General features: G+C 67.8%; 54 protein-coding genes and 1 riboswitch (2 of these 55 only partly in view). Of the genes, 19 read left to right on the plus strand and 35 right to left on the minus strand.

What is annotated here, in order from left to right; all coding sequences use genetic code 11:
* A protein-coding gene (locus A6745_RS06970) for a 5-formyltetrahydrofolate cyclo-ligase (RefSeq protein WP_066125066.1) crosses the window boundary here: on the minus strand, nt 1–23 show its beginning. 649 nt of this gene lie to the left of the window's left edge; the window shows 23 of its 672 coding nt (coding positions 1–23); it begins with the start codon at nt 21–23; its stop codon lies beyond the left edge, outside the window.
* A gap of 67 nt (nt 24–90) precedes the next feature.
* Here A6745_RS06970 and A6745_RS06975 point away from each other — a divergent pair, with 67 nt between their 5' ends.
* Both A6745_RS06975 and A6745_RS06980 read left to right on the plus strand, forming a co-directional pair.
* Nucleotides 91–2265 carry a lytic transglycosylase domain-containing protein gene (locus A6745_RS06975; protein ID WP_082852929.1) on the plus strand — a complete coding sequence of 725 codons (2175 nt, stop codon included), beginning with the start codon at nt 91–93 and terminating at the stop codon, nt 2263–2265.
* A gap of 91 nt (nt 2266–2356) precedes the next feature.
* The gene (locus A6745_RS06980) at nt 2357–3451 is read left to right on the plus strand and encodes a tRNA CCA-pyrophosphorylase (protein ID WP_066125068.1); all 1095 of its coding nucleotides are present in this window, start codon (nt 2357–2359) and stop codon (nt 3449–3451) included.
* Nucleotides 3452–3470: 19 nt separating this feature from the next.
* Here A6745_RS06980 and A6745_RS06985 read toward each other — a convergent pair whose 3' ends face one another.
* Nucleotides 3471–3809, minus strand: a complete 339-nt coding sequence (locus A6745_RS06985) for an ArsR/SmtB family transcription factor (RefSeq protein WP_082852930.1) — start codon at nt 3807–3809, stop codon at nt 3471–3473.
* Nucleotides 3810–3860: 51 nt separating this feature from the next.
* On the opposite strand from A6745_RS06985, the gene A6745_RS06990 reads away from it, so the two are divergent.
* Entirely contained in the window at nt 3861–4679 is an 819-nt protein-coding gene (locus tag A6745_RS06990) for an alpha/beta fold hydrolase (RefSeq protein WP_197488107.1), read from the plus strand.
* A 32-nt stretch (nt 4680–4711) separates the two neighbouring features.
* On the opposite strand, the gene A6745_RS06995 is transcribed toward A6745_RS06990, so the two are convergent.
* Both A6745_RS06995 and A6745_RS07000 read right to left on the minus strand, forming a co-directional pair.
* A complete protein-coding gene (locus A6745_RS06995) occupies nt 4712–5902 on the minus strand; it encodes a class I SAM-dependent methyltransferase (RefSeq protein ID WP_066125073.1) in 1191 nt (396 codons plus the stop codon).
* Between the two features lie 156 nt (nt 5903–6058).
* Nucleotides 6059–7996, minus strand: coding sequence for a DEAD/DEAH box helicase (locus tag A6745_RS07000; protein WP_066125075.1), 1938 nt, complete (start codon nt 7994–7996; stop codon nt 6059–6061).
* A gap of 401 nt (nt 7997–8397) precedes the next feature.
* Here A6745_RS07000 and A6745_RS29525 point away from each other — a divergent pair, with 401 nt between their 5' ends.
* Entirely contained in the window at nt 8398–8520 is a 123-nt protein-coding gene (locus A6745_RS29525) for a hypothetical protein (RefSeq protein ID WP_269148888.1), read from the plus strand.
* 49 nt (nt 8521–8569) lie between these two features.
* Here A6745_RS29525 and A6745_RS07005 read toward each other — a convergent pair whose 3' ends face one another.
* The 18 genes from A6745_RS07005 to A6745_RS07090 form a co-directional block, all read right to left on the minus strand.
* Nucleotides 8570–9322 (minus strand): uracil-DNA glycosylase, encoded by a 753-nt coding sequence (locus A6745_RS07005; protein ID WP_066125077.1) that lies wholly within the window; start codon nt 9320–9322, stop codon nt 8570–8572.
* Nucleotides 9323–9460: 138 nt separating this feature from the next.
* Nucleotides 9461–10177: a 5'-methylthioadenosine/adenosylhomocysteine nucleosidase gene (locus A6745_RS07010; RefSeq protein WP_066125080.1), complete on the minus strand. Its 717-nt coding sequence runs from the start codon at nt 10175–10177 to the stop codon at nt 9461–9463.
* Between the two features lie 49 nt (nt 10178–10226).
* Nucleotides 10227–11006, minus strand: a complete 780-nt coding sequence (locus tag A6745_RS07015; RefSeq protein ID WP_066125082.1) for a 3-oxoacyl-ACP reductase — start codon at nt 11004–11006, stop codon at nt 10227–10229.
* A gap of 1 nt (nt 11007) precedes the next feature.
* Nucleotides 11008–12003, minus strand: a complete 996-nt coding sequence (locus A6745_RS07020) for an ABC transporter substrate-binding protein (protein WP_066125840.1) — start codon at nt 12001–12003, stop codon at nt 11008–11010.
* 17 nt (nt 12004–12020) lie between these two features.
* Complete coding sequence (locus A6745_RS07025) at nt 12021–12788, minus strand: ABC transporter permease (RefSeq protein ID WP_066125084.1); 768 nt, start codon at nt 12786–12788, stop codon at nt 12021–12023.
* A complete protein-coding gene (locus A6745_RS07030) occupies nt 12785–13537 on the minus strand; it encodes an ABC transporter ATP-binding protein (RefSeq protein ID WP_231885925.1) in 753 nt (250 codons plus the stop codon). The genes A6745_RS07025 and A6745_RS07030 overlap by 4 nt, the downstream gene beginning before the upstream one ends.
* A 7-nt stretch (nt 13538–13544) precedes the next feature.
* Nucleotides 13545–14999, minus strand: a complete 1455-nt coding sequence (locus A6745_RS07035) for an acyl-CoA reductase (RefSeq protein WP_066125088.1) — start codon at nt 14997–14999, stop codon at nt 13545–13547.
* Between the two features lie 38 nt (nt 15000–15037).
* On the minus strand, nt 15038–16120 hold the full coding sequence (locus A6745_RS07040) for a LuxE/PaaK family acyltransferase (RefSeq protein ID WP_066125091.1): 1083 nt from the start codon (nt 16118–16120) through the stop codon (nt 15038–15040).
* Between the two features lie 69 nt (nt 16121–16189).
* A riboswitch (TPP riboswitch) is annotated at nt 16190–16281 on the minus strand.
* Between the two features lie 74 nt (nt 16282–16355).
* The gene (locus tag A6745_RS07045) at nt 16356–16814 is read right to left on the minus strand and encodes an HIT family protein (protein ID WP_066125092.1); all 459 of its coding nucleotides are present in this window, start codon (nt 16812–16814) and stop codon (nt 16356–16358) included.
* A gap of 28 nt (nt 16815–16842) precedes the next feature.
* Nucleotides 16843–17292, minus strand: a complete 450-nt coding sequence (locus tag A6745_RS07050; RefSeq protein ID WP_066125094.1) for a GNAT family N-acetyltransferase — start codon at nt 17290–17292, stop codon at nt 16843–16845.
* 15 nt (nt 17293–17307) lie between these two features.
* Nucleotides 17308–18768, minus strand: a complete 1461-nt coding sequence (gene pap, locus A6745_RS07055; RefSeq protein WP_066125095.1) for a polyphosphate:AMP phosphotransferase — start codon at nt 18766–18768, stop codon at nt 17308–17310.
* Nucleotides 18769–18961: 193 nt separating this feature from the next.
* A complete protein-coding gene (locus A6745_RS07060; protein WP_066125098.1) occupies nt 18962–20227 on the minus strand; it encodes a phenylacetate--CoA ligase family protein in 1266 nt (421 codons plus the stop codon).
* 47 nt (nt 20228–20274) lie between these two features.
* The gene (locus A6745_RS07065; protein ID WP_066125842.1) at nt 20275–21126 is read right to left on the minus strand and encodes an ABC transporter ATP-binding protein; all 852 of its coding nucleotides are present in this window, start codon (nt 21124–21126) and stop codon (nt 20275–20277) included.
* Nucleotides 21127–21185: 59 nt separating this feature from the next.
* On the minus strand, nt 21186–22514 hold the full coding sequence (locus A6745_RS07070; RefSeq protein ID WP_066125100.1) for an ABC transporter substrate-binding protein: 1329 nt from the start codon (nt 22512–22514) through the stop codon (nt 21186–21188).
* A gap of 692 nt (nt 22515–23206) precedes the next feature.
* Nucleotides 23207–24271 (minus strand): branched-chain amino acid ABC transporter permease, encoded by a 1065-nt coding sequence (locus tag A6745_RS07075; RefSeq protein ID WP_066125102.1) that lies wholly within the window; start codon nt 24269–24271, stop codon nt 23207–23209.
* 10 nt (nt 24272–24281) lie between these two features.
* Nucleotides 24282–25211 (minus strand): branched-chain amino acid ABC transporter permease, encoded by a 930-nt coding sequence (locus A6745_RS07080; protein ID WP_066125104.1) that lies wholly within the window; start codon nt 25209–25211, stop codon nt 24282–24284.
* A 15-nt stretch (nt 25212–25226) separates the two neighbouring features.
* Nucleotides 25227–26042: an ABC transporter ATP-binding protein gene (locus tag A6745_RS07085; protein WP_066125105.1), complete on the minus strand. Its 816-nt coding sequence runs from the start codon at nt 26040–26042 to the stop codon at nt 25227–25229.
* Nucleotides 26043–26051: 9 nt separating this feature from the next.
* Nucleotides 26052–28028: an AMP-dependent synthetase/ligase gene (locus tag A6745_RS07090; protein ID WP_066125106.1), complete on the minus strand. Its 1977-nt coding sequence runs from the start codon at nt 28026–28028 to the stop codon at nt 26052–26054.
* A 160-nt stretch (nt 28029–28188) separates the two neighbouring features.
* On the opposite strand from A6745_RS07090, the gene A6745_RS07095 reads away from it, so the two are divergent.
* Nucleotides 28189–28890, plus strand: coding sequence for a Crp/Fnr family transcriptional regulator (locus A6745_RS07095; protein WP_066125108.1), 702 nt, complete (start codon nt 28189–28191; stop codon nt 28888–28890).
* A gap of 110 nt (nt 28891–29000) precedes the next feature.
* On the opposite strand, the gene A6745_RS07100 is transcribed toward A6745_RS07095, so the two are convergent.
* On the minus strand, nt 29001–29630 hold the full coding sequence (locus A6745_RS07100) for a LysE/ArgO family amino acid transporter (RefSeq protein ID WP_066125109.1): 630 nt from the start codon (nt 29628–29630) through the stop codon (nt 29001–29003).
* 136 nt (nt 29631–29766) lie between these two features.
* On the opposite strand from A6745_RS07100, the gene A6745_RS07105 reads away from it, so the two are divergent.
* Together A6745_RS07105 and A6745_RS07110 are read left to right on the plus strand one after the other, a co-directional pair.
* A complete protein-coding gene (locus tag A6745_RS07105; protein WP_066125110.1) occupies nt 29767–30663 on the plus strand; it encodes a LysR family transcriptional regulator ArgP in 897 nt (298 codons plus the stop codon).
* A gap of 46 nt (nt 30664–30709) precedes the next feature.
* Entirely contained in the window at nt 30710–31231 is a 522-nt protein-coding gene (locus A6745_RS07110; RefSeq protein ID WP_066125112.1) for a copper chaperone PCu(A)C, read from the plus strand.
* A 123-nt stretch (nt 31232–31354) separates the two neighbouring features.
* On the opposite strand, the gene A6745_RS07115 is transcribed toward A6745_RS07110, so the two are convergent.
* Both A6745_RS07115 and A6745_RS07120 read right to left on the minus strand, forming a co-directional pair.
* A complete protein-coding gene (locus A6745_RS07115; protein WP_066125113.1) occupies nt 31355–32320 on the minus strand; it encodes a Bug family tripartite tricarboxylate transporter substrate binding protein in 966 nt (321 codons plus the stop codon).
* 77 nt (nt 32321–32397) lie between these two features.
* On the minus strand, nt 32398–33123 hold the full coding sequence (locus tag A6745_RS07120; RefSeq protein ID WP_066125115.1) for a YggS family pyridoxal phosphate-dependent enzyme: 726 nt from the start codon (nt 33121–33123) through the stop codon (nt 32398–32400).
* A gap of 185 nt (nt 33124–33308) precedes the next feature.
* Between A6745_RS07120 and A6745_RS07125 the strand changes: the two genes are divergently transcribed.
* Nucleotides 33309–34547 carry an aminotransferase-like domain-containing protein gene (locus A6745_RS07125; RefSeq protein WP_066125117.1) on the plus strand — a complete coding sequence of 413 codons (1239 nt, stop codon included), beginning with the start codon at nt 33309–33311 and terminating at the stop codon, nt 34545–34547.
* Between the two features lie 136 nt (nt 34548–34683).
* The gene (locus A6745_RS07130) at nt 34684–35718 is read left to right on the plus strand and encodes an amino acid ABC transporter substrate-binding protein (RefSeq protein WP_066125120.1); all 1035 of its coding nucleotides are present in this window, start codon (nt 34684–34686) and stop codon (nt 35716–35718) included.
* 27 nt (nt 35719–35745) lie between these two features.
* On the opposite strand, the gene A6745_RS07135 is transcribed toward A6745_RS07130, so the two are convergent.
* The 3 genes from A6745_RS07135 to dprA form a co-directional block, all read right to left on the minus strand.
* Nucleotides 35746–36228: a hypothetical protein gene (locus A6745_RS07135; RefSeq protein ID WP_066125122.1), complete on the minus strand. Its 483-nt coding sequence runs from the start codon at nt 36226–36228 to the stop codon at nt 35746–35748.
* A gap of 107 nt (nt 36229–36335) precedes the next feature.
* The gene (locus tag A6745_RS07140) at nt 36336–37244 is read right to left on the minus strand and encodes a hydroxymethylglutaryl-CoA lyase (RefSeq protein WP_066125124.1); all 909 of its coding nucleotides are present in this window, start codon (nt 37242–37244) and stop codon (nt 36336–36338) included.
* A 102-nt stretch (nt 37245–37346) separates the two neighbouring features.
* The gene (dprA, locus tag A6745_RS07145) at nt 37347–38525 is read right to left on the minus strand and encodes a DNA-processing protein DprA (RefSeq protein WP_066125126.1); all 1179 of its coding nucleotides are present in this window, start codon (nt 38523–38525) and stop codon (nt 37347–37349) included.
* Nucleotides 38526–38731: 206 nt separating this feature from the next.
* Between dprA and def the strand changes: the two genes are divergently transcribed.
* The 5 genes from def to fmt all read left to right on the plus strand — a co-directional run bounded on the left by def (nt 38732) and on the right by fmt (nt 45008).
* The gene (gene def, locus A6745_RS07150; protein ID WP_066125130.1) at nt 38732–39244 is read left to right on the plus strand and encodes a peptide deformylase; all 513 of its coding nucleotides are present in this window, start codon (nt 38732–38734) and stop codon (nt 39242–39244) included.
* Between the two features lie 480 nt (nt 39245–39724).
* Nucleotides 39725–41572, plus strand: a complete 1848-nt coding sequence (locus tag A6745_RS07155) for a hypothetical protein (RefSeq protein ID WP_066125132.1) — start codon at nt 39725–39727, stop codon at nt 41570–41572.
* 55 nt (nt 41573–41627) lie between these two features.
* Nucleotides 41628–42935 (plus strand): helix-turn-helix transcriptional regulator, encoded by a 1308-nt coding sequence (locus A6745_RS07160; RefSeq protein ID WP_156513301.1) that lies wholly within the window; start codon nt 41628–41630, stop codon nt 42933–42935.
* Between the two features lie 372 nt (nt 42936–43307).
* Nucleotides 43308–43961: a hypothetical protein gene (locus A6745_RS07165; RefSeq protein ID WP_066125136.1), complete on the plus strand. Its 654-nt coding sequence runs from the start codon at nt 43308–43310 to the stop codon at nt 43959–43961.
* Between the two features lie 90 nt (nt 43962–44051).
* On the plus strand, nt 44052–45008 hold the full coding sequence (gene fmt, locus A6745_RS07170; protein WP_066125140.1) for a methionyl-tRNA formyltransferase: 957 nt from the start codon (nt 44052–44054) through the stop codon (nt 45006–45008).
* Nucleotides 45009–45125: 117 nt separating this feature from the next.
* Here the strand turns inward: fmt and A6745_RS07175 are convergent, their stop codons facing one another.
* The 3 genes from A6745_RS07175 to A6745_RS07185 are packed head-to-tail and all read right to left on the minus strand — an operon-like array spanning nt 45126 to nt 46914.
* The gene (locus A6745_RS07175; RefSeq protein WP_066125142.1) at nt 45126–45755 is read right to left on the minus strand and encodes an HAD-IA family hydrolase; all 630 of its coding nucleotides are present in this window, start codon (nt 45753–45755) and stop codon (nt 45126–45128) included.
* Nucleotides 45752–46330: a hypothetical protein gene (locus tag A6745_RS07180; RefSeq protein WP_231885926.1), complete on the minus strand. Its 579-nt coding sequence runs from the start codon at nt 46328–46330 to the stop codon at nt 45752–45754. The genes A6745_RS07175 and A6745_RS07180 overlap by 4 nt, the downstream gene beginning before the upstream one ends.
* Complete coding sequence (locus A6745_RS07185; protein WP_066125148.1) at nt 46327–46914, minus strand: LOG family protein; 588 nt, start codon at nt 46912–46914, stop codon at nt 46327–46329. The genes A6745_RS07180 and A6745_RS07185 overlap by 4 nt, the downstream gene beginning before the upstream one ends.
* 234 nt (nt 46915–47148) lie before the next feature.
* On the opposite strand from A6745_RS07185, the gene A6745_RS07190 reads away from it, so the two are divergent.
* Nucleotides 47149–47694 (plus strand): ferritin-like domain-containing protein, encoded by a 546-nt coding sequence (locus tag A6745_RS07190; RefSeq protein WP_066125150.1) that lies wholly within the window; start codon nt 47149–47151, stop codon nt 47692–47694.
* A 40-nt stretch (nt 47695–47734) separates the two neighbouring features.
* Here A6745_RS07190 and A6745_RS07195 read toward each other — a convergent pair whose 3' ends face one another.
* The 4 genes from A6745_RS07195 to A6745_RS07210 form a co-directional block, all read right to left on the minus strand.
* Nucleotides 47735–48226 carry a cupin domain-containing protein gene (locus tag A6745_RS07195; protein ID WP_231885927.1) on the minus strand — a complete coding sequence of 164 codons (492 nt, stop codon included), beginning with the start codon at nt 48224–48226 and terminating at the stop codon, nt 47735–47737.
* The gene (gene rimO, locus A6745_RS07200) at nt 48223–49536 is read right to left on the minus strand and encodes a 30S ribosomal protein S12 methylthiotransferase RimO (protein WP_066125844.1); all 1314 of its coding nucleotides are present in this window, start codon (nt 49534–49536) and stop codon (nt 48223–48225) included. The genes A6745_RS07195 and rimO overlap by 4 nt, the downstream gene beginning before the upstream one ends.
* Nucleotides 49537–49660: 124 nt before the next feature.
* Entirely contained in the window at nt 49661–49924 is a 264-nt protein-coding gene (locus A6745_RS07205) for a helix-turn-helix domain-containing protein (protein WP_066125154.1), read from the minus strand.
* Nucleotides 49925–50434: 510 nt separating this feature from the next.
* Nucleotides 50435–51361, minus strand: a complete 927-nt coding sequence (locus tag A6745_RS07210) for a LysR substrate-binding domain-containing protein (RefSeq protein WP_066125156.1) — start codon at nt 51359–51361, stop codon at nt 50435–50437.
* Nucleotides 51362–51502: 141 nt separating this feature from the next.
* On the opposite strand from A6745_RS07210, the gene argH reads away from it, so the two are divergent.
* From argH to rsmB, 4 genes are all read left to right on the plus strand, one after another.
* The gene (argH, locus tag A6745_RS07215; RefSeq protein WP_066125158.1) at nt 51503–53005 is read left to right on the plus strand and encodes an argininosuccinate lyase; all 1503 of its coding nucleotides are present in this window, start codon (nt 51503–51505) and stop codon (nt 53003–53005) included.
* Between the two features lie 58 nt (nt 53006–53063).
* Nucleotides 53064–54029, plus strand: a complete 966-nt coding sequence (locus tag A6745_RS07220; protein ID WP_066125160.1) for a Bug family tripartite tricarboxylate transporter substrate binding protein — start codon at nt 53064–53066, stop codon at nt 54027–54029.
* Between the two features lie 113 nt (nt 54030–54142).
* On the plus strand, nt 54143–54823 hold the full coding sequence (locus A6745_RS07225; protein ID WP_066125162.1) for an HAD family hydrolase: 681 nt from the start codon (nt 54143–54145) through the stop codon (nt 54821–54823).
* A 134-nt stretch (nt 54824–54957) separates the two neighbouring features.
* Nucleotides 54958–55862 carry the 5' portion of a 16S rRNA (cytosine(967)-C(5))-methyltransferase RsmB gene (gene rsmB, locus A6745_RS07230; protein WP_156513326.1) on the plus strand. Its footprint extends 424 nt past the window's final position, so 905 of the gene's 1329 nt are visible here — the first part of the coding sequence; it begins with the start codon at nt 54958–54960; its stop codon lies beyond the right edge, outside the window.

Below are 55862 nucleotides of genomic sequence, written 5' to 3' on the forward strand. Positions count from 1 at the left end.
TGTTCGGGGTTTTGAATCGGCATGCGGGGCGTGTGGTTCGATGCGCAAACGCCTCGCGGGGCGTTCGGCAAAAGATTTTCGGGATGGGCTATGCAGCGGGATCGTCAATCGGGACCTTATCAGAAATCCACCACGACGGTCCCGAGGCCGCGGGGCACGTCATGCTTCCAACCCTATGCTTTCCGGCGCTGGCTGCCCGCGCTGGCGCTGGTGTCCACCGCCTGCTCGTCGGTCGACGCGCAGCAGCCCGCCCAGGCGCCAGCCCCTCAACCCGTGGCCACCGCTGCGCCCGCCGCCAGTGCCGGCGGGCTCGCGCAGCAGGCCCAACCCCAGCGTCCCATTGCCGTGCCGCGCGTCGAGCTGGCCGGCCTGCCGCCCTCGCCCGACGACAGCGCGCGCCAGGCCGTGGTGTCGTCCCGCGAGGCCATGACGCGCAAGCAGTGGTCGGTCCTGGCTCTGTCCGCGGGCCAGGCGGGCAACGATCCGCTGGCCATCTACGCCCAGTACTGGCTGCTGCGCTATCAGCTCTGGAGCCCGCCGGGCGGCCAGCGGCCGGTGGCGGCGCTCAACCGTTTCCTGCAGGCCAACGCGGGCAGCTATCTGGAAGACAAGCTGCGTGCCGACTGGATCATCGTGGCCGGCCGCAGCGGCGATTTCGAGACCGTGCAGGCCCTGGGCGAACCGAAGGTTTCCAATACCCAGGTCGGCTGCACCCGGCTCGATGCCCTGCACATGACCGGCAAGCGCGCCACGGCCGCCCAGGCGCTGGACGTGTTCAAGCCGGCCACGGCGTGCTGGGCCCTGTTCGACCAACTGGTGGCTGACCGCGTGCTGGGCTGGGACCAGATCCAGCCCCTGGTGCGCGATGCCGTCGAAGACAACGATCTGACCGACGCCAACAAGCTGGGCGCCTACATTTTCGAGTCCAACGACCAGAAGGCGTTGGCCACCTTGCTGAAAGACCCCATGAAATGGCTGGTGCGGCAGAGCAAGTCGCCTGTCGGCCGCAACGAGAAGGAACTGGTCACGCTGGCCCTGGCCCGCCTGGCGCGTTCGGATATCGGCGTGGCCGATTCCTACCTGCGCCGCGAATGGGAAAGCCGCCTGCCCAAGGCCGACGTGGCCTGGATACGCACCCAGTACGCCCTGATCGCCGCCCTGAATCTCGACGAACGCGCCCATCGCTGGTACCGCGAGGCCGGCGAATCGGTGCGCATGACGCCGTACAACCATGCCTGGCGCGTGCGCGCCGCGCTGCGCGAAGCCAGGATCGACTGGAAGTGGGTGCTGGCCTCCATCGACCAGATGCCGGCCACGCAGCGGGCCGAGCCCGCCTGGGTCTACTGGAAGGCGCGCGGCCTGGCCGCGCAGGGCCATGGCGAACAGGCGCGCGTGCTGTACGCATCCATCGCCGACCAGTTCAATTTCTATGGCCAGTTGTCCGCCGAGGAACTGGGCCGCAAGATCGAGCTGCCGCCGCAGCCGCTGCCCGTCACCGACGCCGAGATGGCGCAGGCTCGCGCCAACCCCGGCCTGGTGCGCGCCGTGCACCTGTTCCGCCTGGGCTGGCGGGCCGAGGCCGTGCCCGAGTGGAACTACACGCTGCGCGGCATGAACGACCGCCAACTGATGGCCGCCGCCGAACTGGCCCGTGCCGAAGGTATTTTCGACCGCGTGGTCAATACCTCCGACCGCACGTCCAGCGAGTTCGATTTCACGCAGCGCTACATCGCACCCTTCGAGGGCCGCGTGAGCGCCAAGGCGCGCGCCATCGACCTGGATCCTGCCTGGGTCTATGGCCTGATCCGCCAGGAGTCGCGTTTCGTGATGGGCGCGCGCTCGCACGTGGGCGCCTCGGGCCTGATGCAGCTGATGCCCGCCACCGCCAAGTGGGTGGCGCGCAAGATCGGCATGGACGACTTCACGCCTGCCAAGGTGCACGATTTCGACGTCAATACCGAACTGGGCACGAACTACCTGAACATGGTGCTGCGCGACCTGGACAACTCGCAATTGCTGGCCAGCGCGGGCTACAACGCCGGCCCGCGCCGGCCGTTGAACTGGCGCGCCACGTTCACGCAGCCGGTCGAGGGCGCGATCTTCGCCGAAACCATTCCGTTCACCGAGACCCGCAATTACGTGCAGCACGTCCTGTCCAACGCCACGTATTATGCGGCGCTGTTCACCGGCCAGCCGCAGTCGCTGAAAGCGCGGCTGGGCAAGGTGTCGCCCACGGGATCGATGGCGGCGGCGGAATTGCCCTGATGTTGCGGGTGACTCGCGCGGCGCGTAGTGGCGGGCGCGGCCATTGCACGAGGAAGGCCGCCCCGGTGCGCCAGATGAAGGACGGCCCGGCATGACGGCTTTGCCAGACCCCGCCGTTCAGGGCCTGCAAGCCTACGTCGTGGGCGGGGCCGTGCGCGACCAGATGCTGGGCCTGCCCGCTGGCGACCGCGACTGGGTGGTGGTCGGCAGCACGCCCGAAGAGATGTCCCGCCGGGGCTTCGTGCCGGTGGGCGGCGATTTTCCGGTGTTCCTGCATCCCCGCACCAAAGAGGAATACGCGCTGGCGCGCACCGAGCGCAAGTCGGGGCGCGGTTATCAGGGTTTCACGTTCTACACGGGCGCCGACGTCACGCTGGAGCAGGACCTGCTGCGCCGCGACCTGACCGTCAACGCGATGGCGCTGACGCCGGATGGTGCGCTGGTCGATCCCCTGGACGGCGCGTCCGACCTGAAGGCGCGCGTGTTCCGCCACGTGGGCGAGGCATTTTCCGAAGACCCCGTGCGCATCCTGCGCCTGGCCCGCTTCGCGGCGCGCTTCGGCGATTTCACCGTGGCCGACGAGACCATGGCGCTATGCCGCGGCATGGTCGAGGACGGCGAGGTGGATGCGCTGGTGCCCGAGCGTGTCTGGAAGGAAGTGGCGCGCGGGCTGATGTCCGAGACGCCTTCGCGCATGTTCGATGTGCTGGCGCAATCCGGCGCGTTGCCGCGCGTGATGCCGCAGTTGGCCGGGCGCGAGCAGGCCTGCGTGGATCTCGACCGAGCCGCGCGGGCCGCGCTGGAATTGCCAGGCCGGTATGCCCTGCTGTGCCGCCTGACGCCCGAACGCGATGCGCTGGGCAAGCGCTTGCGGGTGCCGACGGAATGCGCCGATCAGGCGCGCCTGCTGCCCGGGTTGCTGGACGGACTGTCCGGCGCCGCGACCCCCGAGGGCCGCCTGGCCGTGCTGGAGCGGTGCGATGCGCTGCGCAAGCCCGAGCGTTTCATTGCGCTGTTGCGCGCGGCCGCCGTGGTCGAGCCGGGGCTGGATTCCGGCGCCTGGCGCGGATGGATGGAGGCGATGCGTGGCGTGGATGCCGGCGCCATCGCCAGCGCCTGCGCGGGCGACCCGGCGAAGATCAAGCCGGCGTTGCGGCAGGCGCGGCTGAAGGCGCTGGACGTCTGACGCGTTCGCCTTTCACGGATCATTCTTCCGAAAGGGCGGAAGGTGTGCGGTCCAGCAGGATCTCGGCCGCGAGCCATCGCAGATACTCGCCGATCGCCGCATCGTCACGTTTGCAGTACGACCATTTCAGATGTCTGTGCACCTGGATGAAGCCCGCCTGCTTCAGGATGTCGAGATGCCGGCTGGCCGTGGGCTGTGCGACGCCCATCGCCTGGGCGATCAACGTCATGCATACGCCATAGGCCGCGGGATCGGCCGACCACTGGTGCGCGAAATGCGCCTCGGGTTGCGCCAGCAGCCGCAGGATCGCCAATCGCGACTCGCTGGCCATGGCCTTGATTTGTAGGGTCCTGTCCATGTCCACTATCATATAGTAAATTAGCTATATGACTATGTGAGGAAGCCGGCCATGCTGCTCGAATTGCCGAACACCGTGAACATCGAGGGCAATGCCATCCGCTGGGGGACCATCGGCGCGGGACCGCCGCTGGTCGCGATCCACGGAACGCCGTTCTCGTCCCAGGTCTGGCGCAATATCGCTCCCCATTTCTCCGACCGCCGCACGGTCTACTACTTCGATCTGGCGGGCTATGGGCAATCCGAGATGCGTCCAGGCCAGGACGTATCCCTGGCCATGCAGAATCGCGTGCTGGCCGGATTGTTCGCCGAGTGGGGACTCGACGGTCCGGACGTCCTGGCACACGATTTTGGCGGGGCGACGGCGCTGCGCGCCTATTACCTGAACGGCCTGCGCTATCGCTCGTTGACGCTTTTCGATGCCGTGGCGCTGGCGCCATGGGGTTCCGCCCTGGTCCGGCACGTGCGCCAGCACGAGGCGGCATTCTCGGGCATGCCCGATTACATGCATCGGGCGGTCTTGAAGGCCTATCTGCAAACGGCGGCGCACCGTCCGCTTTCCGGGCAAGTGCTGGACATCTACAGTGCTCCCTGGCTCGGCCCGGTCGGGCAGCCTGCGTTCTACCGGCAGATCGCCCAGATGGATCAGGCATTCACGGACGAGATAGAGGGGCTCTACCGCAAGATGGACTGTCCCGTCACGGTCATGTGGGGGCGGAACGACGAGTGGATCCCGTACGAACAGGGCGTGGCGCTGGCCGGGCGGATCTCCGGGCAGCCGTGCGTTCCGATTCCCGATGCGGGACACCTGGTGCAGGAAGACCATCCCGAAGCGATCGTGGCGGCTGTCCTGAAACGGCTTGTCGATTGACCGCGGCGTTCCGCCGGGCCCGGTGCGCCGTCCTACAGGCTGCCCAGCCTGTCTCCCCGCGAGAATCCCTGCAACGGCCCCGGCATGCCCTTGCCCACGGCCAGCACCTTGAACAGCTCTCCCATCTCGGCTTCGGACAGCAGGCGTTGCACCGGCGACACCATCGCGGCATAGGCGCGCACGTCGGCGGGGTCCTGCTCGGCCATCAACTCCATCAGGCCGGCATTCATCAGGAAACGCGCCTGCGAGGTGTACCCCAGCACCTGCAGTCCGCCTGCCAGCGCCGCATCGGCCATGGCGGTGAAGTCCACGTGTGCCGTGATGTCCTGCAGTCCCGGCGCGGCGAAAGGGTCGGCGTGCGCGTGGTGGCGCAGATGGCACATCAGCGTGCCGCCCGCGCGCTGCGGGTGGTAGTACTCGTGGCGCGGAAACCCGTAGTCCAGCAGCAGCGCCGCGCCGCGCGTCAGCCAGCCGCCCATTCCGCGTATCCAGGCCTCGGCCTGCAGGTTGATCTCGGAGACGTACCCGGGCAACGGCGGCATGCGGGGGGTGACGGCCTGCGTGAGCGCCGCACCGGCCGGCCGGTCTTGCCAGACGAACGCGCCGGCCTCGTCCAGCGCCACGCCGCGCTCCTGCACGACGGCCTGTTCGCTCCAGCGGAACAGGGTGACCGGCATGGCGTCCAGCACTTCGTTGGCCAGCACGCAGCCCTCGAAAGCGCCGGGCAGCGCGTCCAGCCACTGCACGCGCTCGCCGTGGGCGGCCAGGCGCCGACGCTGGCGCTCGCGCAGGTCGGCGGACACTTCCACGATGCGGTATTGCGCGGGCACGCCCAGGCGGTCGAGTTCGGTCAGCACGCCTTCGGCCAGCGCGCCGCTGCCGGCGCCGAATTCCAGGATGGTCGACGTGCCTGAATCGCGCAGCACCTGGCGCGCCTGGCGCGCCACCGTGAACGCGAACAGGGGCGTCAGTTCGGGGGCGGTGACGAAGTCGCCCGAGGGCAGGCCGTCGGCCTTGTCCTGCGAGGCTTCGGCCAGCTTCACCGCGCCCGCGGTGTAGTAGCCCAGGCCGGGCGCGTACAGCGCCTGGTCCATGAAGGCATCGAAGGGAAGCCAGCCGCCAGCCGCCTGAATCGCGGCGCGCAAGGCTTGCGCGACATGATTGCTGTGGGCCTGGGCGTCGGGGTCGAGAGGGGGAAGGGAAGAGGGAGCGGTGCGTGGCATGAGGGGTATTTTCCCATGCCAGGACAGGGCCGCCCATGCCAGGCAGCGGCATGCTGGCGCTCGGGAAGACCGCAATGCGCGCGATGCCGCCGCTGCCCCAAAGAAAAGCCCCCGCCATCTGCATGGCGGGGGCCGGGTACGACCTACTGGCCGGGCTTAGTCGCGGCTGCCGGCGAAGCGCTTGCCGCCGGGGGCGGGGCGCTTGTCGAAGCTCTTGGCCGGACGGCCTTCGAAGCCAGGACGCTGGGGGCGATCGCCGAACGACTTGCGCTCGCCGAAGCCGCCTTCACGCTTGAAGCCGTCGCCGCGCGGGGCGAAGCCGCCTTCGCGCTTGAAGCCGTCGCCACGCGGGGCGAAGCCGCCTTCGCGGCGGTCGCCGAAGGATTTGCGCTCGCCGAAGCCGCCTTCGCGCTTGAAGCCGTCGGCCCGCGGGGCGAAACCGCCTTCGCGGCGGTCGCCGAAGGATTTGCGCTCGCCGAAGCCGCCTTCGCGCTTGAAGCCGTCGGCCCGCGGGGCGAAACCGCCTTCGCGGCGGTCGCCGAAGGATTTGCGCTCGCCGAAGCCGCCTTCGCGCTTGAAGCCGTCGGCACGCGGGGCGAAGCCACCTTCGCGGCGGTCGCCGAAGGATTTGCGCTCGCCGAAGCCGCCTTCACGCTTGAAGCCGTCGCCGCGCGGAGCGAAGCCACCTTCGCGGCGGTCGCCGAAGGACTTGCGCTCGCCGAAGCCGCCTTCACGCTTGAAGCCGTCACCGCGAGGGGCGAAACCGCCTTCGCGGCGCTCGCCGTCGAAGGAGCGCTGGGGACGATCGCCGTCGAACGAACGCGGCGCGCCTTCGCGCGGGGCCCAGCCGCCTTCACGGCGCTGGCCGCCAAAGCCGCCGGGGCGCTTGCCGCCGCCGTTCGGCTTGCCGTGGCGGGCGTAACCGCCACCGCCGCCGGAGGACGGACGCGGCGTGCGCTTCGGTTCCAGGCCTTCGATGGTTTCGGCCGTCAGCGATTGGCCGGTGTACGACTCGATGCGGCGGATCTTGTGGCGTTCGGAGTGCACGGCCAGCGTGAAGGCCAGGCCGTCGCGGCCGGCGCGGCCGGTGCGGCCGATGCGGTGCACATAGTCTTCGGCCTGCATCGGCAGGTCGAAGTTGATGGCGTGGCTGATGCCTTGCACGTCGATGCCGCGCGCGGCCACGTCGGTGGCCACCAGCACGCGGACCTGGCCGCGTTGCAGCTGGGTCAGGGTGCGGGTGCGCTGGCGCTGGTTCATGTCGCCGTGCAGGGCGGCCGCGGCGAACCCTTGTTCGGCCAGGCGGTCGGCCAGGTCATCGGCGCCGCGCTTGGTCGACGTGAAGACGATGGCCTGGTCCAGGCGGACATCGCGCAGCACGTGGTCCAGCAGCTGCATCTTGTGCGCGGCGTCGTCCGCGTACAGCAGGCTCTGCGTGATGTTGGCGTGCTTTTCCTTGTGGCCGGCGACTTCGATGCGCTGGGGATCGCGCATCATGCGGGCGGCCAGCTTGGCCACCGTGCCGTCCAGCGTGGCCGAGAACAGCAGCGTCTGGCGGGTTTCCGGCAGGCGGCTGATGATGGTCTCGATGTCTTCGATGAAGCCCATGTCCAGCATGCGGTCGGCTTCGTCCAGCACCAGGGTGTGCACGGTGTTCAGCTTGACGCGACCGGCTTGCAGGTGATCCAGCAGGCGGCCCGGGGTGGCGACCAGCACGTCGACGCGGCGCGACAGCGCCTTCAGCTGCGCGCCGTAGGGCATGCCGCCCACGACGGTGGCGGTGCGCAGCCCGGGCAGGTTGCGGCCGTAGTTCTCGGTGGCTTCGGTGACTTGCAGGGCCAGTTCACGCGTCGGGGCCAGCACCAGCACTTGCACGCCGACGCCGCCGTTGCCGGGCTGCTGGGCGATGCGATGCAGGGCGGGCAGCATGAAGGCGGCCGTCTTGCCGCTGCCGGTCTGCGAAGAGACCATCAGGTCGTGGCCAGCCAGGGCTTGCGGAATGGCCGAAGCCTGCACCGAGGTGGGGGTGGTGAAGCCGGCGTCCGACAGGGCCGACAGCAGAGTGGGCGCCAGGCCCAGTTCAGCGAAAGACATAACTTTCCCTTGCCGCGAAAAGCAGCATATGCGCCGGGACGGCCTATGAGGGTAGGTGGCCGGAATCCAGGCAGCGGTTGACGGAGCATCGTGCCGACCGAATCAACCGTGCGCGGATAGCGTTCCAGGGTGGCGAACGCGGGGCGAAAGGAAAGAGGTCAGGAATCGATGTTGTTCGGCATCGGGCCTGTTTTGGCAGTCGTGCCGGCCCATTGGGAGGGGCGCCGGTCTTGGGCCAATCTTGGCTGTCTGCTGGCAAGTCGCGCTTCGTTGCGCTAACTAAAAAAGATGCCGAATCATGTTTGTGCAGCGCGACAATCATAACCTGAATTCTCGACGCCTGTCATCTGTCTGCAGCAATTGCAACTGGAACATGCCCGAATTGTTGTTTTGGCGCCCGCTTGATCGAGGGTCGTGGAACAACCATCTCCCGGCCACGGGGCGCGCGCGATCCGCTGGCCCGGGCGCTGGCCTCGCTGGCCCGCGCGGCGGGCGGCGAGGACCGGATCAATTCCATGCAGTAATCGTCGCGGCCGTGGCGGGGCGGCAAGGCATGCGCCCGCCACGCGGCGTTCAGCCCAACAGCTCGCCCTGCGCGCCGCCCCGGCCGGTCGACCAGTCGATGGGCGCCTGCCCCTGGTCGCGCAGCCATGCATTGGCCCTGCCGAAGTGGCCGCAGCCCACGAAGGGCTCCGGCCCGCGCGTGGCCGACAGCGGCGAGGGGTGGTTGGACGTCAGCACCAGATGTCCGCCTTCGGGCGGCAGCAGGCCGCGCTTGGCCTGCGCATGCGCGCCCCAGAGCATGAACACCTTGGGGGCGGGGTCGGCGGCGACGGCGGCGATCAGCGCATCGGTCACGCGTTCCCAGCCGCGCTTGGCATGCGCGCCTGCCTGGCCGTCTTCCACCGTCAATGAGGTGTTCAGCAGCAGCACGCCCTGCGCCAGCCAGCCCGACAGGTCGTTGCCCGACACGGCGCTGCCCGGCTCGTCGCGCGCGATCTCCTTGCGCATGTTGCGCAGGCTGGGCGGCGTCCTGCAATCGTCCGGCACCGAGAAGGCCAGGCCCTGCGCCTGGCCGGGGCCGTGATACGGATCCTGCCCGAGAATGACCACCCGCACCTGATGCGGCGCCAGGTCTTCCAGCGCGCGCAGCGGCCGCGCCGGGTACACCGTGGCGCCATCGGCCAGGCGCTGCTCGACGTAGGCGATGACGGCCCGCAGGGCCTGCGCCGGTTCGGGCGCCGCGAGCACGCGCTTCCAGGCGCCGGGAAGCTGCGCCGCGTGGTCGGCCAGCGTATGGGGGACGAGTCGGTTGTCGATGGGCATGGCGGGATTTTTGCACAGGCGGATTGCGGTCGACCGATGGAAGTATCACCGGTCACCCGCATCGCGGGTGCGCTGCGGCCGTGCCGCCCTGCCCGGGGGATCGCCGATGCTGTGCGAGCGAGTCTGGCGGACCGGCGCTCAGGCCGGCAGCGCCGCCAGGAATCTCCGCAATATCCCCGCCGAATAGACGCTGGCCACCTCGCGCAGAAAAGTGGCGAAATCCACCGGCGCGTCCTGATCGGCGCAATCGGAGATGGTGCGCAGCACGGCGCAGGGCACGCCGAATTCGTGGCAGACCTGCGCCACCGCCGCGCCTTCCATCTCGACGCACAGCGCATCGGGCAGGGCGCCGCGCAGTTCGCGCACCACGGCGGCATCGTTGACGAAGCGGTCGCCGGTGGCGATCAGCCCGCGGTGCAGGCCGGCCGTGCCGCCGCGCTGGGTCAGGAATTCGGCGGCGCAGCGGTGCAGCAGCGCGGCCAGGGCCTCGTCCGCCGTGAAATGCGAAGTTTGCAGCAAGGGCACTTCGTAGCGCGGAAACAGGGGGCTGGCGTCCAGGTCGTGCTGCACCAGGGCATTGCCGACCACCACGTCGCCGACGCGCACGTCCGCGCCCACGCCGCCCGCCACGCCGGTGAACACCACGCGATCCACCGGGAACTCGCGCAGCAGCGTCGCGGTGGTGGCGGCCGCCGCCACCTTGCCGATGCGCGTCAGCGCCAGCACGCAAGGCTGGCCGTGCAGCATGCCGTGGTGATAGTCGCGCATGCCGACGCGGTGCGTGGAGACAGCCGGGCCCATGTCGTGCAACAGGTCGCGGATCTCATCGGGCAAAGCGGCCAGGATACCGAGCATGGCGGATTCCGGTGGAAGAAACGCCGCATTATCCCGCACGCGGCCGGCGTCAGCGCATCACCAGCCCGCCGTCCACGAACAGCACCTGCCCGGTCATGAAGCCGCTCCAGTCGGATGCCAGGAACAGCACCGGTCCGGCCACGTCCTGCGGCCTGGCGATGCGGCGCAGCGGCGTGGCGGCGATCAGCGCATCGCGGAACGACGCCTGCGTGCCGGCGCTGGCCGAGGTCGGGTAGACCAGGCCGGGCGCCACGCAGTTCACGCGGATGCCGAAGGGGCCGAGTTCCGCCGCCAGGTTGCGGCTGAACGCCACCAGCGCGGCCTTGGCCGTGGTGTAGTCGTGGTACGGCACCACGGGATGCTCGGCCAGGTTGGTGGCGATGTTGACGATGCAGCCCTGCGCGCGGCGCTTGAAGTGCGGCAACGCCGCGCGGCACACGTGATAGGCCGCGCCGACCGCGCCGTCGAACTGCGATCGATAGTCCCGCCAATCCAGGTCATCGAACACCTTGCGCTGCCGCGGATCGAAGGCATAGGCGCGCAAGGCATTGTTGACCACCACGTCCAGCCGGCCGGCCTCCCGCACGATGGATTCGATCATGGCGCGCACGGCCTCGGGCACGCTGACGTCGGCCTGCACGGCCCAGGCATCGCCGCCCGCGGCCTGGCATTGCGCCACCACGGCATCGGCCGCGGCCGTGTTGCTCAGGTAGTTCACCACGACCGTGGCGCCCTCGCGCGCGAAGCTTCGCGCGATCTCGGCGCCGATGCCGCGGCTGGCGCCCGTCACCAGCACCACCTTGCCCGCGAACTTCATGGCGTCGTTCATCTCAGGTCCCCGGCAGCAGGCTGGCATCGACCACGCCGGCCACGTCGACCGGGCGCTGGATCAGTCCCAGCGCGTGGTAGGCGTCGGCCGCCTTCTGCAGCGAGGGAATGTCGAATGCGCCCAATGCGCGCCCGGCCGCCTGGGCCGAGGCATTGCGCGCGCGGATCACCTCCAGGTTCACCTCGCGGTCGGTGCCGTCGATGGCGCGCCTGGAGGCGATGGCCGCCGCTTCCTCCGGCCGCGCGATCATCCACGCGGCGCTGTCGCGGTAGGCCTTCAGGAAGGCGCGCAGCAACGGCTGGCGCTGTTGGAGGACCTGCTCGCGCACCACGAAGAGATCGCTGGACACGTTCAGCGAGTCGCGGACCTGCATCACATCGACATCGCCCAGCCCGCGGCGCCGGCCCACCAGCAGCCCGGTGTCGGTGGCGGCGGTGGCATCGACCTGGCCCTGCAGCAGCGGCGCGAAGTTCAGCACGCCGGTCACCACGATCTGCACGTCCCGCTCCGTCAGGCCGGCCTGGTGCAGCATCACCAGCAGGTTCTGGCGCGTGCCGCTGGACAGGCTGTAGACGCCGATGCGCTTGCCCTTCAAGTCCGCCGGCCGCTTGATGTTGGCCGATTTGCGCGACACCACGTTGAAGACGTTCTGCGGATAGATGTCGTAGATCGCGCGCAGCTTCTCGCCCTTGTCCAGCGCCGTGAACAGCGAACCGGGATCCGTGAAGGCCACGTCGGCCTGCCCGCTGAGAAGGTTGCGGATGGCGTCGCCGCCGCCCGCGCCGGGCAGATAGGCCAGATCCAGCCCCTGGGCCTTGAAGAAGCCCTTGTCGGGTTCGGCCAGCAGGTTGGTGATCTCGGAGATCGGCTTGCTCCAGCCGGCCAGCGTGACCTTGCCGAGCGTGGCCTGGGCGCGTGCGGCGGCGGGCGCCAGCGATGCGGCGGCAAGGCCGGCCGCGCCGGCCAGCAACGCGCGGCGTTGGGGGGAAGAAAGCATGGCGGAAGTCCCGTGGATCATGGTTGTTGCTCGGCGTAAGGGCGCAGCAGGCGCCGTTCCAGCAGCAGCGTGGCCTGATAGCCCAGCAGGCCGATGGCGGCGATGGCCGCCAGGGCCGCGAACATCAGTGGCGTATCCATCATGCCCTGCGCGGCAATGATGACCGCGCCCAGCCCACGGCTGGCGCCGATGAATTCGCCGACGACGGCGCCGACCAGGGCCAGCACCAGCGCCACGCGCAGGCCCGCCAGGATGCCGGGCAGGCCGGCGGGCAGCTTCAGGCGCAGCAGCGTCTGCCCGCGCGAGGCGCCCAGCATGCGGAACAGCTGCACGCGGTCGGGGTCGACCTGCCGCAGGCTGGTCAGGGTGTTTTCCATCAAGGGAAAGAAGCAGATCAGCGCGGTCATCACCACGGTCGGCGCCAGCCCGAAGCCGAACCAAAGCACGAACAGCGGCGCCAGCGCCAGCTTGGGCACGACCTGGCTGACGATCACGTAGGGCTTGAGCATGCGCTCCAGCGCGGCCGATTCGGCCAGCGCGATTCCCATTGCCAGCCCGGCCAGGCCGCCCAGCGCCAGGCCCAGCAGCATCTCCGCGACGGTGGCGCCGATGTGCGGCCAGAGATAGCCGCTGGCCAATGTGGTCCACAGCGCGCGTGCCACGGCGGAAGGCGCGGGCAGCACCAGCGCCGACAGGCCGGCCTGGCGCACGGCCAGCTCCCAGGCGGTCAGCAGCACGATCAGCAGCGCCGCCGGCAGCAGGCGGGATTGCAGCACCGGCTTCATGGGCGGTCTCCGGTCATGGCGTCGTAGACCTGCGCGCAATAGTGGTTGAACGTGGGTTCGTGACGCATCGCCTGCGTGCGCGGGGCGGGCAGCGCCACGGCGACGTCGGCCACCAGGCGGCCATGCCGCATCACGCCGACGTGGTCGCCCAGGTAGACGGCCTCCGCGATGTCGTGGGTGACGAACAGCACGGTGGTGCCGCGCACGCGGCACATGCGCAGCAGGTCGTCCTGCAGTTCGCCGCGCGTGATGGCGTCCAGCGCGGCGAAGGGTTCATCCAGCAGCAGCAGCGCGGGATCCAGGATCAGGGCGCGCGCCAGCGCCACGCGGCTCTGCTGGCCGCCGGACAGTTGGCGGGGGTAGTGGTGCGCATGGCCGGACAGGCCCAGCAAGGCCAGCAGGTCGTGGGCGCGTTCGAGGTCCGAGGGCAGGGGCTTGCGCTGCAGCGATACCGGCAGCAGCACGTTGTCGATGACGTGACGCCACGCCAGCAGCGTGGGGGCCTGGAACACGTAGCCCAGGTGCGGACCCGTGGCGGCCGGCGTGCCATCCGCGCGTTGGATCTGGCCCGATTGCGGCGCCATCAGGCCGGCGGCCAGTTTCAGCAGCGTGGTCTTGCCGCAGCCGCTGCGTCCGACCAGGCAATGAAAGGCGCCGGCGTCCAGGCGCCAGTCGACTCCGTCCACGATGGGCGGATGGCCGGGATAGCCGTAGGCGACCCGCTGCAGAGAGAGGAACGGCGCCATCATGGCAGGCTCATGGCTCGTACCGCGCATAAGGCTCCGCGGCGGATTCGGCGGATGGCTCGATCTCGGTCATGCGCACCAGGTCCAGCAGGTTGAAGCGGCCGTCGTGGTGCCAGCCGGCTTCGGGCATGCTCATCGATCCCAGCGCGCTGATGCGCGTGACGCCCGCGATGCCCAACTGGTCGGCCAACGGGTAAAGCTCTTCCGGCGTCGCGGCCACGCCAGCGGTTTGCAGGTAGGGGGCCAGGCCGGCCAGCGCGGGCACGACCTCGTCCAGCGCATCGATGGCCGCCACGGCGACGCTGCGTTGCAGGGCCGTCGGCGCCAGGGCGCGGGCCGTTTCGGTGTACGACACGCTCCAGGCCGCATCGGGTTCGCCCAGCAGGGCATCGCTGGCCGCCAGCGTCCATTCGATCGATTGCCGCCATCTGGCGACGCCGGCCGATTCTTCCAGGTCCAGCGCGCGGCGCGCAAAGCGCCGTTGCAGGTTGGCAAGCTCACCGGCCAGGTATCCCGCGAAGTCGCGCGGCGAGACCGGGCCGCCGCGTTGCACATAGAAGATGTGCGGCGAATAGCATCCTTGCTGGTCATAGCGCATCACGTCCCATGCGGCGCGGCGGGCCAGCACGGGCGCGTTCACGGTGTCCAGCGCGCTGGCGCTGACCACGCCGAAACCCAGTTTGTGGCCGTGCGCCAGGAACCGCGTCGTCACCGGCAGCCGCCGCTGTATGGCCTGCAGCACCTCGTTGCCGCCGTAGGCCACCACGGTGTCGGCCTGCGCATACAGCGCATCGGCCTGCTCGCCGCCCGCGCCGCGCCACCACACGACAGCCAGGCAGTCGGCCAGCGGCGGATGCACCTCGGCCAGCAGGCGGGCGAACCAGCCGGCGAACAGCGGCTCGGCGCTGGGCAGCTTGCCGATGCTGCCCGCCTTGACCAGCAGACCGCACACCAGGCTCCACAGCGCCAGCGCGGGCACGTTGCCGGCCCAGCTGTGGGCCAGCAATCGCGGGCCGTGGGCGCGCACCGCACCGCCCTTGGGCGCGGGCTGGAAACCGTCGAGCACCTTGGGATTGGCGAAATCCTCGGCCACGAAGCGATGCAGCTGCGGCGCGCGGAAGGTCCTGAGGAAGCCGGTCAATCCCAGGCGCACCATTTCGGCGTCGTAGCCGCTGACCAGCGGCAGCAGCGCATCCGCCTGCTGGCGATAGGGATCGTTGCCGTCGAGCAGGCGCGCGATGGCGCGGTCGATGACGGTGATGATCTCCGACACCGTCATCGTCTTCAGGTGCCGGTCGCTGGCCTGTGCCACGCGCTCGGCGAGCGCCCGCATCTGCGGCGCGGACAGCACGGGCACCGCCACTTCCAGCTGCTGGCCGTCTCGCGAGAAAGACAGCGCCTGCCATTGCACCTGGGCGGCATCCAGGCCCGGCAGGTAGCCGGCTTCGATTCTGCGTACGCTCATGGGTCCACCCGTGTTGCTTCGGCCTGGCGCCGTCCGCATCATGCCGCCGCCGATCGCACGAATTCTTCCACCGCCAGCGAGCATCCCTTGGCCTGCGCGCCTTGCGCGCGGCCCAGCAGCAGGAATCCGCCCTCGGCCGGCTCGCCCACGTCCTCGGTCAGGATGGTGCTGACGGAATTGCAGTTGCCCAGATCGCAATGCGCCAGGATGCCGCGCTCGCCGGCGGGCACCGTGCGGCCGGTGGCGGGATCGACCAGCCGCCAACGGATCCAGTGCGGCCCCGACTTCACCGACGGCACGGTGGCGTTGCCGTCGTCGTAGAACTGCGTGCTCAGCTCCGTCATGCCGTACATGTTGATGCACAGCGCGCGCGGCACGCCCAGCAGTTCGGAAAGCTCGGCATAGAAGGTGTCCAGCGGCAACTCGCGCGACTGGCCCTTGTAGCCGCCGGTGTCCAGGATGCGGCTGCCCGGCGGCAGGCGGAAGCGTCGGCCCGCCGCGCGCAAGGCGTCGATCACGTGCACGAAGCTGAAGCTGGCGCCCAGCAGCGCATAAGGCTCGCCACTTTGCTCGGCCTGCTCCAGGCGCCGCCACAGGCCGTCCATGTCGATGCCCCGTGGCGACATGAAGTAGCGGCTGTCTTCCGTGCCGAAAGCTGTCCTGGCCAGCGCCAGGTAGTGCGCCAGCGACGAGTTCGGCATGGCGATCTCGTCCGGGAACAGGATGCCCATGGGCAGGCGCTCGACGCCCTGCATCACGCGCTGCGCGAAGTTGCGCGTCATCGACAGGTCGTACACGTCCAAACGCGGATGGAAGTGCCGGCCGCGCCGGTCGGCGCGCGTGGTTCCGCTGGTCATGAAGACGCGCTCATCCGGCACGGGCGGTTCGCAGCGCAGCTCCATCACCTTGAAGGCGTCGATGGGCACGGCCGGGATGTCGCTCCAGGTCTTCACGGTGCGCACCGTGGCGCCGCGGCGCTGGCAGAAGCTGCGATAGGGCGCGTTGGCGGCGTACTGGTAGGCGAACAGGCGCAGCGCGAGGTCGTCGAACTGCGCGTCGGTGCAGCCGTCCCGGGCGATGAATTCGAGCAGTTCCGCCACCGGTGGTTGGGCGTGGTTCATGGGCATTCGTGTCCTGTACAGGGAAACTCCGAAGCCCGCCTGCGCCAGGGCGCGCCTGGCGCGCCATCCTGTTCAGGTCGATGCTCTTCTTACGCCGGTATGAGCCGGGTCAAGTTCGCGGGTCTGAATCTCAGCACTGGCGTGCACCCCGGAGCAGCAACCATGTTAACCCGGCACGGCCAAGGCGGCTCGATCCACCGTTTGCTGCGATGCGGCAGACGGCTGCGCGCATGCGTCAGGCCAACGCGTTGAGCGCCGCGATCACCTGCTCGCGGTAGGCGGGCAGCAGGCCGCGCACGCGTGCCCGGTCGGCATGCCACTGGGCGGTTTCGGCGCCCGAGGCCACGCGCGGCGCCGCCCATACCGCATCCGGAAAATGCCGGTCGCCACGCCAGCGCGGAATCACGTGCCAGTGCAGGTGCGGCACCATGTTTCCCAGCGCGGCGAGGTTGACCTTGTCGGGGTGCAGCACGTCGCGTTGCGCCTGCTCCACGGCATAGACCGCTCGCATCACGCGTTCGCGGTCGGCCACCGCCAGCGCGGTCATCTCGGGCACGTGGGCGTTCCATACCACGCGCGTGAAGCCGGGGTAGTCGGCATCATCCACCTCGATCACGCGCAGGTGATCGCCGCGCCACAGCAGTGCGCCGCCGTCCTGCCGGCACAGCGGGCAATCGGCGTCTTGAAGGGTCATGGAAGAATCCTGGGTCGGTGCGATGCGCTCAGGGCATCGCCTTGCGGTATTGAACGAAGCCGGAACGGTCGGCGATGCGATCGTACAACTGCATGGCGGTCTCATTGGTCTCGTGCGTCAGCCAGTACACGCGCGATGCGCCGTGTTGCCGCGCGTCGGCGTACACATGCTCGATCAGCGCGCGGCCCGCGCCAGCGCCGCGTACGTCGGGCGCCACGAACAGATCCTGCAGATAGCAGTAGTCGCCCTGCGTCCACGTGGAGCGGTGGTGGATCCAGTGCACCATCCCGATGGCCTTGCCGTCCAGCACGGCCAGCGCGGCATTCACGGGTTCGGCGGGATCGAGGAAGCGCCGCCAGGTGCCATTCGTGACGTCGTCCGCGATGTCGACGCGATAGAACGATTGATAGCCTTTCCACAGCGGCAGCCAGGCATCGAAGTCGTCGGAGGAAACAGGGCGGATCTGCGGGTTGGACATGAGAGCGTGAGCGGGTCAAAGTTGCGATTCGAGGGCCTGCACCACGTGGCGCAGGACTTGCAGGCGGGCGTGGCGCTTGTCGTTGGCCGAGATCAGGTGCCACGGCGCATGGCCGCTGTCGGTGCGGGCCATCATCTCGTTGGCGGCATCGGCATACGGTTGCCACTTCTCGCGGTTGCGCCAGTCGTCGGGCGTGATCTTGAAATTCTTGAACGGCGAGGCCTCGCGTTCCTGGAAACGTTCGAGCTGCACCTCGGGCGTCACCGCCAGCCAGAACTTCAGCACGATGGCGCCGCTGTCGGCCAGTTGCTTCTCGAAATCGTTGATTTCGCCATAGGCGCGCTGCCAGGCCATGGGCGGCGTGAACTTCTCCACCCGTTCGACCAGCACGCGGCCATACCAGGAGCGGTCGAAGATGGCGACGCGGCCGTGCGAGGGGATGCGGCGCCAGAAGCGCCATAGATAGGGCCGGGCCAGTTCGTGCGGGGCGGGCGCCGACACCGGCGTGATGTCGAACTGGCGTGCGTCCAGCGCCTGCGTGACGCGCCGGATGGCGCCGCCCTTGCCGGCCGCGTCCTGGCCTTCGAACACCAGCACCAGCGAATGCGCGTCGAACTTCGGGGATCGCACCGCGCGCGCCAGCCGTCCTTGCAGCAGGCCCAGTTCGGTGTCGTACTCGTCCTTGTCGGCGTGCACTGCGTAGTCCAGCCTGGCCAGGCGGTCGGTGATGCGCGGGTGGGCCGGCGTACGCGGCTGCGACACCCGAGGGGCGCCGCGGCGGCGCAGCGCGCGCAGCACGGTCTCGGCGGTGCATACGGTGCGCATGGATTCGTCGGCGCTCGCCACGATCACCCACGGGGCATGCGGCACGTCGGTATGCGTCAGCGCCACCTCGGCCGCCGAGCGCAGCCGCTTGAATTTCCTGGCGACCTTGCGATCGGCAGGCGTGACCTGCCACGAGGTCTCGGGGCTGGACAGCAGGCGCTCGGTACGCTCGGCCTGCGCCTTGGCCGACAGGTGATACCAGAGCTTGACCACCTGCACGCCATTGGCGGCCAGTTGCGCCTCGAAGGCCCGTACCTGCGTGGCGTGGCGCTCCAGCGCGTCGGCATCGGGATGCTTGCGCGCGGCTTCGCGCAGCAAGGGCTGATACCAGGAGCCGAACACGATGCCGATACGTCCATTTTCGGGCAGTTCGTTCCAGTAGCGCCACAGCGGCGGGCGCTGCGCCTCGGATTCGGCGGGCGGGCCGAAGGCCATGGTGTGGATGTGGCGCGGATCCATCCATTCGTTCAGCAGGTTGATCGTGGCGCCCTTGCCGGCGCCGTCGATGCCGGCCACCACGATGAGCAGCGAGCGGTCCGCTTTCTTCAGCAGGTCGTACTGCGCTTTCAGCAGCGCGGTGCGCAGGCGCGCTTCCTGGGTCTTGAACTTGTCCTTGGGCAGGACGGGATCGGTTTCCGCTTCGCTGAACATGAGGGCAGGGCGCCTTGCTGGGGATGGGGATCCGGGGATGTTGCGGGATATCGGGCGTGGATGCAAGGCGGCGGCGTCTGCCGCGGCCGCGTTGGCGGGCGCCGCAGGATAGCGGGACCGATATCGGCACGGTCTTCGCGCATTGGCCCGTCCGCCAGCGCCGGGTGGGCCGACACGGCAACCCGGCGCTGCTTCAATCGTACGACCGCACGTCGTCGATCACCTTCCCGTCGTTCGGCAACGATTGCGGCGCGGCCCATTCCACCTCGGCCCGCAGCTTGGTCACCTCCCGTACCGTCTGCGCAATACTGGCGGCCAACGCCGGCGTGCCCGAGCCGTTCTCGATCTTCAGCGTCATCAGGTCGCTGCCCACCTTGCCGCTGATCACCAGCCGCGCACGCCCGACGCCGGGATGGCGCGCCACCACCTCGGCCACCTGGGAAGGATGCACGAACAGCCCCCGAACCTTGGTGGTCTGGTCCGCCCGGCCCAGCCAGCCACGGATGCGCGTATTGGTGCGTCCGCAGGGCGACAGCCCCGGCATCACCGCCGACAGGTCCCCGGTCCCGAAGCGCACCAGCGGATAATCCGGATTGAAGGTCGTGATCACCACCTCGCCCACTTCGCCATCCGGCACGGGCTCGCCGGTGCCGGGCCGCACGATCTCCAGGATCAACTCCTCGCCCAGCACCAGCCCGTCGCGCGCCGGCGTCTCGAACGCGATCATCCCCAGATCCGCGCTGCCGTAGGCTTGATACCCCGCCACGCCGCGCGCCAGCAGCCAGTCGCGCAGCGACGGCGGAAAGGCCTCGCCCGAGACCAGCGCATGGCGCAACGAGGGCAGGGCGATGCCCAGCTCATCGGCCTTTTCCAGGATGATCTTCAGGAAGCTCGGCGTGCCCACGTAGCCATGCGGCGCCAGGTCGGCAATGGCGCGCACCTGCTGCTCGGTCTGGCCCGTGCCGCCCGGAAACACCGTGCAGCCGATGGCGTGCGCGGCCGTCTCCATCATCGAACCCGCCGGCGTGAAGTGATACGAGAAGCAGTTGTAGGCCAGTTGCCCCGGGCGAAAGCCCGCCGCATACAGGGCCCGCGCGAAGCGCCAGTAATCCGGGCGCGCGCTCTCGGGTTCGTAGATGGGGCCGGGCGAGGCGAAGGCCCGCATCGCCTGCCCCCAGCCGATGGCCGAGAAGCCGCCGAAGGCCTTGCCCGGACCGGGTGGCGCGTCGCCGGCACGGCTTTCCTGCTGCGTTTCCAGCAGTTCGTGCTTGCGCAGCACGGGCAACTGCGACAGCGCCTCGCGGCCGGTGATGCCGCGCAGGTCGATGCCTTGCAATTGCCGCCCGATGGCCGGGGCGCTGGCCGCCGCGCGTTGCAGGGCCTGCGGCAAGGCGCCCATCAGGCTCTGTTCGCGCGCGGCCGGGTCGCGGGTTTCCAGGGTGTCGAAGAAGTCGGACATATGAGCGCCTTTATGCGATGCGGATGCGCCGATGTGGAAAATGGGATTCAGGCCAGCCAGCGTTTGCGGCGGCGGTAGAACTTCTGGTCGCGGAAACTCTTGCGCTCGCCGCTGGCGATGCCCAGGTAGAACTCCTTGACGTCCTCGTTGCGCGCCAGGTCGCTGGCCGCGCCGTCCATCATCACGCGGCCGTTCTCCAGGATGTAGCCGTAGTCCGCGTAGCGCAGCGCGATGTTGGTGTTCTGCTCGGCCAGCAGGAAACTGACGCGCTCGCGTTGATTGAGGTCGCGCACGATCTCGAAGATCTCTTCCACGATCTGCGGCGCCAGGCCCATCGAGGGCTCGTCCAGCAGGATCATGTTGGGGCTGGCCATCAGCGCGCGGCCGATGGCCGTCATCTGCTGCTCGCCGCCCGAGGTGTAGCCGGCCTGGCTGGCGCGCCGCTGCTTCAGCCGCGGAAAGTACTGGTAAACCTTGTCCAGCGAGGCGGACACCTCGCCGCGGCCCTGCCGCGTGTAGGCGCCCGTCAACAGGTTTTCCTCGACGGTCAGGTGCGCGAAGCAGTGCCGGCCTTCCATCACCTGCACCACGCCGCGCCGCACCAGTTCGGCCGGCGACAGCCGCTCGATGCGTTCGTCGCGATAGCGGATGTGGCCCTTGGTCACGTCGCCGCGTTCGCCCTTCAGCAGGTTCGACACCGCGCGCAGCGTCGTGGTCTTGCCGGCGCCGTTGGCGCCCAGCAGCGCCACGATGCGGCCTTCGGGCACCTGCAGCGACACCCCCTTCAGCACCAGGATGACGTGGTTGTAGATGACCTCGATGCCGTTGACGTCCAGCAGCACTTTCTGCGGCGTGGCCGCGGGCGCCTGCGAGGCGCCGGAAGCGGGTAGGGGTTCCATCGCGATTCCTGTGAGGTTGCGACGCGCCGCCGGCATGGGCCGGCGGCGCGTCCAGATCATCAGCCGGCGCAGTTGCGCGGGGTGATGTTCTTTTCCTTGGCGTACTTGGCCGCCATTTCCTTCACCAGCGGGCCGACCACGTTCTTGTCCGCCTGATACCAGTCGGACTTCACTTCGAACTTGGTGCCGTCCCACTGCGCGATGCGCGCCCAGTCGCCTCCCGTGTGATCGGCGCAGCTCGTCTTCACCGGTTTCATGATGTCGCCGAAGCCCAGTTCGTTCAGCCGTTCCTGCGTCAGGTTCAGGTTCTCGAAGCCCCAGCGCACCTGTTCGGGCGTCATGGCGCGGCCCTTGCCGTACTTCTCCTGCGCCGTCCGGATGGCCTCGACCTGCAGCATCGAGATCATCATGCCGCGCGTATGCGCGATGGTGCCCAGCGTGTTCTTGGCGGTGCTGTCGCTGCCCTCGCCCTTGTCGTAGACGAACTTCTTCAGGTCGGCATGCACCTTGCCGTTGGCCGCGGCGCTGTTGTGGATGGTGACGGTGTTGTAGCCCTTTGCCACCTGGCCCAGGTCCTTCACGTCGCCTTCCGAACCCGCCCACCAGATGGCATACATCTTGTCGCGCGGATAGCCGCTGGCCTGTGCTTCGCGAATGGCGGTCGGCGTCATGATGCCGGCGCTCCACAGCAGCACATATGCGGGGCGCTGCTGGCGTATTTGCAGCCACGTCGATTTCTGCTCGACGCCCGGCGCGGTCACGGGATACAGCAGCAGCTCGAACCCTTGCGCCGCGGCGCGCTTCTGCAGCAGCGGAATGGGTTCCTTGCCATAGGGCGAGTCGTGATAGACCAGGGCGATCTTCTTGCCCTTCAACTTGTCCATCCCGCCTTCCTTCTTGGCAATGTCCTGGATCATCACGTCGGCCGCGGTCCAGTAGGTGCCCAGCAGCGGAAAGTTCCACTCGAACACGCTGCCATCGGTGGATTGCGACAGCCCATACCCGACGGTCTCGACCGGAATCTTGTCGACGATGGCCTTGTCGCTGACGGCGAACGTGATGCCGGTCGATTGCGAATCGAAACCGGCGGCCCCGGTGCCACGTCCCTTCAACCGCTCGTAGCACTCGACGCCACGGTCCGTGGCATAAGCCGTCTCGCACTCCTCATACGTCAGCTTCACGCCATTGACGCCGCCGTCCCGGGCGTTCACCAGCTTCAGGTAATCCAGCTTGCCATCCGCCCAGGGGATCCCCAGCGGGGCAAACGAGCCGGTGCGATACACCAGCAGCGGAATGAACTGCTCATCGGCCACCGCCGGCGCAGCCGCCGCCAGCGAGCCCAGGACGGCCAACGCGGCCGCGGCGGATTTCAGGTTCAGGCGCTTCATAGTCGTTGTCTCCGGAATGCCCGGTCTATCTGCCGGGTGGGTTTGGATACTTCGTTACGAGATTGAGCTGCTGTTTCGATGAAACGGGTTGTTTGTTGCTGCAGATATCTGAGTTCTTGAGACGCATCGCTGTGGCTGGAATGGGCCGCGCCGGCCAAGTCGTCGGGCGCGGGCGCGCCACCAGGCGCCCTCGGTCCCGCCACGCGGGACTGCCCCTCCTCCAATTGGCCGTCACGGCCCATTCCAGCCACAGCGATGCTCAAAACATCTCCATATGTCGGCCGTCGAAACCCTCTTGTTGCACGGGCCCATCAGCCGGGGTTGAGACATGCGAAGTTCCTGCTCTTGCATCGTGAAACCCTTGCCACCACACACTCAGTGCAAGCGGCCAACTACAGAAGCCGCTCATGAAAGTTCCTCCAACCTGCCACCACCGCCGCCAAGCACACCTCCCACTCCCCCAAAGACAGTCTCCACAAAGGTGCAGGCCCTTTTGATTCATGAGTCAGCCGGCCACCCGGGACATCGACGGCCAATTGGAGGAGGGGAAGCCGCGCAGCGGCCGAGGGCGCCTGGTGGCGCGCCCGAGCCCGACGACTTGGCCGGCGATGTCCCGGGTGGCCGGCTGACGCCTCAAGAACCCAAAACCGAAACCCCCCACAAGCAATCAACACCCCCCCACCGCAAGGCTTTCAATGAGGAAACGGCCACATCCTCAACTTCTCCTTCCCGATGCTCCACAGCCTGGCCAAGCCATGCGGTTCCGCGATCAGGAAGAACACGATCAGCGCCCCGAACACCATGTGCTCGATGTGCGCCGCCGTGTCCACCGACAGCGGCAATCCCAGCATGTGCGGGATGTTCGTCAGCGCGACGGGGACGAGCACGATGAACGCCGCCCCGAAGAAGCTGCCCAGGATCGACCCCAGTCCGCCGATGATCACCATGAACAGCAACTGGAACGAACGCGTCAGGTCGAACGCCAGGGGCTCCCACGAGCCAAGATGGATATAGCCCCACAGCGCCCCCGCCACGCCCACGATGAACGAGCTGACCGCGAAGGCCGACAGCTTCGCGTACATCGGCCGGATGCCGATCACCGCCGCCGCCACGTCCATGTCGCGGATCGCCATCCACTGGCGGCCGATCGCGCCGCGCACCAGGTTCTTGGCCAGCAGCGTGAAGAGGGCGACGAAGGCCAGCACGAACAGGTACCGTTGCGTGGCCGTCTGCACCGGCAGTCCGAACGCCGTCATGGCGGGCACCGACACGCTGCCCGATGACGAATAGTTCGTGAAGAACGGGATGCGCAGGAAGGCCCAGTCCACGAAGAACTGCGCGGCCAGCGTGGCCACCGCCAGGTACAGGCCCCGGATGCGCAGGCTGGGGATGCCGAAGATCACGCCCACCAGCGTGGCGAAGCAGCCGCCCACCAGGATCTGCAGCACCAGCGGCGTGCCGGGCAGCCGCACGCCCAGGTTCCAGGCCGCGTATGCGCCCACCGCCATGAAGGCGCCCGTGCCCAGCGAGATCTGGCCGCAGTAGCCGACCAGAATGTTCAACCCGACCGCCGCCAGCGACAGGATCAGGAAGGGAATCAGGATGGCGCGCAGGAAATAGTCGCTGGCCAGCAGCGGGATGCCCACAAAGGCCACCGCCAGCAGCAGGAAGATGAAGATGCGGTCCTGGCGGATCGGGAAGATCTGCTGGTCGGCGCGGTAGCTGGTCTTGAACTGGCCGTTTTCGCGGTAGAACATATTTTTATCCTCAGATCCGGTCGATGATCTTCTCGCCGAACAGCCCTTGCGGGCGGAACAGCAGGAACACCAGCGCCAGTACGTACGCGAACCAGATTTCGATGCCGCCGCCCACCAGCGAACCCAGGTAGACCTCGGACAGCTTCTCGCCCACGCCGATGATCAGCCCGCCGATGATGGCGCCCGGCACCGATGTCAGCCCGCCCAGGATCACCACCGGCAGCGCGCGCAGCGCCGCGGTCGACAGCGTGAACTGCACGCCGAACTTCGAGCCCCAGATGATGCCGGCCACCAGCGCCACCAGGCCCGCCACGCTCCACACGATCACCCAGATGCGGTTCAGCGGGATGCCGATGGACTGCGCGGCCTGGTGGTCGTCGGCCACCGCGCGCAGCGCCCGGCCCGTGGACGTGTACTGGAAGAACAGCGCCAGCGCCGCCACCAGCAGCGCCGCCACCAGGGCGGCCGTCAGGTCCTCCAGGTTGATCAGCAGGCCGCCCTCGAACATGCTCTGCAGGATCACCGCCGGATCCTTCGGCATGCCCACGTCGATGGAGTACACCGAGCTGCCGAACGCGATCTGTCCCAGTCCATCCAGAAAGTAGCTGATGCCCAGCGTGGCCATCAGCAGCGTGGTGGCCTCCTGGTTCACCAGGTGGCGCAGCACGAAGCGTTCGACCGCCACCGCCAGCACGAACATGATGGCCGCGCTGACGATGAAGGCCAGTATGTTGGCGACCAGCATGTTCTCGAAGCCGAGCCAGCGCGGAATCCATTCGGAGAACCGCGCCATCGACAGCGCCGCCACCAGCACCATCGCGCCCTGCGCGAAGTTGAAGACGCCGGAAGCCTTGAAGATCAGTACGAAGCCCAGGCCGATCAGCGCATACAGCATGCCGCTCATCAAGCCGCCGAACAGTGTTTCCAGGAAAAATCCCATCGTCGTTCCTCGTCCTCAGTGCGCCAGCGCGGCTTCGCCGCCCACGCCCAGGTAGGCGCGGATCACGTCGGGGTTGGCGCGCACCTCGTCGGGCGTGCCGTCGCCGATCTTCTTGCCGTAGTCCAGCACCACCACCCGGTCGGAGATGTCCATGACCACGCCCATGTCGTGCTCGATCAGCACGATGGTCGTGCCGAACTCGTCGTTCACGTCCAGGATGAAGCGGCTCATGTCCTGCTTCTCCTCGATGTTCATGCCGGCCATCGGCTCGTCCAGCAGCAGCAGCCTGGGCTCCATCGCCAGCGCGCGGCCCAGGTCGACGCGCTTCTGCAGGCCATAGGGCAGGCGGCCCACCGGCGTCTTGCGATAGGCCTGGATCTCCAGGAAATCGATGATGTTCTCGACGAACTCGCGGTGCGCGATCTCTTCGCGTTCGGCGGGGCCCCAGTGCAGGGCCTGCGCCAGCAGGCCGCACTTCATGCGCAGGTTGCGCCCGGTCATGATGTTGTCCAGTACGCTCATGCCCTTGAACAGCGCCAGGTTCTGGAAGGTGCGCGCGATGCCCATCTCGGCGGCGCGGCGCGGGTTCATGCGCGAGAAGCGCTCGCCGCGCAGCATGATGCCGCCCTTCTGCGGCGTGTAGACGCCGTTGATGACGTTGAGCATCGAGCTCTTGCCCGCGCCGTTCGGACCGATGATGGCGCGGATCTCGTGCTCGCGCACGTCGAAGGAAATGTCGGTCAGCGCCTTGACGCCGCCGAAAGACAGCGAAATGCCCTGCATGTCCAGCATGACGCCGCCGATGCGTTGCGTAGGTTGTCTGTCGCTCATGTCAGTGCCTCAGGCCGCCTTCGCCGTGATGGCGGGAAAGGTCTTCACGGGGCAGATCCGCAGGTCCGCCGAGATGCGGCCCGTGCGGCCGTCCTCGTACTTCACCTCGGTTTCGATGAACTGGTTCTGCCGCCCGCCGTACAGCGCGTCCACCAGCACCGCGTACTTCTGCGCGATGAAGGCGCGCCGCACCTTGCGGGTGCGCGTCAGTTCGTCGTCGTCCGGGTCCAGTTCCTTGTGCAGGATCAGGAAGCGCGCCACCTGCGAGGCCGCCAGCCGCGCATCGCCGGCCAGGTCGGCGTTCACCTTTTCCACGCAATCGCGGATCAGTTCGTACACGGCCTCCTTGCCGGCCAGGTCGGTGTAGCCCGCGTAAGGCAGGCCGCGCCGTTCGGCCCAGTTGCCCACGGCTTCCAGGTCGATGTTGACGAAGGCGCACACCTCCGACCGGTTCGCGCCGAAGGCCACGGCTTCCTTGATGTATGGAAAGAATTTCAGCTTGTTCTCGATGTACTTGGGCGCGAACAGGCTGCCGTCGGCCAGCTTGCCGACGTCCTTGGCGCGGTCGATGATCTTCAACTGCCCGTCGCTGTCCAGATAGCCCGCATCGCCCGTGTGGAACCAGCCCTCGGCGTCGCGCGCCTCGCGCGTGGCGTCGGGGTTGCGGTAGTACTCCTTGAACAGCCCCGGGCTTTTCACCAGGATCTCGCCGCTGTCGGACACGCGGATCTCTACGCCATCCACGGGCGGTCCCACGGTGTCGTCACGCACCTGGCCGTCGGCCTGCACGCATACGAACACCGAGGTCTCGGTCGAGCCGTACAGCTGCTTCAGGTTGATGCCGATGGAGCGGTAGAACACGAACAGGTCCGGCCCGATGGCTTCGCCCGCGGTGTACGCCACGCGCACGCGGCTCATGCCCAGGGCGTTGCGCAACGGGCCGTACACGGTGAGGTCGCCCAGCAGATAGCAGAAGCGGTCCCACGGGTTCACCGGCTGTCCGTCGAGGATGCGCGTGCCGACGCGGCGCGCCAGTCCCATCGCCGCGTGATACAGCTTGCGCTTGAGGTAGCCCGCGTCTTCCATGCGGATGGTGACGTGGGTCAGCAGGCCTTCCAGCACGCGCGGCGGCGCGAAGTAGTAGGTGGGGCCGATGTCGCGCATGTCGATCGACACCGTCTCGGGCGACTCGGGATGGTTTACCGTGAAGCCCGACACCAGCAGTTGGGTGTATGAGAACATGTTCTGCCCGATCCAGGCCGGCGGCAGATAGGCCAGCACGTCCTCGCGGTCCGTCAGGCGTTCCATCTCGGCCACGGCCCGGGCGCGATCGATCAGCGCATGGTGCGTCAGCACCACGCCCTTGGGACGGCCCGTGGTGCCCGAGGTATAGAACATCGCGGCCGGGTCGTGCGGCTGCACGGCGGCGGCGGCCTGTTCGTAATGATCGGGATGCTGGCGGGCGTATTGCTCGCCCAGTGCCTGCAGCTGTTCGTACGCGCACAGCATGGCATCGGAGTAGTGGCGCAGCCCGCGCGGATCGTCGTAGACCACGTGCGCAAGCGCCGGACACTGCCCGCGCACTTCCAGCATCTTGTCGACCTGTTCCTGGTCCTCGACCACCGCCACGCGGATCTCGGCGTCCTGCAGCACGTACACCATCTCCTGCGCCACGGCGTCCTGGTACAGCGGCACGGGTATCGCGCCCAGCGCCTGCGCGGCCATCATCGCGATGTACAGGCGCGGCCGGTTCTCGCCGATCACGGCCACGTGCATGCCAGGACCGATGCCCAGATGGGCAAGCCCATTGGCCACCAGGCGGGCGTGATGCGCCACGTCTTGCCAGCTGAGCGTCTGCCAGATTCCGAGATCCTTCTCGCGGATGGCGGGACGCGCGCCGCGGACGCGGGCGTGCTCCTGCAGCAGCGCCGGAAAAGTCTGCGCCGCCGCCGGCACCGATGCGGGTGCAGGCGTTGTATGTGCCACGTTGTCTCCTCCGGTGCAATGCGCCCTTCGTCCGCAAGCGCGGCGATACGCGGGGCGCGCCCAGTTCGTTTTTAGATTTACGGCAGCACTTAAGGTATAAGGTTACGCTGCACTCAACTGTCGTTATCGCGACATTCGACGACAATCAAGGGTATTCCCCATGCAGATCGCCGACTCCCTGCAATTGGCTGCCGCCTGGTTCCGCGTCCTCGACGCGAACCAGCAGACGCGCGTCGAGCGCGACATCGCGGTGCAGCAGGTGCAGGCCGGCGCCATCATCGAACGCAAGGGCGATCCCGCGTTGGTATGGATAGGCGTATTGGCCGGCCTGGTGCGCGTGTCGGTCGGCAACTCCGACGGCAAGGTCGCATCGCTCACGGGCGTGCCCGCCGGCGGATGGATCGGCGAAGGATCATTGCTCAAGCGCGAGGTGCGCAAGTACGACGTGGTGGCGCTGCGCGATTCCGTCGTCGCGCGTCTGCCCGCCGCCACCTTCGACTGGCTGCTGGACAACAGCATTCCGTTCAACCGCTATCTGCTGCATCAGTTGAACGAGCGCGTCGCGCAGTTCATCGGCAAGGCCGAGTACGACCGCCTGCTCGATCCCGATGCGCGCGTGGCGCGCTGCCTGGCCGAGCTGTTCAATCCCTTGCTCTATCCGGGCATGGGCATGCGCCTGGCCATCACGCAGGAAGAGGTGGGCTACCTGGCGCGCGTGTCGCGCCAGCGCGTGAACCAGGCGCTGCGCAAGCTGGAAGATGCCGGTTTGCTGACCGTGGAATACGGCGCGGTGCGCGTGCGCGACCTGGATGGCCTGAAGCGCTACGGGTCGGATGTGTTGCGTGACGCCGAGGTGATGTAAAGCGGGCGCCGGACGCGCGCGGGGTCCCAGGGATTCAACCGTTTGACCCCAGGGGGCCGACCTCGGCCCATGCACGGACACGCGCCCGTTCTCCGAGTGGGATGGGGGGCCTACGATGTCAGCGCCAGGCGCACGGCCAGGGCGGCCATGAGCAGCGCGATCAGGCCATCCAGCACGCGCCAGGCGCGGGGGCTGGCCAACAGCGGCGCGCAAAGCCGGGCGCCCAGGCCGAGCACGGCCAGCCACAAGGCGCTGGCGGTCAGCGCGCCACCGGCGAATGCCATGCGGTCGTCCCCGAAGCTGTGCGCCAGGGTGCCCACCAGCACGATGTCGAGCCAGAAGTGCGGATTGACCAGCGTGAAGCCCAGCGCCCCGAGCAGCGCCGCGCGGCGCGTGGTGGCGCCCTTGCTGGCGGCTTGCAGGCCATCGCCGGTCCGCAGGGCCCGACGCGCCGATTGCAGCGCATACCAGCCCAGGAAGGCCACGCCGCATACCAGCATGGCCTCGGTCAGCCATGGCGCGGCGTCGGTCAGCACCTGCAGGCCCAGCACGCTGCTGAAGATGAACAGGGCGTCGAGCAGGGCGCATAGCGCCAGGATGCTGCCCAGGTGCGCGCGCATCAGGCCTTGCCGCAGGATGTAGGCGCTTTGCGCGCCGACCACGGCGAACAATCCCAGGCCCGTGGCGGTGCCGCTGAGCCAGGCGCTGAACAGGGGGGGAAGGGCGGCGGTGAACGGCATGAGGGACTCGGCTTTTTCTGGTGTGGCTTAGCGCGGGCGCCAAGACACGAAGCACCCTGCATGATCGGTATTCTGGCCGTGCTTCATGGTGAAATACAGCTAATTTCCTTAATGCATATTAAGAATTTCTAATCCAATGCAGATCGATCACGGAAACCTGCGCGCGCTGGCCGCGGTGGTGCGCGAGGGCAGCTTCGAACGCGCCGCGGCGGCGCTGCACGTCACGCCTTCGGCCGTCTCCCAGCGCATCAAGACGCTGGAGGACCGCATGGGCCGGCTGCTGGTGCAGCGCACCGTACCCGCGCGCGCCACGCCGGAGGGCGAGATCCTGGTGCACCTGGCCGAGCAGACCGCCTTGCTCGAACACGATGCGCTGGGCCGCCTGGGCGTGGGCGACGAGGCGCCGCGCGCCAGCATCCCGGTGGCGGTCAACCACGACAGCCTGGAAACCTGGTTCGTCGATGCGGCCATCAGCTTCTCGGCCCGCGCCAACGCCACGCTCGACATGCTGTCCGAGGACCAGGACCACACGGCCGCGCTGTTGCGCAACGGATCGGTGCTGGGCGCGGTCACCACCTTGTCCGAGCCCGTGCAGGGCTGCCGCATCCACGCGCTGGGCAGCATGCGCTACGTGGCAACCTGCACGCCCGAATTCCACGCGCGGCACTTCTCGCAGGGCGTCAGCGCGCGCACGCTGGCGCAGGCGCCGGTGCTGGTGTTCAACCGCAAGGACGCGCTGCAGGCGCGTTTCGCGCGCCGCATCATGCGCGGCGCGCCGTGGCGGCCGCCGGTGTGGTGGCTGCCGTCCACGCGGGCCTTCGTGCAGGCCACGCGCGGCGGCCTGGGCTGGACCATGAATCCCCTGATGCTGGTGCAGGCGGAAATCGAGGCGGGCACGCTGGTGCCGCTGCGCGCGCGCGCCTGGGAGGACGTGCCGCTGTACTGGCAGCATTGGCGGGTAAACTCGCAGGCGATGAACGCCTTGACCGACGCGGTCCTGGCGGCCGCCCGCGTGCTGGTCCGGCGGCGTTGAACCCGCCCGGCCTCGCGCCGGGCCTGACAAGACGGAGACCTTCCTCATGATGATCCGCAGTTTCGCCATGGCCGCCGCCCTGAGCCTGTGCGCCGCCACCACCGCCTGGGCCGACAGCTACAAGGCCGGCCAGATCCAGGTCGACGACCCGTGGGTGCGCGCCACCGCGCCGGGCCAGCCCAACGGCGCCGGCTACCTGAAGATCCAGAACGCGGGGCAGGCGGCCGACCGCCTGTTGTCGGTCAAGTCCGACGCGGCCGGGCGCGTCGAGGTGCACACCATCGTCAACGAGAACGGCGTGGCGCGCATGCGCGCGGTCGACGGCGGCGTGGAGGTACCCGCGGGCGGCGAAGTGAAGTTCGCGCCGGGCGGCTACCACGTCATGTTCATGAAGATGAAGGGCGCCTTCAAGGAAGGCGCCGACGTGCCCGCCACGCTGACCTTCGAGAAGGCCGGCGACGTGGCGGTGACGTTCAAGGTGCAGCCGCTGTCGTACCACCCCGGCGGCTCGGGCGGCCACGACATGAGCGGCCACGACATGGGTGGCATGAAAGGCATGAAGCACTGAGGCGGCCTGCGCGGCCGGGTCTCGTGCAAGTCGGGCCCAGGCGGGGCGAGTCGCCTGGCCTGCCCCATCGCCTCGCGATTGCGGTGCACCGACAGGCCGGCGCGCTGCCGGCCTTGCTTCGCATCACTCCAGCTTGATGCCGGCCTTCTTGATGACCTGCGCCCACGTGGCGCGTTCCTCGGCGGCGTAGCGCGAGAAATCCTTCGGCGCCATCGGCATCGGCTGCACGCCCATGTCGGCCAGCTTCCGCGCGATCTCGGGCGACTTCATCGTGGCCTCCAGTTGCGCGGACAGCTTTTGCACCACGTTGTCGGGCAGGCCCGCCGGCCCCACCAGTCCTTGCCATGCGTAAGCCGTGAAATCGGCCACGCCGGCTTCGGCCATGGTGGGCGTGTCGGGCAGCGCCGGCACGCGCTCGGGGGTGGCCGACGCCAGTACGCGCAGCTTGCCCGCCTTCACGTTGGGCAGGCCGGCCGCCAGGTCGATGAACATCAGGTCCACCTGTCCGCCCAACAGATCCTGGATGGCGGGCGCGGCGCCCTTGTAGGGCACGTGCAGCATGTCCACGTTGGCGCGCTGCTTGAACAGTTCCAGCGCCAGGTGGTGCGGCGAGCCCGCGCCCGCCGAGGCGGCCGTCAGCTTGCCGGGCGTCTTGCGCGCGGCCTGGACCACGTCGTCCACCGACTTGAAAGGCGAGTCGGCGCGCACCGCCAGCAGCAGCGGGAAGCGCGCGATGCCGCCGATGTAGGTGAATTTGGTGGGGTCGTAGGACAGCTTGGCGTACAGCGAGGGATTGAAGGCCAGCGTGCCCGTGTCGGCCGTGCCGATCATGTAGCCGTTGGGTTCGGCGCCCGCGATGGCGGTGGCGCCCACGATGGTGGCCGCGCCCGGCCGGTTCTCGACGACGATGGTCTGGCCCAGCGGCTTTTCCATGCTGCTGGCGACGGCGCGCGCCACCACGTCGGCACCGCCGCCGGCCGGGTAGGGCACGATCCAGCGGATCGGTTGGGTGGGCCACTGCTGCGCGCCGGCGGCAGTGGCGAACGACAGGGCGGCAAGCGCCAGCAGGCGCCTCGCAAAGGTGCGCATGGGGTGTCTCCTCGTGCGGGATTGGAATAATGAATCGTGGTCGGCGGACGGCCTGGGCCGTTTCGCGCAGGCGGCTATTATGCGCCGCCGCCGTAGTCCCGCGCACCGAAAAGTGCGCTGCCGATGCGGATCTCGGTCGACCCTTCCTCGATGGCCAGCTCGAAGTCGCCGCTCATGCCCATGGACAGGCGGTCCAGCGTCACGCCCTCGATGCCTTCGCCGCGCAACCGGTCGCGCAACTGGCGCAGCCGCGCGAAGCAGGCGCGCACGGCCATCGGATCATCGGAGTTCACCGCCAGCGTCATCAGCCCCTGCACGCGCAGGCTGGGGCAGTCGCGCGCCACGGCGCGCAGCAAGGCAGGCAGCTCGTCGGGATCCAGGCCGAACTTGCTGGGCTCGGGCGAGGTCTTCACCTGCACCAGCACGTCCAGCGTGCGGCCTTCGGGCTCCAGCCGGCGCTGCAAGGCCTCGGCCAGTTCCAGGCGGTCCAGCGACTGCACCTCGAAGGCGTCGCGCGCCGCGTCCTTGGCCTTGTTGGTCTGCAGATGGCCGATCATCACCCAGTGCAGGTCCAGGTCGGCCAGCGGGCCGGCCTTCTGGCGGATTTCCTGCGTCTTGTTCTCGCCAAAGCGGCGCAGCCCCAGCGAGGCGGCCTCGCGCACCGCGCCGGCGTCGAAGGTCTTGCTGACGGGCAGCAGCGCCACACTGTCGGCGGGGCGCCCGGCCCGCTCGCAAGCGGCGGCCATGCGCGCGCGGATCGCGGCCAGACGGCCGGCCATGGGGGTCGCAAAAGAGGTGCTCATGGATGTGCTGCCACCAGAAACGAAGGTGCCCGAGGGCTCGTTCCCTGATTATCCCACCAAGGCGCAACCGCGTTGACCCTGCCTGGGCACAGGCATAGAATCGCCCGGAATTCATATACATCCAGACTTCCCCGTTCCGGCGCGCGCGCCCGTTTCGCGCTCCCTACTTTTCTTCGCCGCCCACCATGTCCGCCGCAGCGCCGCAATATCCCTTCGCCGTCCCCTTCCAGCAGCAGTACATCCCCCCGATCCGTTCCCTGATGCCCTACGCGCTGCGTCCCGGCACGGTATCGCTGGCCGGCGGCTATCCCGCGCAAGAGTTGTTCGACATCGAAGGCCTGAGCGAAGCTTCCACCCAGGTGCTGGCGCGCCTGGGTTCCTGCCTGCAGTATTCCAATATCGATGGACAGGCCAGCCTGCGCCACCAGCTGGCGCGCCTGTCCGGGCAGCGCGGCGTGGTGTGCGATGCCGATACCGAACTGGCCGTCACTGGCGGTTCGCAGCAGGCCATGGCCCTGGTGGCGCGCGTGATGCTGCAGCAGGGCGACCACGCCATCGTCGAGAACCCCGCCTTTCCCAACACGGTGAACGCGCTGTCGTACACCGGCGCCACGGTGCATACCGTGCCGTCGGGCCCGCTGGGCATCGACGTGGATGCGCTGGACGAACTGGCCGGCCGGGTCAGGCCCAAGATCGTCAGCGTGGTGGCCTCGTTCTCCAACCCGTGCGGTGCCACGCTGGCGCGTACCCAGCGGCTGCGGTTGCTCGAACTGGCCGTCAAGCACGGCTTCCTGATCGTCGAGGACGATCCCTACGGCGAACTGCGCTTCGCCGGAGAGATGATCCCACCCATCATGGCGCTGGCCGAGGGCGAGCAGCGCAACCGCGCCGTGTACATCTCCAGCATGTCCAAGACCATGGCGCCCGGGCTGCGCACCGGCTGGCTGGTCGCGCCCGCCGAGGTGCGCCGCCGCTGCGTGGCCGCCAAGGCCGCCGACGACATGGCCTGCCCGGCCTGGATCCAGGAAATCGTGGCCCAGTACCTGGCCAACGACCGCTATGCCGTGCACGTGCCGCGCATCCGCGAGGCCTATGGCAAGCGCTGCGATGCCATGGCCCAGGCCCTGGAGCGCGAGATGGCCGGCCACATCGAATTCATCAAGCCCGAAGGCGGCATGTTCTTCTGGGCGCGCCTGACCGGCCAGATCGACGCCACGCGCCTGTTGCCCTACGCCATCGAGAAGGAAGTGGTCTACGTGCCGGGCAAGGCGTTCTACGCCGAAGAGGCCGGCGCCGACCGCCACGCCATGCGCATGTCGTTCGCCACCATGAACGAAGAACAGATCACCCTGGGCATCAAGCGTCTGGGCCTGGCCATGCAGGCTTGCGAGGCTGGCGAGCCGACGTCGATCGTGCTGCCCTGAAGCCCGTGGCGGGCCGCGGTCCTCGTTCCCGGATATAAGCAGCAATGCCAGGGCGATTTGGCGGCGCGGCCAGCTGTCGCTAAGCTTCTTCCATCGCGGCGGCGCCATCCGGCCCGCCGACCGAAGGAGAAGCAACATGAAGATCCGGAAAACGGCACAGGTCTTGCTGGGTGCGGCACTGGTGGCGGGCGTGTTCGGCGCGCAGGGCGCCGCGGGCGCAGCCACGCTGGACGTGGTCAAACAGCGCGGCGCCGTCACCTGCGGCGCCACCACCGGCTTTGCCGGGTTCTCGGCGCCCGACGACAAGGGCGCGTGGAAAGGCCTGGACGTGGACCTGTGCCGCGCGGTGGCCGCCGCGGTGTTCGGCGATGCCTCCAGAATCAAGATCGTGCCGCTGAACTCGCAACAGCGTTTCACCGCCCTGCAATCCGGCGAGATCGACGTGCTGACGCGCAACACCACCGTGACGCAGCAGCGCGATACCGCCCTGGGCATCATCCACGCAGGCGTCAACTTCTACGATGGCCAGGGTTTCCTGGTGCCCAAGTCGCTGGGCGTGAAAAGCGCCAAGGAACTGAACGGCGCGTCGATCTGCCTGCAGACCGGCACGTCCAACGAGAACACGCTGGCCGACTGGGCGCGCGCCAACAAGGTCTCGTACAAGCCCGTGGTGATCGAGACTTTCGACGCCGTGGTCGGCGCCTTCGCCTCGGGCCGCTGCGATGTGTTCAGCACGGACGCGTCCGGCCTGGCCTCCATCCGCATCTCGAAACTGCAGAAGCCCGACGACTACATCGTGCTGCCCGAGATCATCTCGAAAGAGCCGCTGGGTCCGTTCGTGCGCCAGGGCGACGACGCCTGGCTGAACGTGGTGCGCTGGTCGCTGTCGGCCATGATCGAGGCCGAGGAATACGGCGTCACCTCGGCCAACGTCGACGAACAGCTCAAGAGCGAGAACCCGAATGTGCGCCGCATCCTGGGCGTCACGCCGGGCGCCGGCAAGAACCTGGGCCTGGACGAGAAGTGGGCCTATAACATCGTCAAGCAGGTGGGCAACTATGGCGAGAGTTTCGAGCGCAACGTGGGGCAGGGCAGTTCGCTGAAGATTCCGCGCGGCCTGAACAAGCAGTGGACCGATGGCGGCCTGATGTACGCCTTGCCGATCCGCTGACTTGCCCGATGGGGCCGCGCGACGGCGCTAGCTGCTCGCGTGGCCCCGGTACAGCGTCGAGATCTTCTCGAACGCCGTCTGCAATTCCCGCGTGCCGCCCTGGAATACCAGGGGGCGGCCGCGGTGCGGGAACACCACCAGCCGTTTCGAGAACAGCAGGGGGACGAAGCGGGCGAAGTGGATGTCCTGCCAGGCGATGTCGCGCGGCCGGATCCAGCTTTGATGCAGGCCGGTCTCGTCGATGGTGGTGACGGATGTCTGCATGTACAGGGACACGAAGCCCAGGGCCAGGAAGCACAGCGTCACGAAGCCCGCCATGATCCAGTTGGCGTGCTCCTGGGGCATGCGGATGGCGGCGCTGATGGCCTGCACGCCAACGACGGCCAGCACGGTCCAGGTCAGGATGCGGACCCAGTCGGGCCACGCCTGGCCGGACAGCGGAAGCGGGCCGATCTCGTTGAGCAGCGCTGCGTGTTCCAGGTGGCTGGGGGCGGATGACGCGTCGGTCATGATGGGGCGCGGCTTCCTCGTCGCGTAAAACAGGCCGCAGAGCGGGGACCCCACCCATTCTACGAAAAACCGCGCCGCCCGGCTCGATTTGTTTCCGGCAGTGTCTATCAGGCGGCGCGCTTGGCCGCCACGGCGTTGCCGGCCCGGCTGCCCCCCGCGCGCTGCAGGCAGGCCGAGATCCATTGGCCCGTGTCCACCACCGCGTCGAAGTCCACGCCCGTCTCGATGTCCAGGCCGCGCAGCATGTACAGCACGTCCTCGGTCGCCACGTTGCCGGTGGCGCCCTTTGCGTAGGGACAGCCGCCCAGGCCCGAGGCCGAGGCGTGGAAGATGCCGATGCCGGCTTCCAGCGAGGCCAGGATGTTGGCCAGCGACTGGCCGTAGGTGTCATGGAAATGGCCCGACACGCGCGCGGGATCGATCACCTGCGTCACGGCGCTCATCACCTCGCGCACGCGCCGCGGCGTACCGACGCCGATGGTGTCGGCCACGTCGACCTCGTCGCAGCCCAGCGCCATATAGCGGCGCACCACGTCGACCACGGCCTCGATGGGCACCTCGCCCTGGTAGGGGCAGCCCAGCGCGCAGCTGATGCTGCCGCGCAGGCGCACGCCGGCCGCTTTGGCGGCCTGCGCCACCGGTTCGAAGCGGGCGATCGATTCGGCGATGGAACAGTTGATGTTCTTCTGCGAGAAGGCCTCGCTGGCGGCGCCGAAGATCACCACCTCGTCGGCGCGCGCCGCCAGGGCGCCCTCCAGGCCCTTCATGTTGGGGGTCAGCACCGAATAGATCGTGCCCGGCCGGCGCGCGATGCCTGCCATGACTTCGGCGCCGTCCGCCATTTGCGGCACCCATTTGGGCGAGACGAAGGAGGCGGCCTCGATGTTGGCGAAGCCGGCGGCGGACAGGCGGTCGATCAGCTCGATCTTCACCTCGGTGGGCACGAAGGTCTTTTCGTTCTGCAGGCCGTCGCGGGGCGCGACTTCGACGATCTTGACGCGGGTGGGCAATGCCATGGGGAGATCCTGTCTCGGGGATGAAAGGCCGGGTGTGGGCACCCGTTTTCCTCAATAGTAGTCCCGCGGGGCGGCGGCGTCGCGCAGCGTGGCCGGGCCCGGCTATTTCAGGCGCTGGAAGCGGCCGCCGTCGATGCGCGCCACGTGGCCCGCCAGTTCCAGTTCGAGCAGTTGCGCCTGCAAGGTGGAAGTGTCCAGGCCGGTGCGCGCCTGCAGCGTGTCGGGGTGCAGGGGATCGAAGCTCAGCGCACGCAAAAGGGGAGGTTCGTCGTGGTCGCCGGCGGGGTCGTTGGCGGCCGGCTCCGCCGGGGGCGCCATGGCGGCCGATGCCGGTTGCCGCCGGCTCTTGCGGCCGCGCGGCGGGTCGGCTGGCGCGATGCCTGTCGAACCCAGCTCGTCGGTGATGTCCTGCGCCGTCTCGACCAGCTTGGCGCCCTGGCGGATCAGGGCATGGCAACCGCGCGACAGCGGGGAATGAATCGAGCCGGGAATGGCGAAGACCTCGCGTCCGCCTTCGGCAGCCAGCCGGGCGGTGATCAGCGAGCCGCTCTGCTTTGCCGCCTCGACCACCAGCACGCCTCGCGCCAGGCCGGCCACCAGGCGGTTGCGTTGCGGAAAATGGTGCTTCAGCGCGGGCGTGCCCAGCGGCAGTTCGCTGACCAGCGCGCCATGGGCGGCGATGCGGTGCGCCAGGTCGCGGTGGCTGGCCGGGTAGACCCGGTCGATACCGGTGCCCATCACCGCCACCGTGCCCGCTCCAGCTTCGCCGGCCAGCAGGGCGCCCTCGTGCGCGGCCGCGTCGATGCCCTGCGCCAGGCCGCTGATCACGCACCAGCCGTGGCCGGCCAGGTGTCTGGCAAAGGCCCTGGCGTTGTCCTCGCCGCCGGGGGTGGCGCTGCGCGCGCCGACCACGGCCAGGCTGGGGCCCGTCAGCCGTGTCGGGTCGCCCGTCACGTACAGCAGCACGGGCGGATCGGCGATGTTGAGCAATTGCTGCGGATAGGCGGGATCGGACAGCGTCAGGATGTGGCGGCCGGGCTCGGCCACCCATTGCAGGGTGCGTTCGATCTGCGCCAGGACTTCGTCAGACGGCGAACCCGCCAGCTGGATGGCCAGGTTCTGCGGCACGTGGCGCGCCAGCGTGGCGGCGCCGTGGTCGTAGATCTGCTCGGGCAGGCCCAGGGCCGCCAGCAGCGTATAGGCCGTGGCCGGCCCCACCCCGGGTTCCAGGGACAGGCGCAGCCAGGCGGACAGTTCGGCGGGGGAGTGCGACAGGGGCATCGAAGGATTGGCGGGAAGGCACGGGCCGCAAGCCGCGGGCCGAGGGGAAGGCGGACAGTGTCGCATGCCCCACGCCGCGCCGAGGGCGCCGCGTGCTGGAAATGCCCACTGCGGGCTATGCGGTTTTTAGCGGAAAACTATTAGAAATCAAGCCCCTCATCAACTATGATGTAACACCAAGGTTCCCGACAGACGTCTTTTTTTCCATGGCACTGCTTCCCATCCTCCGTTTCCCCGATCCCCGCCTGCACAAGAAGGCCAAACCGGTCGCGGTGGTGGACGATCGCATCCGGAAGCTGGTCCGCGACATGGCCGACACCATGTACGAGGCGCCCGGCGTCGGGTTGGCGGCCACCCAGGTCGATGTGCACGAACGCGTCATCGTCATCGACGTGTCCGAGGAGGGTAACCACCTGCGTGCGCTGATCAATCCGGAAATCGTCTGGAAAAGTCCCGAACTGCAAACCTACGAAGAGGGTTGCCTGTCCGTGCCGGGGATCTACGACGAAGTCGAACGCGCCGCCCGCATTCGCTGCAAGGCATTGGACGAAAACGGCAATCCGTACGAATTCGAGGCCGAGGGTTTGCTTGCGGTTTGCGTGCAGCACGAAATCGACCATCTCGACGGCAAGGTTTTCGTCGAATATCTCTCGCCGCTCAAGCAGAACCGGATCAAGACCAAAATGAAGAAGGCCGAGCGGGAGACGCAGAAGGCTTGATTATTTTCAGCGGCGGGGTTCACGGCATTCCACAATGCCAGCTGTTGCAAAAATCTGACTCTCGACAGAAGGCGCCTGAAGACCAGGCGCCTTTTTTGTCCTATCTCCTCGCGTACGTGCTCCGGACCATGTCGATCCCGGAACGGTTTTTCGAATTTGAAATGAAATCCGAATCGCGCTATTCGTGATTTTCCATTTTCTGGATGTCCATTACCCATTTGAGGTATGGACGGTTTTTCTTTCGTCCCGATAGACTCGTTCGCCCTCAGTGATTGGCCGTCTGCCGGTTAATCGCGCTGATATGGCATATACCTCACGAAGGCATTTACGGAGCAATTCATGGATTACAAGGTGGGCCGCCGGACGCTGCCGGCGCTGTTGAGCATTGCCATTCTGAGTTTGGTCGGTTGCGGCGGAGGTGGTGGTGACGATGACGATAAGTCCTCCGCCAATCCGCCGGCATCAGGAACCTCGACCCCCGTGGCCGCCACGCGTCTGACCGGCACCGCCGCCACGGGCGCCGCGCTGGCAAACGTGTTCATCACGCTGACCGATGCGAATCTGAAGACGCTGACCGCAAAGAGCGATGAAAACGGGGCGTTCGTGTTCGACATCACCGGCGCCAAGCCGCCGTTCGTGCTGGTCGCCGCCGATCCTTCGGGGCGCTCGGTACCCATGGTGTCGCTGCTGACCGAAGTGCCCACCGCGGTTGACCAGGCGCCTACGGCCGTCGTCAACCTGACTCCGCTGACCACCGCCGTGGCCGCGCTGCTGACCCAGTCCGGTGACCCCTTGCAACTGGCCACGCACCCGGAGTTGGCCAACGTGTCGCCCGCCACGCTGCAGGGCGCCATTGCCGTGCTGAAGAACGTGTTGGCCGACATTCTGTCCGCCAACGGCGTGCCCGACTCGTTCGACCCGTTCACAACGACATTCGCCACAAATCACAGCGGGGTGGACGCGGTCATCGATTCGTTGTCTATCCAGCACACGCCCAATGGCCTGCGCATCGCCTCGATCGGCGATACCGCCAACGGCGTAGTGTTCAATCCGCAAGCGCTGGCCTCTGGCTCGCCCGGCCAGAAACTGGCTCCGCCGCCCGTGGCGGCCAACTATCTGGCCAGCGTGGCCGCCGCGCTGCAGCGCTGCTTGGCCGATGGCAGTATCGGCACCAACGAGGCGGCTTGCGTCACCGCGCTCTCGCCCGACTACCGCTTCAACGGCCTGAGCAACTTCGTCGATGCGCATATCGAGGCCGCCGGCGGTGTCACCGCGGTGGGCATGCCCAAGACGCTGACCTTGCTGGACGAAGGCAAGCGTGCGCTGGTACAGATTCCGTACACGCTGGCCAATGGCAAGACCGGCACGTGGACAGAATTCGCCGTCAACACGCCCAATGGCGGCTGGCAGATCCACGGCAACCAGCAGGTCTACGAGGTGCGCCTGCGCAGCTTCATCACCCGGGGGCAATCGGTGTCCGCCGGCGCGCAGATTAACCTGGAGGCCGGCCTTCAACTCGCCATTCCCGCAGGGGGAAAGATCGGCGCGGAAACCGTGACCTTCGCGTCCGTGTCCGGTCCCGGCATTTCCGGTAAGGCCTGGCTGGCCCCGCGCATCGCGGACGGGGCAAGCACGCTGGGGCTGACCATGGACGCCTTGCAGGAATTGCCTGATCCTCCGTACCTGATTGGCTATGACACGAGCTTGTACCGCTGGTCCTGGATGCCATTCTTCGAAGATGGCGCATATACCGCGCCGCGCATGCCCGGCATCTACAACCGGGCGACGCGTGTCTATGACGCGTCCACCATTCCCCCGTATTCGTCCTACACGGTGACGTTCTTCAACGAGGGCGGCGAACAGATCGGCCAGGACGAGGTCATCAATCCAGCCCTGCCCGTGACCGCCGATGTGGGCCGCACGCTGAACGTCTGGCGCGATCTCACCGACGAGACCAAGGCGTCCGTCCTGTCGCCGTCGGGTTCGCAGGCTGGAGAAACGCCAGCGCTGACGGTGTCCTGGACCGAGACGGTCATCAATGGCGTCAACGTGACGCCGCCACTGGCGACGACCCTGATCAAGTCGGTCAACCAGATGACGGGCCGCACCGTGCATGGCAACCTGCGCCGTGGCGATTCGCCTGCCGTCGCCAATGGCGTCTACAGCCTGACCATCACCGCCGGCATTCCCCAGAATGGCACCGCATCCATCTGCGATCCGGCGTGCAACTTCGTCCCTCTGGCACCGAGCGCTTCGCGTCTGGTCGAACTCGGCGGCCTGCTGAACGAGCTGGCGATCTACGACGACTATTCCGCCTATTCCTACTGAGCTCCTGAAGCGCGGAAGGTCCTTGCCGGACGTTTCCGCGCTTCAGTAATGTGTCTTGCCCAGATGGCGCACCCAGCAGGTGCGCTTTTTTTTTCGCGGCATTGTTGCCTATTCGCCGCGACGGACGGCAGGCGTCGTAAAATTCCGCACGCATTTCGTATTGTGTTGTAACGTGTGCGAAATTATCGATCGTGGAGCCGGATTCATGGATGTGTCGCATGCATGCTATGACGCGCTCGTGCATGCGATATATGAGGCTGCATTGCGTCCCGCCGCATGGGGGAATTTCTTTGCCGAGCTGAGCCACGCCCTCAAGGTGCCCACCGTTTATCTGCTGGCCCTGGACAAGCGCCACGGCGTGTTGTCCTACATCGACGGGCACAACCTTCCGCCGCCGGCCCAGTCGCAATATTTGCAGCAGAACGTACGTGTCAATCCGCGCGTGGCCGCGCTGGCGGCCTATGCACCGGGCCATTGGTTGCATTCCCACTCGCTGTGCGGCGAGGCAGCCGTCGCCGGGGATCACTTTTTCCTGGAATTGCTGATTCCCAATGGCCTGCGCCATGTATCGGGCTGCAAGTTGCTGGATGACGACGCCACCTGCGTTTTCTTCGCCGTAATGCGCGGCCTGGACCAGTCCCCGCTTAGCGAAACGGAGATGGACTTTCTTGGCCGCCTGACGCCGCATCTGCAACGCGCGGCGCGCTTGCAAAGCCATCGCTTCGTCGCGTCGACCAAGGCGCTGATCGGGCATGCCCTGGTCAACAAACTACGCCAGCCGGTGGCGTTGCTGGAGCCGGATGGCGCCGTGGTGTCGTTCAACGAGGCGTGCCGGCGCCTGCTTGAAGCGACCGCTCTGCTGGCGTCGTTGGAGGGCATGATCCGGCTGCCCGAGCCCTTCCAGCACCAATTCACGGAGGGATGCCTTGCCATGGCGGCGCGCCGCGGCGATATTGAGGGCGCCTCCATGGGCTACCGCTCGATGCAGATCGCCTCGCCGGGCTTTCCCGGGGCGGGCAGCGATGTGCTGTATGCGTTCTACACCCTGCTGATGCCCGAGCAACCTGACGATGTCCACAGTATGCAGCCCCTGATCCTGGTGCTGTTCCACCATCCCGCCACGGCGGCGCCATTGGATGCGGAATTGCTGGCCCAGACCTTCGACCTGACGCCATCCGAGCTTCGCGTCAGCCGCATGCTGGCGGGCGGATGCACCGTGAAGGAAATCGCCGCGCGAGCCGGCGTGCAGCATGACACGGTACGCAAGCAATTGCAGTCCATCTATCGCAAGACGACCACCAGCCGGCAGGCCGACCTGATCCGGCTGATGCTGCAACTGTCGTCCACCGCGTTCATGGCCTGACGGGGGACTTGCGCGCGCAACCGAAGAATTTTGTATCAATGTTGCGTTTCGCCGACATTCTTGGTCAATCAGTCACGCAAAGCGCAAAATTTTTCGCAATACTTGTTCACAGATCCCGGAAGACCGTATTTATGGGTTTTTCGAGTGCCCCCGCGCCCCTGAATGCGCAAGAAGGCCGTCCCACGAACAGTCTTCACATCATGAGCCGCGATCGCGCTGGCCCCCGCTGCCCGGGCCATTTCACCTGATAGTGTCTCCCACACTCACTCTCTCCTGATGATGCGATACGTTCCGTCTTGCACCGCGGCCGTGCGTGGTATTCCTGCGCGACTGTCCCGCACCCGTTCCACTCGCGTTGCCGCATTGCCGGTGATGGCGCTGGCCGCCTCGTTGGCGTGCCATCCGGCCAGCGCGCAAGAGGGATACGGCAATGCCGGCTTCCTGGGCGCCGGCATCGGTTATGCCCAAGGCATTTCGGAGTCGTTCACCGTGCGCGCCGATTTCAGCACCATGGGCACGATCAAGCACAGCGGCACCACCAACGACTACGACTACAACGGCAAGTTCCGCAGCAACCAGGCCATGGTTTATGCGGACTGGTTTCCCTTCGACGCGGGGTTTCGCCTGACGGCCGGTATCGGCTGGCGCGAAATGACGGGCTCCGCCGACGCGCGGCCCGACGAGAACGGGCGCATCCGCATCGGCGATACGCGCGTGCGTTACCGCGAGGGCGACCGTGCCCGCGCCAAGCTCGATTTCCCGCGGATCGCGCCCTACCTGGGGATCGGCTGGGGCCACAACGTCGTGCAGCGCAAGACGGGTTGGGGTTTCATCGCCGACGTCGGCGTGCTGTTCGGCAAGCCCACCGTCAACGTCGACGTGACGCCGCAGTTGTACACCCGCCTGGGCATCCGTTCGGGCGATGCCCAGCGCGAAATCGACAAGCAGCGCGACAAGATGCAGGACGACGCGGATTCGCTGCGCTTCTTCCCGCAGGCCTACGTGGGCGTGTCGTACACGTTCTGATCCCGGCGCAAGGCGGGATCGCGGTATAAATCGGGCTGGAAGCCATCGCGCCGCGCGCGGTGGCGCAGTCTCGATTCTCATACCCTGCCCATGCGCCTCGTCTTTGCCGGAACCCCTGAATTCGCGCGTATCGCGCTGGATGCCCTGTTGGCCGCCGGGCATGAAATCCCGCTGGTGCTGACCCAGCCCGACCGTCCTGCCGGCCGAGGCCTGAAACTGACGCCCAGCCCGGTCAAGCAGGCGGCATTGGCTGCCGGCATCGAGGTGGCCCAGCCGCGCAGCCTGCGCCTGGATGGCCGCTATCCCGAAGAGGCGGCCGCCGCGCGCGACCTGCTGACCCGCGTGGCGCCCGAGATCATGGTGGTGGCCGCCTATGGCCTGATCCTGCCGCAATGGACGCTTACGTTGCCGCAACGCGGCTGCCTGAACATCCACGCCAGCCTGTTGCCGCGCTGGCGCGGCGCCGCGCCCATCCAGCGCGCGATCGAGGCGGGCGATGCGCGTACCGGCGTCACCATCATGCAGATGGATGAAGGGCTGGACACGGGCGACATGCTGCTCGAACACGTGGTGCCCATCGGTCCGCGGCAGACCGCGGCCGAGCTGCATGACGCGCTGGCCGAAGCGGGCGGGCGGGCCATCGTCGAGGCGCTGGCGGCCTTGCAGGACGGCGGGCTGACGGCGCGCAAGCAGCCGGAAGAAGGCGTCACGTATGCCGCCAAGCTGGACAAGGCCGAGGCTGCGCTGGATCTCACGCAATCCGCCGAGGTATTGGCACGCCGTATCCGTGCCTTCAATCCTGTTCCTGGCGCCACCTTGCGGCTGCCTGGATTGGCCGATCCCGTGAAGGTCTGGCGTGCCCAGGCATTGCCGGAACAGGCTGCGGACGCCGAACCGGGGCACGTGTTGCGCGCGTCCCCGCAGGGCGTGGACGTGGCCACGGCGGCGGGTGTGCTGCGGTTGCTGGAACTGCAGAAGGCGGGCGGCAAGCGTCAGCCGGTAGAGGTCTTCGTGCAGGGATGGCAGCCGCCGCAGGCAGGCGAGTGAGCGGTTCCCTTTGAGTTCGACGCCATGGCCATGGCAGGCGTGGCTCGCGCGGGACCGCCAGAAACCAGACCGTGGCCTGCCTGCAACCCACTTGAAGCAGTGCGGCGGCAGCCGCGTTTACGTCAGCTTGGCCGGGATATCGGACACGTTCATGAACAGCGTATCCGGCGATCCCGCGCGCAGCGCATCCACGTGGTTGTAGCCCCAGGCCACGCATCCCACCCGCACGCCGGCCTGGCGCGCCGCTTCGATGTCGCGCAGTTCGTCGCCCACCAGCATCAGTTGCCGCGGCGCCACGGCGTGGCGCATCAGCAGGCGTTTCAGCTTGGCCGACTTGCCGAACATGTCGGTGCCGCATTCGTAGTCATCGAACAGCGGCTCGATCGCGGGACCCAGCACCCGGCGCACGTTGTCCAGCGAGTTCGAGCTGACCACGGCCAGGCGCACGCCCGCGTGCTTCAGTTGTGAAAGGCTGTCGGCGATGCCGTCGAACAGGCGCACCTCGCCGGGCCCGGCCTGGGCCATGCGCTGCCGCACGTGGATCATGATGGCCGGCAGTTTCCAGAAGGGCACGCGCAGCATCTTCAGGATGTCCTGGGCGCTGCGATGGCGCATCTGCTGCCGCTCTTGCGCGCTGGGTTTGCGAAAGCCATAGCGGTCGGCCACGTCGTCCAGGATGCCGTCGAACCAAGGCAGGGTGTCGGCCAGCGTGCCGTCGAAATCGAAGGCCGCGATGTCTGGCTTCAAGCGGTTTCCCGTGCGGGCTGCGGGCCGTTGCGGCGGATCCATTGCAGGACCGGCGCCAGGTCTTCGATGGCGGGGGCGGCGGCCACCACCCGGGCGGCATCGGTCCAGGGATAGGGCAGGCCGGTCAGCCATTCGAGCACCGCTTCGCTGTCGCGCGCCGGCAGCGTCAACATGGTCTCGATGGTGATGACCAGCTTGCTGGCCAGGTGCGGCTCGCGCTGGAAGGTCCAGTCGTAGCGGCCGCAGCCCACGCGCGCCTGGCCGGTCGCTTTCTCGGTCATGCCGACGATCCAGTCGCAGTCGTACGTGTCCAGCATCGCCCCGTCTTCCGGGCGCGACAGGTAGAACGTGTAGACGTTGTCGTAGGCCTGGCCGAAGCGGCGGACCAGTGTGTCGGTGATGGCGTCGCGGCCGCGCGATTCGGGCGGAAAAGCGATGGCTTCGGTGCGCAACGCCATCTTCAGCAGCGCATTGGGCGCGAAGGCGCGCGTCATGTACCAGGGGCGGTTCTCGTCCTTGGCGTGGACGTAGTCGCGCAGCACGGCGGCGCTGTCACGCGCGAGGGAGGTTTTCAATGTTCGCCCTTTGCGATCCATTTGGACACCGTGGGAGCAGAGTAGGCGGCGAAGCGATCGAGCAGCGCCGCGGGGTCGGACTCGATCGTCAGCATGGCGCGGTGCTGCTCGCGCACGAAGGCTTCGCTGACGGTGCGGTCCAGGAAAGATGCCAGCTGGTCGTAATAGCCGGCGATGTTGAGCAGCCCGCAGGGCTTGCCGTGCATGCCGAGCTGTGCCCAGGTCCAGGTCTCGAAGATCTCTTCCAGCGTGCCGGCGCCGCCGGGCAGCGCGACGAATCCGTCGGATTCCTGCGCCATCAGCGTCTTGCGTTCATGCATGGACTGCACCACGCGCAGTTCGGTCAGGCCGTGGTGCGCCAGTTCCTTGCGCACCAGCGATTCGGGGATGATGCCCAGGACGCGGCCGCCTTCGGCCAGCACGGCGTCGGCCACGGCGCCCATGATGCCGACGCTGGCGCCGCCATACACCAGGCCCAGGCCGCGCCGCACGAGTTCGCGGCCGAAGGCCTGGGCCTGTTCGAGATAAACCGGTTGGCGGCCGCTGTTCGAGCCGCAGTACACGCAGATGTTCTTCAGAGGCATGGGACGCTCCGGCGGGCTTCGCCGGTTACAAAGTAGGAGACAGACGCAAGAATGATTAACTAGTTTACGCAACTCGCCGGGCCTGCCAGCCGCGCCGCCCTATGGGCGGGGCGATTCCGGCGCACTTTTGGCCGCAAGAATTCGACACAGCACAAAAAAACGCCATCGATACACTGGGTTGTTCCAGGCGTCCGGAGCGAGAAGGGACGCCTTCACCAGCCAGGAGTCAACGACATGAAACAGTCCACCCAGACCTCAGGTTCGTTCGATATGGACGTGCAGGCGATTCGCGCCAAGGCGCGCCAGGACATCGAGTCGGGCGCCGTCACCGATAGCTACCGCGCCGATCGTGAAACGGTACTGAAGCTGCTGAATGAAGCACTGGCCACCGAAGTGGTCTGTGTGCTGCGCTACAAGCGCCACTACTTCATGGCGCGCGGCCTGAACGCCGAGCCGGTGGCGGCCGAGTTCGCCGAGCACGCGACCGAAGAGCAATCGCACGCCGACCGTCTTGCCGAACGCATCGTGCAACTGGGCGGCGAGCCCAACCTGTCGCCCGAGGGCCTGACCAAGCGCAGCCACTCCGAGTACGTGGAAGGCACGACGCTGCAGGACATGATCAAGGAAAACCTGATCGCCGAGCGCATCGCCATCGACAGCTACCGCCGCATGATCGACTACGTGGGCGACAAGGATTCGACGACGCGCCGCCTGCTGGAAGAGATTCTGGCGTCCGAGGAAGAGCACGCCGACGACCTGTCGGACTTCCTGGAAAAGTGAGGCGGGCAGGACGCGTGTCCGCTGCGCGGCTGGCGATGGGCTACAGCAGCGCGTCGTAGGGCGCCTGCTTGAGCGCCGCGGGGCAGTTTTCCAGAGGCAGGTCCGCCGCCAGCACGAAATCCGGGAATTCGAAACCCGGGCCTACCGAGCAGCCGGCCAGCGCGTACTCGCCCGCCGGGCGCGCGGCCTGCCAGGCGCCCGCGGGCACCACGCGCACGGGCAAGGTGTCGGTATCGACCGCGCCCAGCCGCCAGGTGATCACCTGCGTGGCCTCCGGCAGCAGCACCAGCAGATCGATGGGCTCGCCTTCGTAGTGATGCCAGGCTTCGTCGGCCTCGACGCGGTGCCAACGGCTGCATGCGCCGCGCGGCAGCAGGAAGAAGATGGACGTCAGCGCGCTGCGCGGCTGGCCGTCCGGCTGCCGCAGCACCGTCAGCCCCGACCGGAAGATCTCGCGGTACATGCCGCCTTCGGGGTGCGGCTGCAGGCGCAGCCGTGTCACCAGTTCCTGCGCGCGTTCGGGCAACGTCACAGCGCCTCGCCCCACAGATCGTATTCGTCCGAATCCTTGATGCGCACGCGCACGATGTCGCCCGCGGCCAGCGGGCGCTCGCTGTCGACGTAGACGCAGCCATCGATCTCCGGCGCATCGGCGGCCGAGCGGCCGATGATGTCGCCGTCCTCATCGGTGCCATCGATCAGCACGTCGATCTCGCGGCCCACCTTCCGCTTCAGGCGCGCGGCCGAGATGCCCTGCTGGTGCTCCATGAAGCGTTCCCAGCGTTCCTGCTTGACCTCGTCCGGCACGGGGTCGGCCAGCGCGTTGGCGGGCGCGCCTTCCACGGGCGAATACTGGAAACAGCCCACGCGATCCAGTTGGGCTTCGCTCATCCAGTCCAGCAGGTACTGGAAGTCTTCCTCGGTCTCGCCGGGAAAGCCGACGATGAAGGTCGAGCGTATCGTCAGGTCGGGGCAGATTTCGCGCCAGCGCTTGATGCGGGCCAGCGTCTTGTCCTCGAAGGCCGGGCGCTTCATCAGCTTGAGCACGCGCGGGCTGGCGTGCTGGAAGGGGATGTCCAGATAGGGGAGGAGCTTGCCCTCGGCCATCAGCGGAATCACTTCGTCCACGTGCGGATACGGGTACACGTAGTGCAGGCGCGTCCACACGCCCATTTCGGACAGGGCCACGCACAGTTCCGTCATGCGCGTCTTGACCGGACGGCCGTTCCAGAAGCCGCTGCGGAACTTCACGTCCACCCCGTAGGCGCTGGTGTCCTGCGAGATGACCAGCAGTTCCTTCACGCCGGCCTTCACCAGGCGCTCGGCTTCGCTCAGCACGTCGCCCACCGGACGGCTGACCAGGTCGCCGCGCATCGACGGGATGATGCAGAAGCTGCAGCGGTGATTGCAGCCTTCGGAGATCTTCAGGTAGGCGTAGTGGCGTGGCGTGAGCTTGATGCCCTGCGGCGGCACCAGATCCACGTAGGGGTTGTGGTTCTGCACGGGCGGGGCGGCCTGGTGCACGGCCTGCACCACTTGCTCGTACTGCTGCGGGCCGGTGACGGCCAGCACGCTGGGGTGCACCTGGCGGATGGCCGATTCCTCCACGCCCATGCAGCCCGTGACGATCACGCGGCCGTTGGCGGCGATGGCCTCGCCGATGGCTTCCAGCGACTCGGCCTTGGCGCTGTCGATGAAGCCACAGGTGTTGACCACCACCACGTCGGCGTTGTCGTAGCTGGGCGTGATCTGGTAGCCCTCGGTGCGCAGCTGGGTCAGGATGCGTTCCGAATCGACCAGGGCCTTCGGACAGCCAAGTGAAACGAACCCTACGCGCGGCACGTGTCCATTGGTGGCGGCCGCGGCGATGGCGTCGCCCAGTTGCTTGCCGGTGTCATTGCCGGGTGCGTTATCGGCTGCGCTGACGGCGCCGTTGGCGGCGCGGGATTTTTCCAGGATTTCCAATCTAGTTCACCGTAGTGTTCGTGTCGTCCGCATGCCAGGGCGGCAGGTCGCGCAGGGTCTCGGGGTGGAGGATGGCCACGCGCAACAGGGTCTTGGCCGCGCCCGACGGATTGCGGCGGCCTTGTTCCCAGTCCTGCAAGGTGCGCACGCTGACGCCCAGCAGGTCCGCGAAGTCCGCCTGAGGCAGGCCGACGCGGCTGCGCGCTTCGCTGATGTGCGACGGCTGCCACCGCGCGGGCTGCGCCAGTGGGGCTGTTTTCTTCATGGTTCGTTCGAAGGGCGGGTGGCGCCTGTGCGCGGCCACCCAGGGATTCAGGCCGTCGTGCCGCGGGGGTAACCGTTGGGCGACGAGGGATAGGGCCGAATTATACGGCACTGCCGTAGGGAGGCTATGCCGTGGTCAGCCGGGACTTTCCAGTCGTGTCATGAATACCTTTCAACAGGTGACGATAGGGCCCGGAAGGTTCGAGACGTCTTGCTCGCGTTGCCGCTTTTCGGTGACGCAGTGCACATCTCGAGGATAGGCGCATCGCAACGTCTGGATGAGCAGGGTTGCTTCCCGATCCCGATCTCGCAAGTGGCGGCGCGTTTGACCGCACCGGTCCGTTCTCCGAGGTGCTGGACAAACCTGGCAAGCAGCGATCTGACCGATTTCCTGCATGGCGTGCAGGTCTGTCCGCTGGCGTCCACGCGCTTCCAGGATCACGTCTATGGCGCCATGCAGGCCCATGCGGGCGGGCGGGCGCGCAGCGCCCTCGGCATCGGGTACGTCGCTTCAAGGCTTGGCTCTTCTGGTGGGTTTGCGCCTCCCCGACGGTGACGCCGTCAGCGCATCGAACACTTGCTGCACGCACTCGGTGAAGCGCGCCGCCAGGAAACTGACGGGCAGGTGATCCGAGGTGACGGCATAGCTGTGGAACAGCACCTTCTCCGAGAACGGAATCTCGCAGACGTCCGGCATGCGTAGCGCGCGTGCCACGATGGCGCTGACGATCGACACGCCCAGGCCCTTGCCGACCATGGCGCAGATGGTGGGAGCATAGGGCGTCTCGATGGACATGATCCGCTCGTCGTCCGGAAAGTGCCGGTCGACCTCGATGCGGTTGATGCTGCCGGCGGGCAGGGAGATGAAGTTTTCGTGCGCGAAGTCGGCGGGGCGCAGGACCGCGTGGCCGGCCAGGCGATGCGCTCGGCCCACCACTGCGACGCCGCACGCGGAATTCAGCGTGTCGAAGCGCACGCCAGGCAATTCGGTTCGCAGCGAGCAGAAGCCGATGTCGCAATGGCCCGTGACCACCCACTTGGCCACCACTTCCGACCGCCCCATGTTGATCACGACCGGGATGTCGCCGTATTCCTGGCGGAACCGCAGCAGGGCGTCCGGCAGCACATACTGCGTGATCGATCCCACCGCGCCCACTCGCAGCACGCCGGTGCCGCGGCGCCGGATCGAGTCGGCGCTGTCGCCCAGCGACTCCAGGCCGATGAAGGCGCGTTCCACGTCGGCATGGAACGCCTCGGCCTCGGCGGTGGGGATGAGCTTGGTGCCGACGCGCTGGAACAGCGCGAATCCCACCGAGGCCTCCAGCAGCGCGATCCACCGGCTGACGTTGGGCTGCGAGGTATGCAGCAGACCCGCCGCCGCGGTCATCGAGCGCGTCATCATCACCGCGCGAAACGCTTCCACCTGTTTGAAATTCATCCGCTGATCCGTGTGCGCGGCAGGAAAGGCCGCAACGCGGGAAAAGCATATCAAATTTGTATGGATGGCTGGAAATATCTGATTTGACGCATGAATTGCCCGGTTCCACACTGATCCCATTCCCTACAGCCGAAGACAGACATGGAATCGAAAGTCAGCCGCCGCCTCACCCAGCCTCCTGCTCCCGAGGTCATCCAGTACATCTTTCAGCCGCGCACCAGCCGCGAGTCCTTCACCGCCAACTTCGGCATCCTGACGCGCATCAACCTCGCGCACCTGCTGATGCTAGACCGCCAGGGCATCCTCGAACATGGCGTGGCGCAACGCCTGGCCGAGGCGCTGCTGCGCATGCGCGAGGCCGGACCGGACGCCGTGCCGCTGGACCCTGCCCGCGAGGATGCCTATTTCAACTACGAAGCCCACCTGATCCAACAGGTCGGCCAGGACGTGGGCGGCCGCCTGCACACCGCCCGCAGCCGCAACGACATGAGCGCCACGAACGACCGCATCCGCGCCCGCGACTACGTGTTGCGCATCGGCGGCCTGCTGGCGGACATCGTCACCGGCGCGCTGGATCAGGCCGAGCGCTATGCCCACCACGTGATGCCGGGATACACGCACATGCAGGCCGCCCAGCCGATCACCTATGGCTATTACCTGGCTGCGCTGGCCGACGCCTGGTCGCGCGACCAGGGCCGGCTGCTGCACGTGCTGGAGTCGCTGGATGGCTGCCCCCTGGGCGCCTGCGCACTGGCGGGCACGTCGTTCGGCATCGACCGCGCCTACACCAGCCAGATGCTGGGCTTCAGCCAGCCCCTGGCCAATGCGCTGGACGGCGTGGCCTCGCGCGATTTCGCACTGGAACTGAGCGCGGCGCTGTCGGTGCTGGCGGTGACGTGCAGCCGCATGGTGCAGGATTTCTATATCTGGTCCACGCCGGAGTTCGGCTACCTGTCCTTTCCGGACAGCATCGCCAGCACGTCCAGCATCATGCCGCAGAAGAAGAACCCGGCCGTCCTGGAATACCTGCGCGGCAAGACCGCGCACCTGATCGGGCTGACCTCGGCGGCGCTGACCGCCGTCAAGTCCACGCACTTCACGCATTCGGGCGACAGCAGCCGGGAAAGCACGCGCGCCTGCTGGGAAAGTTGCGAGGAGACACTGAAGTCGCTGGCCCTGGTGAAGCTGCTGGTGCAATGGGTCGAGCCCGACGGCCAGCGGATGGCGGCGCGCGCGGCGGACGACTTCTCGACGGTCACGGACCTGGCGGATCTGCTGGTGCGCCAGGCGGACATGTCGTTCCGCGATGCGCACCACATCATCGGCGCCGTCGTGCGGCGGGCGCTGGATGCGGGCAAGGGCGCCAGCGCGATATCGGCGGACATGATCGACGACGCCGCGCTCGAGCAGGTGGGCCGCAAGGCCGGCCTGCCGCCACCGGACATCGCGGCGTGCCTGGACCCGCAGTGCAACGTGTCCGCGCGGCAGTCGCTGGGGGGACCGGCGCCGCAAGCCGTGCTGGCGCACATCGCGCGGCGACGGTCCGCCGTCGACCAGGCATGCCAGGGCTTCACCGCGATCCAGCAACGCATCGACCAGGCCGACCAGGCGCTGGACCAACAGGCCAGGGCGCTGGCCGCCTGACCGCGGAGCCTTCCGCGCGGGTTTTTTTTCCAAAGACACACAGACAAGGGGAAACATCATGTGGAAACGCTATGCGGCGCTTGCCATGCTCTCGGGCGCCTGCTTCAACGTGCAGGCCCAGGCCGCCTATCCGAGCAAGGCCATCGAGCTGGTGGTGCCGTTCGCACCGGGCGGCACCGTGAACCTGACCGCACGCATGCTGGCCACGCGCATGTCCGATGCGCTGGGGCAGCCCGTCATCGTGGACAACAAGCCAGGGGCGGGCGGCAACATCGGCGCCGGCTATGCGGCCAAGGCGCGGGGCGATGGCTATACGCTGCTGTACGCCACCATGGGCAACCAGGTCATCCAGCCGCTGGTCAGCAGGAACCTGCCGTACTCGGCGTCCAGGGATTTCGTGCCCATCGCCCTGTTCGCCACGGTGCCCAACGTGCTGGCCGTGTCCGCCGATACTCCCGCCAGGACCATCGACGAACTGGTGCGGTACGCCAGGCAGAATCCCGGCAAGCTGAACATGGGGTCGGCCGGCATCGGGTCGGTGAACCACATGGTGGGCGAGCTGTTCATGTACCGGGCGGGGGTGAAGTTCTCGCACGTGCCGTACAAGGGGGCGGGGCCGGCCGCCACGGACCTGCTGGCCGGGCAGATCCAGGTGCTGTTCGTCAATCTGCCCACCGTTCAGCCCTATCTGAAGTCCGGCAAGATCCGCATCCTGGGCGTGGCCAGCGACAAGCGTGTCGCATCCCTGCCCGACGTGCCCACCTTCGCCGAAGCCGGGGTGAAAGGCGCCGAGACCGAATCGTGGTCGGCGTTGATGGCGCCGGCGTCCACCCCGCCGAACGTCGTGCAGAAGTTGCAGCAGACCGTCACGGCCATCACCCGCGATCCCGCCTTCGTCAAGATGCTGGAAGAGCAGGGCGCGCAACCCCTGGCGGGCGGCGGACAGGAGCTTCGGGCCCTCATCGAGGCCGACACCCGGCGGTGGCAGGAGGTCGTGCGGCACGCGGACATCCAGTTGGACTGAGCCGTGCGCGGGTTCCGGGGGCGGGGGCCTGTCACTGGGTGGACGCACGGCCGTGTTTCAATAGTGCCTACGCCCCACGCCTGATCCGGCCCCGCGCGGCCGCCTGCCGACCCATGACTCCCGCCACCCTGCTTGCCGGCCGCAAGGCCATCGTCTTCGATCTGGACGGCACTTTGCTGGACACCCTGACGGACATCCGAGAAGCCATGAGCGATGGCCTGATCGAATGCGGCCATCCCGCGCTGCCGGCCGGCTACGTGCTGCCCAACCTGTACGGCGCGTTTCCGGCGGCGCTGACCTCGATGATGGCCGACCGCGGCGTGCCCGAGTCCGACTACCCGGCGGTCATCGCCGCCTATGGCCGCCACTACGAGGCCCGCGCGCATCGCAGCTCGGTGCCGTATCCCGGCCTGATCGCGTTCCTGGAAGATTGCCGGCAGCGCGGGGTGCGCCTGGGCGTATGCACCAACAAGAGGCACGCGCCCGCGTTGCAGGCCCTGCGGCAGACCGGCATCCTGCGGTATTTCGACCACGTCTCCGGCTGCGATACGGTCGAGCGTCCCAAGCCCGACCCGCTGCCCCTGCTGCAGGCCTTGCAGGTCCTGGGCGCCGCGCCCGCCGAGGGGGCCTACCTGGGCGACACGCACGTCGACGCGCAGACGGCCAGCCGCGCCGGCGTGCCGTTCCTGTATTTCCGCTCGGGCTACGGCAGTCCGCTGGTGCATGATTACCCCATTGCCGCCAGCTTCGACACCTACGCCGAGCTGATGGCCGGTGACGAAATGGCCGCCTGACGCAATTCCGGGCCCGTGCCCCTCGCGGGCGGCCCGGCGCGGTGGATTTCTGCCTGCCGCACGCCTCGCGTCGGCCAGCCGGCCCGCGCTCCAGCTACCATAGCGGTCTTGCATAAGCATTTCCCGCCATGTCCCTGCCGTCTTCCGAAGCCCGTTCCTGGGCGCCGCCCCTGTCCCGTACCTTGTTGGCCGCCGCTTCCGCCGTGCAGGCCGTGGGCGAGGGCGATTCCCTGACAGAGGCGCTGGCGCGTATCGACGCGCCGCTGCGGCCCAGCGCGCAGGCCCTGGCCTTCCACGCCATGCGCTACATGGGGTGGGCCGACGAGATTGCCGCCGAGATGGTGCGCAAATCCCCCGGTGCGCTGTTCGATGCGCTGCTGTGCACCGCCCTGACGCTGCTGCGTCCGGCGGGCCAGGACCCCGTGCCCGGCATGCCGGTCTATGCGCCGCATACGGTGGTCGACCAGGCCGTCGAGGCCGTCGCCAATTCGCGCCAACTGGTCACCTACAAGGGCCTGCTCAACGCCTGCCTGCGCCGTTTCCTGCGCGAGCACGAGGCCCTCGAGCGCGCGGTGGCGAAACTGCCGCGCGTGCAGTGGAACCATCCCGACTGGTGGATCGAGCAGGTGCGCCACGATTATCCCGCCCAGTGGCAGCAACTGCTGCTGGCGGCCAATGTGCCGGCGCCGCTGACGTTACGGGTCAACCGGCGGCGCGCCACGCGCCAGTCGGTGCTCGACGCCTTCCAGGCCCAGGGCCTCGCGGCCACGCCCGTGGCGCAGGATGGCCTGGTCCTGGCCCAGCCGCGGCCCGTTACCCAACTGCCGGGTTTCGCGCAAGGCTGGTGGTCGGTGCAGGATGCCGGCGCACAGCTGGCCGCGCCGCTGCTTGCGCCCCGTGACGGCATGCGGGTGCTGGACGCCTGCGCCGCGCCGGGCGGCAAGACGGCCCATCTGCTGGAACTGGCCGATGTGGAACTGCTGGCGCTGGATACCGATGCGCAACGCCTGGAGCGCGTCGGCGAGAACCTGCAGCGCCT

Origin of the sequence: Bordetella ansorpii, assembly GCF_900078705.1 — a bacterium.
Lineage (GTDB): Bacteria > Pseudomonadota > Gammaproteobacteria > Burkholderiales > Burkholderiaceae_B > Bordetella > Bordetella ansorpii_A.

Excerpts from the sequence above, each read along its gene's own strand:
- A6745_RS07130 (WP_066125120.1), top strand. The coding sequence starts at position 34,684 with ATGAAGATCCGGAAAACGGCACAGGTCTTGCTGGGTGCGGCACTGGTG.
- A6745_RS07045 (WP_066125092.1), bottom strand. The coding sequence starts at position 16,814 with ATGACCCTTCAAGACGCCGATTGCCCGCTGTGCCGGCAGGACGGCGGC.
- A6745_RS07075 (WP_066125102.1), bottom strand. The coding sequence starts at position 24,271 with ATGTTCTACCGCGAAAACGGCCAGTTCAAGACCAGCTACCGCGCCGAC.
- A6745_RS07050 (WP_066125094.1), bottom strand. The coding sequence starts at position 17,292 with ATGTCCAACCCGCAGATCCGCCCTGTTTCCTCCGACGACTTCGATGCC.
- A6745_RS07025 (WP_066125084.1), bottom strand. The coding sequence starts at position 12,788 with ATGAAGCCGGTGCTGCAATCCCGCCTGCTGCCGGCGGCGCTGCTGATC.
- A6745_RS07030 (WP_231885925.1), bottom strand. The coding sequence starts at position 13,537 with ATGATGGCGCCGTTCCTCTCTCTGCAGCGGGTCGCCTACGGCTATCCC.
- A6745_RS07190 (WP_066125150.1), top strand. The coding sequence starts at position 47,149 with ATGAAACAGTCCACCCAGACCTCAGGTTCGTTCGATATGGACGTGCAG.
- A6745_RS07085 (WP_066125105.1), bottom strand. The coding sequence starts at position 26,042 with ATGAGCGACAGACAACCTACGCAACGCATCGGCGGCGTCATGCTGGAC.
- A6745_RS06980 (WP_066125068.1), top strand. The coding sequence starts at position 2,357 with ATGACGGCTTTGCCAGACCCCGCCGTTCAGGGCCTGCAAGCCTACGTC.
- A6745_RS07220 (WP_066125160.1), top strand. The coding sequence starts at position 53,064 with ATGTGGAAACGCTATGCGGCGCTTGCCATGCTCTCGGGCGCCTGCTTC.
- fmt (WP_066125140.1), top strand. The coding sequence starts at position 44,052 with ATGCGCCTCGTCTTTGCCGGAACCCCTGAATTCGCGCGTATCGCGCTG.
- pap (WP_066125095.1), bottom strand. The coding sequence starts at position 18,768 with ATGTTCAGCGAAGCGGAAACCGATCCCGTCCTGCCCAAGGACAAGTTC.
- A6745_RS07080 (WP_066125104.1), bottom strand. The coding sequence starts at position 25,211 with ATGGGATTTTTCCTGGAAACACTGTTCGGCGGCTTGATGAGCGGCATG.
- A6745_RS07020 (WP_066125840.1), bottom strand. The coding sequence starts at position 12,003 with ATGCTTTCTTCCCCCCAACGCCGCGCGTTGCTGGCCGGCGCGGCCGGC.
- A6745_RS07100 (WP_066125109.1), bottom strand. The coding sequence starts at position 29,630 with ATGCCGTTCACCGCCGCCCTTCCCCCCCTGTTCAGCGCCTGGCTCAGC.
- A6745_RS07000 (WP_066125075.1), bottom strand. The coding sequence starts at position 7,996 with ATGTCTTTCGCTGAACTGGGCCTGGCGCCCACTCTGCTGTCGGCCCTG.
- A6745_RS07210 (WP_066125156.1), bottom strand. The coding sequence starts at position 51,361 with ATGAATTTCAAACAGGTGGAAGCGTTTCGCGCGGTGATGATGACGCGC.
- A6745_RS06995 (WP_066125073.1), bottom strand. The coding sequence starts at position 5,902 with ATGCCACGCACCGCTCCCTCTTCCCTTCCCCCTCTCGACCCCGACGCC.
- A6745_RS07135 (WP_066125122.1), bottom strand. The coding sequence starts at position 36,228 with ATGACCGACGCGTCATCCGCCCCCAGCCACCTGGAACACGCAGCGCTG.
- A6745_RS07165 (WP_066125136.1), top strand. The coding sequence starts at position 43,308 with ATGGCGCTGGCCGCCTCGTTGGCGTGCCATCCGGCCAGCGCGCAAGAG.
- A6745_RS07015 (WP_066125082.1), bottom strand. The coding sequence starts at position 11,006 with ATGAACGACGCCATGAAGTTCGCGGGCAAGGTGGTGCTGGTGACGGGC.
- A6745_RS07120 (WP_066125115.1), bottom strand. The coding sequence starts at position 33,123 with ATGAGCACCTCTTTTGCGACCCCCATGGCCGGCCGTCTGGCCGCGATC.
- A6745_RS07065 (WP_066125842.1), bottom strand. The coding sequence starts at position 21,126 with ATGGAACCCCTACCCGCTTCCGGCGCCTCGCAGGCGCCCGCGGCCACG.
- A6745_RS07070 (WP_066125100.1), bottom strand. The coding sequence starts at position 22,514 with ATGAAGCGCCTGAACCTGAAATCCGCCGCGGCCGCGTTGGCCGTCCTG.
- argH (WP_066125158.1), top strand. The coding sequence starts at position 51,503 with ATGGAATCGAAAGTCAGCCGCCGCCTCACCCAGCCTCCTGCTCCCGAG.
- A6745_RS07140 (WP_066125124.1), bottom strand. The coding sequence starts at position 37,244 with ATGGCATTGCCCACCCGCGTCAAGATCGTCGAAGTCGCGCCCCGCGAC.
- def (WP_066125130.1), top strand. The coding sequence starts at position 38,732 with ATGGCACTGCTTCCCATCCTCCGTTTCCCCGATCCCCGCCTGCACAAG.
- A6745_RS07115 (WP_066125113.1), bottom strand. The coding sequence starts at position 32,320 with ATGCGCACCTTTGCGAGGCGCCTGCTGGCGCTTGCCGCCCTGTCGTTC.
- A6745_RS07040 (WP_066125091.1), bottom strand. The coding sequence starts at position 16,120 with ATGAACCACGCCCAACCACCGGTGGCGGAACTGCTCGAATTCATCGCC.
- A6745_RS07125 (WP_066125117.1), top strand. The coding sequence starts at position 33,309 with ATGTCCGCCGCAGCGCCGCAATATCCCTTCGCCGTCCCCTTCCAGCAG.
- A6745_RS07035 (WP_066125088.1), bottom strand. The coding sequence starts at position 14,999 with ATGAGCGTACGCAGAATCGAAGCCGGCTACCTGCCGGGCCTGGATGCC.
- A6745_RS06975 (WP_082852929.1), top strand. The coding sequence starts at position 91 with ATGCAGCGGGATCGTCAATCGGGACCTTATCAGAAATCCACCACGACG.
- A6745_RS07095 (WP_066125108.1), top strand. The coding sequence starts at position 28,189 with ATGCAGATCGCCGACTCCCTGCAATTGGCTGCCGCCTGGTTCCGCGTC.
- A6745_RS07225 (WP_066125162.1), top strand. The coding sequence starts at position 54,143 with ATGACTCCCGCCACCCTGCTTGCCGGCCGCAAGGCCATCGTCTTCGAT.
- A6745_RS06990 (WP_197488107.1), top strand. The coding sequence starts at position 3,861 with ATGCTGCTCGAATTGCCGAACACCGTGAACATCGAGGGCAATGCCATC.
- A6745_RS07205 (WP_066125154.1), bottom strand. The coding sequence starts at position 49,924 with ATGAAGAAAACAGCCCCACTGGCGCAGCCCGCGCGGTGGCAGCCGTCG.
- A6745_RS07060 (WP_066125098.1), bottom strand. The coding sequence starts at position 20,227 with ATGTCCGACTTCTTCGACACCCTGGAAACCCGCGACCCGGCCGCGCGC.
- A6745_RS07005 (WP_066125077.1), bottom strand. The coding sequence starts at position 9,322 with ATGCCCATCGACAACCGACTCGTCCCCCATACGCTGGCCGACCACGCG.
- dprA (WP_066125126.1), bottom strand. The coding sequence starts at position 38,525 with ATGCCCCTGTCGCACTCCCCCGCCGAACTGTCCGCCTGGCTGCGCCTG.
- A6745_RS07010 (WP_066125080.1), bottom strand. The coding sequence starts at position 10,177 with ATGCTCGGTATCCTGGCCGCTTTGCCCGATGAGATCCGCGACCTGTTG.
- A6745_RS07110 (WP_066125112.1), top strand. The coding sequence starts at position 30,710 with ATGATGATCCGCAGTTTCGCCATGGCCGCCGCCCTGAGCCTGTGCGCC.
- A6745_RS07105 (WP_066125110.1), top strand. The coding sequence starts at position 29,767 with ATGCAGATCGATCACGGAAACCTGCGCGCGCTGGCCGCGGTGGTGCGC.
- A6745_RS07185 (WP_066125148.1), bottom strand. The coding sequence starts at position 46,914 with ATGCCTCTGAAGAACATCTGCGTGTACTGCGGCTCGAACAGCGGCCGC.
- A6745_RS06985 (WP_082852930.1), bottom strand. The coding sequence starts at position 3,809 with ATGGACAGGACCCTACAAATCAAGGCCATGGCCAGCGAGTCGCGATTG.